Source organism: Mucilaginibacter sabulilitoris, assembly GCF_034262375.1.
GTDB lineage: Bacteria > Bacteroidota > Bacteroidia > Sphingobacteriales > Sphingobacteriaceae > Mucilaginibacter > Mucilaginibacter sabulilitoris.
The window spans coordinates 6,397,394-6,455,064 of sequence record NZ_CP139558.1; the positions used below are offsets into that span (position 1 = coordinate 6,397,394).

Here is a 57,671-nt window from a genome sequence, read left to right on the forward strand (position 1 = left end):
ATGGGTGTATTGGCCGTATTCACGGTAATCTGATCTTCGCCGCCAGATACATAAAGCCTTATTTCTTTTGTGATGCCGGGGTGATAGGTTACATCCATCAGAGCGCCTTTGTCTTTACCATTTTTGCTTAGCTTTTCAATGGTAACCCTCATGGCGCTATCAGGGGCATCGCTGATGGTTATTTGTTCGTCCTTATCTGTGGCACGTATATCTATTATGCGATAAACAAATTTGTAGTACTGGCTCATAGCAGCAGGTATGTTATCGCGGCGCTTTTTTAGTTTGGCAAACAACTCATCGTGCCTAAAACGGTAGTTTTCAATGGGCAGGCGTTTAAGACCTGCCTCTAGCACCTCGTCCGTTTCGGCCTTTACAAAATCGTTCACTACCTTCATGTATTCGGTATAGTTCATTTGCGCATCGGGATAAGCGCCGGCAAAACGGGTTTTGAACAGAGAGTATTTTACCCTTGGTATTTCGCCGTCAAAATCATCCAGTAAAGGGTCTATCCATGATAGCGCTGCAATGGATGGGAACACCCCTTCGGTAAGGTGAAATACCTGGTCGCGGTCGCGCGGAACGCTGGTGTATATTTTTCCCTTGTCTTCACCGTTTTTGGCAGTTGCCCAACGCCATTGGTCTTCATGGCGGTCCCAATCGCCAATAAGTAAATCAAGCAAGCGGGCACGTAAAAACGTTTCACCATCCATGCGGTTAGCATAACTTTTAACCAGCTCACGCTCCATCTTTAAAGTATTGTCCGACTCACCTATTGGTTCGCGCTCTTCCAGCAGGCAAACGGTGCCCACAAAAGTTTTGCTGTACTGACCCAATGCCGGGTCGGCGGCAACTACGCCAATAACAGGGTTGGCATGTGGCACCCGGGCGGCCCTGGCCAGCGGTGGCACAATCAGCGCTGAATAGGGATGCTGACCGCTAAATTCGTCGCCAACCCAATCCACGGCAAAAGTACCCCGTAAGTTTTCGGGTAGCAGCTTGTCAGGTATTTTCTCCACACTGCGCAATACCCATTCGCGGCCGGTTTTATCCTCCAGACGTAAGGATTTTGATTCCATACCGCCGCCTTCTTTGGTAGGGGTAAGACCGCCGTTTACCTGTGATAATTTGATCACCGGCAGTTTTACCGGCATGGCCCATTCTTTACGGTAATTCTTTCCAAACAACCAGCGGTGAATGCCGGTTACATCATCATACGACGCGTGGACTTTTACAACCGTACTGTCAGGGAACTTTTGCCAGGCAGACGGCTCAATTTCCTGGGCCCATACCTGTACAGCGGTGCCCAAGAATAAAGCGGTGATAAGTATTTTCTTTAGCATAGGATAAATAATTAAATTTAGATCAGTATAGATCATCAAAAAAGGCTCCGGTAAGATTCCTTACTCATTTAAATTAAAACCAGGCAAAAATTTGATTGCCAGAAGGTTAAAACGCCCATCTTACTCGTAGTCCAATTTATGTCGATTTCGAAGCTCAAAAAAAAGCATTTTTTACATATAAGATGTAAAATGTTATAGAGATACCAGCAATTTTCCTAATCCACGAAACAGTAGTACTATCCCAATATTTGAAAAGTATCGTATTGCTAATGATAATAAAGCCAGACAAAAACATGAATAGGTGTGTAAAAAAATAGACTACTTTCATGATAGTGAGATTTCCGTTTCTGGGTTTTGCAAATAACAGAGTTGTCTTAATCTACACTAACAATATGCCATTTTTAAATATACTGACAATCAATGATTTACGCAAATACAAAAGAAAAACAATTACGATATATCGTAATTAGATATTTTATGATGCGAAATACGGTAACATGGCAAATAACATCACTCATGCTACCGTACTTAATCAGTTATAAATCTGATAATTAAACCTAAACCCAATCCATTATTTTAATTCTTTTTATCATTGTTATAAGGATCTACGATCAGCTTAATTTTATCGCTGCCTAACAAATTGGCATCAAATTCAATTTTTACTGTTTTGGTTTCACCCTCGAGCAATGAAAAATAATTATCATTCATGATGGCTGGTAATATCTGCTCGTTATTTGACGCTCTTACTGCTTGTACCCTTACTCCAAAAGCAACAGCGTTTGATGATGCCGGATTGGTAATGTTAGCAGAGATAACATATTTATCACCTGTTTTAACGGTTTTGTAATCTACCTTTAAATTAACTTTTGCCAGTGTATTTAAAGCACTGTAATCTTTACGCTTGTTACCTCTCCAGTAAAAATTATCTGATACCAATTTACCTGTTTTATCTGTTAATTTTAGCTTGATAAAATGAACAGCTGATAAACCTGGGCTGGCCACATCGCCTTGATAAACCTCAAAGCTGTACAGTGAATAGCCCCAATAAGTAGCGCGCTCCACACCCTGCATCCGCACATACCTGGCTGTTACTTCCGGAAACGCGATCTTTTGTTCACCCGGGCGGCCTTCGTCTGTAGTATAAACATCACTCCACTGCTTACCATCGCCTGATGTCTGGATCTTGAATGCTTTGGCATAGGCGGCCTCCCAGTTTAAACCAACACCATTTACAACCTCATCCTTACCGAGATCAATCGTGATCCATTCCTGGTCGCTGCTTTTACTTGCCCAACGCGTGCCCGTGTTACCATCGTTAACTGCATTGGGTTCGCCATTAGTCGATGAGGACGCGAATACCTTTTTGTTTAGCGCCAAATCGGCCTTATAAGGATTAAATTTAAGTTTAAAAACCTCGCCCGCGCTATTTGCCGGCGCATCGGCGGTTTTTGACATACTGTATTGTTTAACCAGTGAACCATCCAGGTTATAAACATCAGCCGAGGCGGTTAACCCTTCAATATCGGAACGGGTAGTGTTAATGATCTTGATGGCATCTGTTAGTGGGTTCCATTGAATGTGTAGTGGCTCACAGGCTTTTTTGGCTCCCCAGAACGCGCCTGTAAGGTCATAGTAGTAATCATAGGTTTGCCACACCATAGACGGGTAAGCCGACTGGCTCATCCAGGCCATGAGGCCTGAGGCGTCTTCGCCCATAGCATCCTGCCAGCCCTCAAACATGGCCTTATTGGTTTCCACGTTTACAAACTGGGCCTTACGGCAATAATCTTCAATGCCTGTTGGCTTACCATAGCTGCTAACACTTTCATCATATTGGTCGGGACCTGCATTAAAAGCTAAAGGGCCAAAAAAGTGCAGGTTCCACATTTCGTTACGTGGCCACCATTTATCTTCGGGCATAAACTTTTTAAAGCTTTCAAAGTTGGTAAAAACGGCTGTACCCAATTCTGTACGCAGTCCCCAGCCCTTATTACCTCCAAGACCGGTAGGGTAAGCGGTAAAATAATACCTGGGATCTTTACTGGCCCAGGGGCCGCTGCCGGTCAGGTTTTCGGCATGGGAGTTAGGTTGGTAATATCTTTCACCCCCATCAAAAGTTGCCAGATCTTCTTTTAACCAGTTATTTAATGGTGCCATAGGCCAGCCCTCGTTTTCGGCGCACCAAACAGCTATAGAAGCATGGTTACGGAAACGCTTGATTTTTTCGATGGCATTAGCATTAAAAACGTTGATATCGGCAGGCAGGTTTTCGTTGGCATTCAGCCAAAAATCGTCCCATACCATGATACCATATTTATCGCAGGCATCGTAAAACTCTTCATCAGTAGTTGAGCCAATCCAATTACGGATCATGTTAAAGTTCATTTCCTTATGCAGGCGTACCTTGGTGTCGTACTCCTGCCCACGACAGCGCAGCAAATACTCCGACATACCCCAGTCGCCGCCTTTAATGAACACTTTTACCCCGTTAATAGCCACATGCAGCACATGATCAATAGTATCGTAGCTATACCGTTTAATTCCGAATTTTATATTTTGCACATCAGACACCTCATCATCCGCAACTAAGCTCAGCTTGCAGTTATAAAGGTTTGGTTCGCCATAGCCATTCGGCCACCATAGTTTAGGGCTATTAATCATTAATTGCGAGAACGTTTTCTTATCCAGCTTAATGGAAGTTTCTCCATTGGCATTAACGTTTATTTTTTGAGTAAACTCGATATTTCCTGGTGTGATGAGGCCTTTGATAACAGCTGTTCTTGCAACCGGGGCATTGTTCTTCACTTCCATTTCAATAGACACATCAGCCCGGGCATTGGTGGGCAGGCTACTGCGGATCCATGGGTCTTTTATGGTAACGTCACCGGTATTGCTCAGGTAAACATTATCGGTAATCCCAGAGTTAAGACCTGGCACATAAGGCATCCAGTCCCAGCTTGCGCTTGACACATAGTTGGGACTACCCACGTTGGCCAGCGGTTGTCTGGGAATATCAACCAATACGGCCAGTACATTTTCATCATGGCCTTTTACCTGGGTGGTAATATCAAATTGTCCCAGCTGCATAAACCCGTCAAGATTGCCTAAAAGAGTTCCGTTCAGGTAAATTGTGGCTTTACGGTTTACCCCTTTAAAGTTAAGCCAGATGTGCTTTTTTGAATAACCAGCCGGAACGTTGAATTCTGTACGGTACCAAAAACTGCGATCATATTTGGCCCTGTCGACCTTATAAATATTATCACCAAAATTGGGGTCTTTCTCTAAACCGGCTGCCACGTACGAAACAAAAGTAGTCCCGGGTACAATCGCGGGTACCCAACCTTTGGTTTCATAACCGGCTGTTTTAACTGCGTTGGCATCGGATATATCTGCCTGTGGCTTTACCATCCATTGCTGATGCTCTGAACTATTGAGATAGACAATGTTGGATTGGGCAAACGTATGGAATGGAAAAACTATAATCGCCGTGAATGCAATGATAGCTTTAAAAATGTATTTTTTTTGCATGGGAAGTAATGAGTGAGGGACTTAAAATGCTTAATTTCTTAACAAACGGGCGAAAAAATTCCCGCTGCCCGATTAACAGGGCCGCGGGAATCAGTTAGTTTTAAACTTACAGAACCGAAAGTTTGTCGAGTAGACCTGGGGAATTTCACCCCAAGTCCCTCATAGAACCGTGCTTGATAGTCTCCCATCACACGGCTCTTATTAACTAATACACCGGGGTCTGTCCTTGACTCCGCGTGTTTTGCTTTCATCCTTTGCTACCTCCTGATCGCTCAGTTTTGCGCCGGATATAGAAAGCCTGTTAATACATCCCCTTCGCTCCATTCCCATTACAGGAACTTCATTACTAATACGGGATGTTCCGCCCCCGTGCCATCCATCGGTACTTTCCCTCTTGCCGGTGCACCGACTTGAGGTTTTCCCTTAACATGATGGCGACAGGTTCTCGCGTTCCATACAAAAGCCTGTGTTAAGCTCGTGCCACTTATACACCGGATGCCGCAAAGCCAGTAAACAGGTTCCCGCCTTGCTTGTCCCTGGGTCGCTACTGTTACCCGGTTTTGACATCGTCTAATCCTTTCGATGCCTCATCAGTGGTTCACTTGCGTTCACCTTCTTAACACTTACCTGACACCTTTAATGATGCCTTTTCCGCTAACGCTCACTACCAAGGCACTTAACCAAAGCAGCTTAGCGGCGGTTTGGTACCCGCTCCTGTAAGCCGATACCGAGGGGCCGTCCCTCATCTTTTATACAGCTCGCAATCAGTGGTTCTGCGAACCTCTGATTTGCTCGCGACACTCAATAACCTGGATTTTGTGTAAGTATCCCTCCGCTTAACTGAATTTCGGTTAATGGAATAGGCACATGCTCGTTTACACCAACTTTAAAGCCGGGTAATACGCTGGCAGCTCTTCCCGTTCTAACCAATTCATAAAAACGGCGGTGCTCTCCCAACGCTGTTTCTACACGCATTTCGTGGTAAATATTAGCCAGGGTAACCGTGCCATATGCTGGTAAAATAGAATTATCGGTATTGCCGCCGCTTTTTTTGGCCCTTGCCCTGATCTGGTTTACCAGATCTGTAGCATGAGCTGCATTACCACTTTGAAAAGCCGCTTCGGCAGTCCAGAGCATCACCTGCGCCAGGCCATAAACACGGTCGTTGGTTGGGCCGTCGCCCGCACCTCCGCCATTATTGGTAGGTATTTCGTTTTGGGCTAACCAGTATTTCCTGTTCCAGTAGCCGGTTTCACTGGTTGATGCATTAATTATCGTTCCATCCGGCATCTTCTCTTTGTCAAATATAACGGTGGCATTTAACCTTGGGTCGCCTGTTTCAAACTCTTTAACAAGAGACTCAGACGGAACAGTGAACCCATAACCCCATGTATTTCTTGGGGCATCAAACAAGTTTAACAGGTTACCTACCCCCTTTCCTGGGATGTTCTCGTTGTTCACTTCAAAAATTGATTCCGGACCAAACTCACCGGCCAGCGTCCATATCTGGGTTACATCGGGCGCAAGTGTATATTGGCCTGAAGAAATGATCTGGTCGCCTAATTGCTGTGCAGCTGCCCACTTCTTTTCCCACATGTAGGTTTCTAAAAGCAACGCTTGCGCCGCCCCCTTTGTCGCCCTGCCGCGGTCGGTTGCAGCCTGGTCGCTCTTGTTTGGTAATGAGCCCATTGCTGCATTGGCATCAGCCTCAATCTGAGCAAAAATTTGCTCCGCTGCAGATTGCTTAACGTTAAACTCACCATTTTCCAGCGGGGTGGTTACCAATGGCACCCGGCCAAACAACCTTACCAGCTGCAGGTAAAAATATCCGCGCAAAAACTGGGCTTCGCCAAGTACCTGTGCCTTTAATTTGTCGTCCATGGCAATAGCCGGAACTTTTTGCAAAACCAGGTTGGCCAGGTATATCCCCTTAAAATTATCGCGCCAGGCGTTGTATACGTATCCGTTATCGGCCTTCGCGGTAAAAATTTTAAGCTGCTGTATCAAACCCTGATCTGATGCGCCGCCGCCACCCTTGTTGGCATCGTCAGACATGATATCACCAAAAGAGGATGGTGAATAACCTCCATAAGCCTGATCCTTCATCATGCGGTAGGCATCAGTTACTGCCCTAACAGCGTCATCGCTGGTTTTATAAAAACTTGATGTTGACTGGTGCGCGGTTGGTGTTTCGTCCAGGAATTTCTTGCATCCCCCGAGGCCAATTATAAGTAAGGCTCCCAGGATAATATATTGATATTTCATAATAATAACTTTTAAATTGTACATCGGTTAAAAGGATAGGTTAGCGCCCAACGACAGCGTTCTGCTTTGCGGATAGTTACCGTTATCAATACCCAGATCCAGGCTTCCACCTGCTCCGCTATATTGCTGCCCTATCTCAGGATCATATCCGGTGTACTTGGTAAAAGTGAGCAGGTTTTGCGCCGAGAAATAAAACCTTAGTGATTTGATCTTAGAGCGCTCCAGGAATTTTTGCGGAAGCGTGTACCCGAAAGTAAGGTTCTGCAAACGCAGATAAGACCCGCTTTGCAGATAAAAACTGGACACACGTGAGTTATTATTAGGATCACTCGCGGTTAAACGAGGCAGGGTATTACTGGTACCCGGACCGGTCCAGCGCCCCAATGCTTCCTTCTCCATGTTATAATTAGAAATAAAGAAACCATCAGTATAGTATTTATAAGCAGCAAGGAGTTTATTGCCGTACACGCCCGAGAAAGTCAAATTCAGATCGAAACCTTTGTAGCTGGCGCCCACATTAAAGCCATAGGTTAATTTAGGGATAGGCGAGCCCAGGAATGTTTGATCATTCTGATCAATTATACCATCTCCGTTAAGGTCTTTAAACCTGATGTCGCCAGGGGCTGTGCCCGATGCCTGTGTAGCATGATCGGTTACATCTGCCGGGGTTTGAAAGATTCCATCTGCAACATAGCCGTAAAAGGAAGCCAGGGGCTGACCAACTACTGTTAACTCAGTTTGACCCGGTTTAATGTTACCGCTATAAATTTTTTCGCCGGTTTGTTCAAGGCTTAGTACCCTGTTTTTAACGGTGGCAAAATGGAAGCCTGCATTAAAATTCAGATCTTTATTTATCTGCGTTGAGTAATCTGCCGAAAACTCGACACCTGAGTTTTTCATTGTTCCGGCATTTTCACGCGGACTTTGTGTAAAGCCCGATATAGATGGAATGTTAAGAACAAGCAGCATATCAGCAGCTGTTTTCTCGTAATAATCAAAAGAGCCGGTTACTTTACCGTTGAATAACTGATAGTCGAAACCTGCGTTCCATTGTTTGGTTTGCTCCCACCTGATATCAGGGTTAGGCAATCCGTTTGGACCAGCCGTAGGTACTGCGGCGGCAGGTAATCCTATAGCATAATAACCTGTATTGATATTTGCCGCATAATCATAATACCCTAACACGGCCTGGTTACCCAATTTACCCCAGCTGCCGCGAAGTTTTAAATAGCTAAGTGTATTGCTTTTTGGAAAAAACGATTCGTTAGTTAAATTCCAGCCTAATGCTACGGACGGGAAATTACCAAACTGGTTGTTCGCGCCAAATTTTGAGGAACCATCACGACGGAGTGTGGCGGTTAAATAGTATTTATTTTGATAGTTGTAATTGATACGGCCTATGTACGATAACAAATCCCATTGCTGCTGACTCCCACCGGTTACAGGGTTGCTTATACCGGCATCAAGGTATTGCAAAAACGGATCATTACCCGGCTGACCCTGATTTTGCCCGTAAACATTGTTATAAGTAAACCTTTCTTCTGATACACCAGCCAACACATCAAAGTGATGATCTTTTCCTAAGTCAAAATCATAGGTCGCTGTATTATCCCAGGTCCAGTGATTGGTTTGGTCTTTTTGCTGATAAAGTTGAGGATTAGGGTTTCTGAAATTTGGCGCAACATCATACGTAGGTGTAAACTGCTTATTGTCAGTAAACTTCAAATCGATACTATATGATGTTTTTAAAGTCAGTCCTTTTATAGGCTTGTATTGCAGATAAGTATTACCCAATAAGCCCCATTGATTGTACGGACGATTCGCATACAAATAATGGATTTTTGCTAATGGATTTACAATGTCCGAATACTTGGTAGCACTGTAATTACCGTCGGGATTTTTAACAGGTATAGTAGGGTCTTCGGCAAAGGCATCGTTAATCAGGTTCCCGTTATAATCAGTTTGTACGTTATGGGTTAATGATTTATTAAGCGCAAAACTTTCCCCAAATTCCAGGTTCGATTTTGGCGTGAAAACCAGGTTATTGGATATGTTTAACCTGTTATAATCAGACCCAACAATAGTTCCCTGTTGTTTTAGATAACCGCCGCTCACCCGGTAGGTAACGTTTTGACTCCCCCCGCTTATTGCCAGGTTATAATTCTGCATATAAGCCGTGCGGAATAACTCTTTCTGCCAATCGGTTGTAGGTGAAGAGGCTGTAAGATCCGTTGGCAATTGCAAGGCCTGACCTGCATTTTTATACGCTTCGTTGTTGAGCAGCGCATAATCTGAAGAGCTCAACATGTCTAATGTTTTGCGTACGGTTGACATACCCTGATAAGTATCAAAAGATATTACCGAATTGTCTTTTTTACCTTTTTTGGTTTTAACCAGTACTACACCGTTAGCACCACGCGAACCATAAATGGCTTGTGCCGATGCATCTTTTAAGATATCAATAGATTCGATATTATTGGGATCAATAATATTGATATCATTAGAAGCCAGCGGAATACCGTCAATAACATACAAAGGATCGGAATTACTTAATGAAGTTAGACCCCTGATGCGTACCTGTGCCGTAGCGCCCGGCGAACCGGAGTTTTGAATGATCTGAACGCCTGAAGTTTTACCTTCAAGTGCACCCTGTAAGTTGGTTACAGGCTGATCCTTCAATTTACTTGCACCAACCGAAGATATGGCACCATTAACATCGCTTCTTTTCTGCGTACCGTAACCAACAACAACTACCTCATTCAGGGCCGATTGCATTTCAACCAGGGTAACATTTAATTGCGTGTGTCCGGTTGCGGATATTTCCTGCGTAGCGTAACCTATAAAGCTAAACACAAGGGTTTCATTGCCGGTAGGCAGTTTAACGGAATATGCACCATTTAAATCGGTTATGCTGCCGGTATTGGTTCCTTTTATTTTTACGCTTACCCCAGGTACCGGAAGCCCTTTTTCGTCGACCACCTTACCGCTTACCGTAACGTCCTGCACTGCGTCTGCAGACTGCTTTGGTCTCGGCCTTATGATTACTGTATTTTGATTGATAATGTATGTTAATGGCTGATCGGCAAAACATGCTTTAAGCACGTCATCCAACGAGGCGTTGTTAAGCGAAAAGCTCACCGGCCTGGCGCTGTTCAGCATATCGCTGTCGTACAAAAAGTTGTAGCCGCTTTGCTTTCTCAGTTTTTTAAAAACCTGTTGTAACGAAGCTTCTTTTACATTAATACTAATCTGCTGCGCGTATGTTACAGCGCTCACCTGTAAAATAGAAGCAGTTAGTAATATGATGATGAGTTTCATGATCAACAGCGATTTAAAAAATACGCGGGAATTCCGCATGCATAGAAATGCATTAATAATTTTATACATTTGATTTGAGGTTAATAAATAATTGGTTGTTCGTAATGATTGATTATATTACCTTAAAAGCCGTATGGCATACTGACCGGGGGCGCTCGACTTCCCCTGGTTGGTTTTTTAAGATAACATGATGTACTTAATGAGTAATTATGGCATCACAGTTATCCTCCTTCCTTCAGTTTTGAAATGAACAGATCCTGTTAGCTCGAGAGAATGTAAAACCTCGGAAACGTCGCCAAATCTGGATACTGTTCCTCCAAAATTCTTTCTCCTGAATTTTTCGGGGAATACAACATCTACGTCATACCACCTCGAAATGCGTTTCATAATTGTTTGTATATCTTCGTTATTGAAAGCGAAAAGTCCATTTTTCCAGGCTACGGCGTCGTCCACATCAACATCCTTAACAATGAAAGCTGATTGGCCTTCATTTAAAGCCCCCTGCTGGCCCGGCCTCAGTAAAGCCTGGTGGCCATGATTGGTTAATTTAACCGATCCTTCCAGTAAAGTTGTTTTGATATCCTTTTCGTCGTTGTAGGCCATGACATTAAAATGGGTACCTAAAACCTGTACGCTCATGCCATTTACACTTACCGTAAATGGCTTAGATGGATTTTTAGCCACCTCAAAATAGGCCTCTCCCGAGAGTTCGACTTTTCGTTCTTTACCATAAAACACAGCCGGGTATTTTAAGGAAGAGGTAGAGTTTAACCAAACTTTGGTACCATCTGCCAATATTAGCTGATACTGGCCGCCGCGTGGCGTATTGATCATATTGTAGGCTAATTCCTTACCTCCGGCACCGGCTGCTGACTGCTGACTATAGGTCAGTAACCCGTCTTTTACTTTATTGATCTGAACGCCGGTTTGCGTGGCCAGCTGCCCATTCTTGAGGCCGTTAAGGGTAATAATTGTGCCGTTAGCCATTGTTAGATATGCCTTATTGCCGCCAGGGAGAATTTTCTTAACTACCGGAGCAACGGCATAAACAGGTTTTTTGCTCACCGGCTGCTGCGATCTCCAAAGCAGAACCCCAGCTGTAAATAATACCAAAATAGCCGCCGCGGCTTTCATCCAGGTGTACCTGTTTGGCGTGCGCGAAAAGGATTTATAAGGAATACTCTCTTGTAGATTTGCTTTTAGGGTACGATGAAGCCGCTTTTTGTTTCCCAAACCCGGCTCCCATTTACCATCTGGCATAGTCACCTCGTCCTGGTATGATTCCAATAACCGCTTTTCTTCAGGTGTGCATTCACCGGATAAATTTTTTTCGTAGAGAAAAAGAAACTCTTCTTTGGTAATCATTAAGTGTTAATCTATATGATTTATTAATAGGGCTATACTTATATAGTATGCATCCCAACCACCAACACCCATACATTGTAAAAAAATTATCGATTTTTTATTGTTGAGTTGACATGTAATTACTTTTTTCTACTTTTATCAAACCAATTTCATGTTCAAAACCTTTAAGAGCGATTCCGATTTATGGAATGATATTCGTAATGATGACGGGTTAGCTTTCGACGTGCTCTTTGATCGTTACTGGGCCAGGATGTATAAAGCGGCGTTTCGCCAGCTAAATGATGAAGAGGTCAGCCTGGAAATTGTACACGATGTATTTGTGAGTTTATGGAACAGGCGAAAGGATCTGGAAATAAATCAATTCCCTAATTTTTTATTAACGGCCATCAGGTATCAACTGCATAACCGGTCAAAAGCGTCTAAACTTTCGTTGGTGTATAAAGCCGATTTTAATGAGATTGATTACTTATCGGAATTTAACTCGGGAGATACGTACTTTCGCGATGCCGAACTTCAACAAGAGTTGGAAAGGTATCTTAATCAGTTGCCCAAACGTTGTCACGAGATATTTCTTTTAAGCCGCATGCAGCACCTGTCAAACCAGGATATTGCCGACCGCTTGGGCGTTTCCAAAAAAACTGTCGAAAATCAGCTTACATCGGCGCTGAAACATTTAAGAGTAGCGTTTAAAAATATAGCGTCTTTTATATTGCTGTAAACTGGCGTATACTGTATTCAAATTATATATAAGTAGGATAGTTATAATGATTTATTATTCCTTTGTGATTCATTCATCAATCTACTTGTATCGAATAACGCAACCTAACAATCCCATAGGCCAGTTTACGTCAGCGCCTTAAATTATTTTAATGATAACTTACGAATGGTGTTTGTGAATGTATCTGTGAAATAAATCGTGTTTTCACCCTCAAATTTCGCTAGTACTAAGCTCCTTGCGTGCACATCAGCGAGTAATCCAACTCCGTCCCTCCCATCGGGAGTTTTAGCGTTTGGCCCCGCCAGAATGGTCAGTTTGTTATTTACTATCTTTTTAATATATCCGTCGGCTGCGAAATAGATTGTGCGACTGTCTTTGTTTGCAATAATGCAGCTTATATTGCCCAGTGACAAATCCGCATAAATTCTGGCAAAAACTCCGGATGGTGTAAGCTTATACATATGATTGTTTACTCCCAGGTATTTTACATTATTGTATCCTACGAACATGGCACGGTAAACAGTACCCCGGTGGTAATCATTTTCAGGTAATATACTCGTATCATATTGTACAGGGTCTTTGCCTATATATTCGCTGGTCACAGCCTGGTCCTTCAATATCTCCATGTGAACGCTGGTCCAAAAAACGTCACTGTAAGGGTCTTTTGCTAAGCAAGCCCGCTCCACATATGTGTCCCATTGGCTGGCTACAAATTCTCCCGTCGGGCCAAATATCCATGACTGGCTGTAGGGGTCACCATCGGGAGTGACTGCACAGATAACATGAATGGTGCCTATTCGTTGTAAACCAACATAAATGGGTTCATGAATAGTTTCTCCATAATTGTTAGGAGCCAATGTTAATGTGGTCACTTGCCCATTAAGAATTTGACGGATGGCATTATTACGGGTGTCCGCAACATACAAGATGCCGCTTTCGGTTGTAAACAGGCCGGTAGGAAAGTTAAAACGCGCAGAAAGCGCCGGGCCATCAACTTTAGTTGCGCCTGACGTATACCGCTGGCCCGCGATAGTACTAATTGTATTTGGAGCAGTTGCTTTGGCAGCTGTGGTTGCATCTGTGGTTAAGGCCACACGCTGGTCTGTGTTAATTTCCGGAACAGGCTGTTCGTTTTTTGTACAACTGGTTATAGCAAATGCCACTACCAGCATACTAACATAGGTAAATTTAATTTTCATAATCAGGTGAGATTTGGTAAATAAATTTATAGAAATGAGTACATAATAATTTAACCAAATTCGCATTGTTACCAATTTGAGTAACTCTGATACGGTATTGTAAAACATATTAATAACATAGTATTTCGAAAAAACAACGATTTAACTTTGAAATAAGTTATTTAAAGGTATTTTCAATCAACAGCAAGGTTACCAGATATTTATCCCACCCAATTTAGAACTGTGTACCTAAACGTGAAAATATTGTAAAGAATATTATTAGCTTATTAAATTACATTTGATTAAACCTATAATCAAAAAATAAGCCTTATGAAAATCAAAACCTACCTGTCGATCTTCGCAATGATTGCGCTCATCTTCAATTCTTGTAAAAAAGACGAGGCATCTAACGCCTCTTCGTCTAATGACCCTTCTTTGGCCGGCGCTAAACAATCAATAAACAAGGCTGCGAACAGTTTATTGCCGCCACGTTCGGTAGTGACCATTGCAGGAACGCCCTATGATCCCAAATGGGGACAAAACGCCCGCTCAAATGATGGAATTGGAGCTGCAGCCGGTTTTTTTACACCTGAAGGAATATGTATCAGAGACGATGGCACCTTATACGTTGCAGACAGGGAAAATCATAAAATACGAAAGATAACCTCCGAAAGTATCGTTACCACTGTTCCAATTCCACTAAGTGATGGGGAGTCGATATACTACCCATTTAAATTAGGTTTTTCTGCTAACGGAACATTAAACATTTTAACTTTCGTTAGTAGCGCTGCAAAGCGTATATGGATCTTAAAGCCGGATGGCACAGTTTCAACACCACCGTTGAGAGGTTACCCTGATGAACTTTCGCAAAACATTTACGATTTGTGTAAAGATCCTTATAATGACTTTTTTTGGTTTCTGCGTATTGACAAAATGGAAAAGCTATTACCAGGCCCGGACGGCATAGTAGGTACAAACACCTATTCGCCACCATTGGATTCATTAAAGGACAGGAACAGACATATGGGCTCGTTGTTTTGTGCACGTAATGGTGTTAAATATTTTGGTTCAGGCGCCTTTTTTTATCAGCTGACGCCGGGCGGAACTTTTACGCGTATTTTCAGAACCATAAGGTTAAGAACAGATGCACTTATCTCTGATTTAATTGCAACAAATGATAGCCGCACAATCTATTTTGCAGAATCGGGATATATCAAGAGTATTTTTAACAACCACTTAGAGGTTCTGGCAGGCCCTAACGCTGCCCACCCTGATGGCAGAGACGGCGTGGGTTCTGCCGCTGATGTTTACGCCAGGAGCCTGGTCTTGTCAAAAGATGAAAATACCATATACTTTACAGACCAGCATAATACTATCAGAAAGCTGATCTTGAAATAATAATATTCAAATTTAATTCTAAAATAAAAAAGCACTTACAACTCTATGTAAGTGCTTTTTTTGACGTGACCCCTACTTTACAAATTTCGAACTATTTCCTATATGATTTGCGTTTATTGGCAGATTTAGAAATATGAACGATCAACAATTAGAAATATAAAACTTTAATACTTTCACGTTATTAGGGGTGCTACATTGCTTAGAAGGCTTTATATTATTAAAGAACCATCGTACTTGAATGTCTACGTGGTATATTCATGCAAGATCAGCTACCAATTCTCAATCTGCCTCTATTTGTCAGTTTTGTTAAATAAATAGGTATTCCCCTTTTGTATTAACGTTAAACGTCTTTTATCCGGTTCAAATTGAAAGGTGGCGTCGGCAGAAGCATAAACAAATTTATTGTCACCTTTGGCTTCCAAGGGAAATGCGCTTTGACCCGAGGCTTGCGCAAACAGCGTGATGTCTTTTTTGGTCATCGTAATTTTCAAGGGTATTTGTGTACTGGAATATTCCCCGACATATTTATCAAGCTCAGTTGATTTTAATGTAATTGTTTTAAATTCTGGAATAGTAAACGGCTTGTTAAAATATATACTCAAAGCTCCAGTGACGACGTCATTGTATGAGTATCGTGTTCCATTGGAAGTGTAAGCTATCGCTATCTTCTCTTTCGGTAAATAAAAAAGCAGACTTAAAAACCCATCGATGCCTCCGGAATGTCCATAGCCTTTTATATCATAAAACGGCATAGCAAACATTGCCATACCATAGTTTTCCCTCATTGTTTTCATCAACTCTAAGTTGGCGATACTAATAAGTTTGCCTTCAAAAAGTGCATTTATAAATTTAACCAGATCGGCGGGCGTAGAAACAATAGCCCCAGCGCCTCCCGGAATGCTCATATCTGTTTCAGGCATTTGTGTCCACTGCCCTTGGTAAATGTAGGAGTATGCTTCGTTTTTGTTTGAATTGGCTTTAGTGCCGTAATAAGTTTGTGTCAAGCCTATTTTTGAAGTGACGCGTTTCTTTAATTCTTCGCCATACGTTTTACCTGTCAATTTTTCAATAATATAACCCAGTAATACAAAGTTAGTATTGCTGTATTCGGCCTTTGAATCCGGTTCAAAATCGGATTTTTGTCTGCTAAAGATGGCAATCATTTCATCTTCAGACTTAGGGCTGCCCATATAAGTGGCATAAAGTGAGTCGCTCGTAAAATTATGAAGCCCGGTACGGTGGTCAAGCATTTCCCTAATATTGATCTTACTGGCATTGGGAAGTTGTGGAAAATAACGAGCCAAAGGTGTTTCAAAACTAAGCTTACCTTCATCTATCAGCTGAAATATCATAGTTGCTGTAAACATCTTACTGATTGAGCCTACTCTATATTTTGTTTCAATTGTGGCTGGTGTTTTTGCCTCTTTGTTTATTTGGCTAAAACCGATAGCGTTTTGATAAACCAATACTCCATTCGCGGATATGGCGATATTGCCCATGCTTTGGTCGTTTTTATTCAGCGCAACAAAAAAGCTATCTAACTTGGCTTTATTGAAAGTTTGTGCGTGAGTGCAACTTTGTAAAATAAAAAACAGCAAGAAATAGCAGTCTCTTTTTTGAATCATTGCGAAAGCGTTTAGATGATTAAAGATAGAATTTAATTAGATAAATAAAACCCCAAGGTTAGAATCGCATTTTTACTATAAATTACAAAAACTGTGATATTCGCCTTGAAGCTTTTACCTTAATCTGATAGACAATAAGGGGAGCCTTTAAAATCCTTAAATTATTGTTAGCAAGTGAACTGAATTTATTGAGTTCGAACCCATAAAAAAAGTTGCCAATAAAATTGACAACTTGCCTAAAAAAGTGATCCCATCAGGATTCGAACCTGAGACCTACTGATTAGAAATCAGTTGCTCTATCCAGCTGAGCTATGGGACCATCGCGATTTTTTCGCGGTGCAAAGATGCAAAATTATGCTGAATTATCAATTAATTTTGTTAATTCATTTATAGTTAACTAATTATATCAATAAGGGCTCTTTTTAGTTTCAACACCTGCGGGTAATGTAAACAAAGCTGCATCAAGTTTCATTGGTTTAATATCTGTTGCTATGGCTTCCATATAAAAATTAGCATTATCAATGGTCATTTTTAAAGGTATGGCGTTAGCCTTTGATAAAAAAGCATACCAGTTACCAAACCGATGATTTACATAAAGCTTGCTATCAGCAGGCAACTTAGATGTAAAATAATATTTCTGCAAACCGCTCTTGCAGGTAAGCACCAATTCATCACATTTGTGGCCCAAATTAACAATCACACCTTTATTCAAAGCGCTGCTGATCACCGAATCTGGATTTACAGCGCCATCGTTCCAAAGCAGTGCTCCAGAATTTGAAAACTTATTGTACAATTTATTATCTTTATTGATGTACAATTGTGATAATATAAACGAGCCATTTGTTTCTGATTTATAGTCGCCGCCTTTAATATAATAGTTCTGAGTATTGCCCATCATTGAACTAAATTGCGCATCTGTTACTGATGGCATTTTACTTTTATAAGTTAGTTGATAAATGATCTTTCCTTCAAAAGATTGAGCGAATGTAAACAGGGAAATTAATACAAATAATAAAGTAAAGAGAGATTTTTTCATACCGGGTTTAAGTTTGACAAATATATTAGTTATGGTAAAACGTTGCTCATAAAATGTGAATTGTATTTAAATACGTAAAAATACCTACACACTTTCCGTATAAACACTTACCTTACAACTACCGGTAAGCTATAATTTTACAACTTCAGGTTTTATTATAAAACAAAAATTCAATTCAGGCATTTGAAGTCTTGTAACAATATGACTATAAGCGATATACATACCAAGGTCTTTTGTATTGATGACGACAACATCAATCATTATATTTCTCAAAAATATATTAATAGCCTGCTGGATAGTCCCAGGATTAAAACTTTTATAAATTGCGAGGACGCCATACATGAGCTTATTAATATTGATGACGCTGATGATTTGCCCGATTATATTTTTTTAGACATTAATATGCCTGTTATGAATGGCTGGGATTTTTTGGATGTTTTTGACCGTTTACGGATTGACCCGCTGGGCAAGATTAAAATTTATATTTTAAGTTCATCAGTTTTTGCTCACGATATTGATAAATCGCGCATGTATCCAGCGGTTAAGGAATTTATATCAAAACCCCTGAGCCAGGATAAGCTTAAACAGGTGTTTAATATCAACTGAGCTTTCTGGTAACATCATCTCCGCTGGTTACAGGTTGTGCTAAATCCTTTTCTTCTATTTTTTTATATTTGGTAAACACCAACAAACCATCATGAGCACAACAAAAAACCTGTCCCCGTTCAACGAAGATCACAGCCGCAGAAAATTTATACATAACCTTACCAAAGTGGCTGGTACTGCCGCCTTTTTATCGTTACCGCTGGCTGGCAATGCCGGCGTTTTTTTTAACATGAAACAAAAAGATAACACCGTTGGCGAAATTATGGACCTGTTCATCAGTCAATTTCCGGGGGGCGCCTTGAGCAATACCGTTGATACGCTAAAAGCCGGCGATCGCGACATTAAAGTTACCGGCATTGTTACCACTATGTTTGCCACTGTTGAGGTGATCAGAAAAGCGATCAATCTTGGCGCAAACTTCATAATTGCTCATGAGCCTACTTTTTATAATCACCTCGACGAAACTGCTTGGCTGGCTGATGATGATGTTTACCGTTACAAAGCCGATCTGTTAAAACAACATAATATAGCCGTTTGGCGTAATCATGACTATATACACCGCCTTAATCCGGATGGTGTTAGGATGGGTGTGTTAAATCAGCTTAATTGGCAGAGCTATTACAATCCGGCAGCAAGCAGCGTGCTGATGCTGCCCGCAACTTCTTTAAAATCATTAATTGAATATCTAAAGCAAAAGCTGTTTATCAGTCAGGTACGGTACATTGGCAACCCTGAACAATCCTGTCAGAAAATATTGTTGATGCCAGGCGCGGCCGGTGGCACAAGACAGATACAGGCTATGGGTAAAGAAAAACCCGATGTTTTAATATGCGGCGAAATACAGGAATGGGAAACCGCCGAGTATGTGCGCGATGCACAAGCCGAAGGTCAGAAACTATCGTTGATAGTATTAGGGCATATTGCCAGCGAAGAACCAGGTTCGGAATTTATGGCCACATGGCTAAACAAAAATGTGCCCGGCATAAAAATAACGCATGTTTTGGCCAACAATTCCTTGTCATTTTTGTAGTTGTAAAACGCAATGAATTATGAACACAAGTAAACATAATTGTTGTTTAATAATATAACATTACGTACAATTGCAAATTAAGGTAATTTACTTACCGGCGTGCTAATTACATGTTAATCATACAGTTGTTATAAATTATATGAAGTTCGTCTTACTGCCGGTGTTTTTGTCTTTTAAGCGTTAATTTATTTAGAAAAAAGGTATAATTGACCTAAAAATCGCATTTTTTGCATTTAAAAATAGAAAGTGTTTTTTTTACAATAAGTTAATCATACTTTTAACCCAATTTTTTTAATAAAACTTAATTATGATCATAATTGCTGACGGTGGCTCAACTAAAACAAACTGGTGTCTGGTTACCGATGAAGGTAAAAAAGTGTATTTTAACACGGAGGGATACAACCCCTATTTTTCTGGTACGGAATATATCATACAGTCGTTAAATGAAAGTTTGCCTACCGACCTGGAAAAGGATGAAATAACTGAAGTAAATTATTACGGTGCAGGTTGCTCCACACCCGAAATGCGCAAGATTGTAGAAGTAGCTATGCAGGCTGTTTTTACCAAATCCAAGGTAAACATTGGGCACGACCTGCTTGCCGCAGCACGCGCTGTATTAGGTAATACTGAAGGTTTTGCAGCTATTTTAGGTACGGGTACCAATACCTGTATTTATGATGGTAAAGAAGTAGTTCAAAACATTGATTCAGGAGCTTATATTCTGGGCGACGAAGGCAGCGGCTGCTACATCGGTAAAAAACTCTTAACCGATTATTTACGTGGTTACATGCCCGAGCCTGTACGCAACCTGTTCTGGGAAACTTACAAGCTTACACCAGATGATATAAACGAACAGGTTTATACCCAACCCCGTGCCAATCGTTTTTGCGCAAGCTTCAGCAAGTTTGTATATGACAATAACGTTCATATTGAATATTCACGCAACCTGGTACGCACATCGTTCGAAGATTTTTTCCGTAACCTGGTAACACACTACCCTAACTATCAGAAATACAGCTTTAACTGCATAGGATCTGTTGGTTACAACTTCCGCAATGTTTTAGAAGAAGTAGTTACCGAAAACGGCATGAAGGTAGGCAACATTATCCGCTCACCTATAGATAACCTGGTAAAATATCACCTGGAACTGGCTCCAAGCTCTTTATAAGAGAGCCAGGACTAAAGTATTTTGGGATGATAGACTTTGAGACAAAAGACTATTAGCTAATAAAAAAGCAATGGCCGGAAATTATTTCCGGCCATTGCTTTTTTATATAAGTTTTTCTGTTTCCTCCATTTATTCTAATAGTCCTTTACCTCAAAGTCTATTATCTAATAGTCCTAAAAGTCCAATAATCTCCCCTCTATCCAATCGTCATTTCGCCCTGAAATATTTTGCCGTACTTACGTTTATCAAACTTGTACAGCTTGGCGGCGCGGTATGATACCCCTTTTTGTTTTTCGTCGAGCTCTTTCAAAAAACCGTAGCTAAGCATTTTCTTTCTGAAGTTACGTTTATCCAGTTTTTTATTTAAAACAGCTTCATACAGTGATTGCAGTTGGGTAAGTGTAAATTTCTCCGGAAGCAGTTCAAAAGCTATTGGCTGGTAATGCAGCCTGCGGCGAATTTTGTTAAATCCGGTATTAAATATCTCGCTATGGTCAAACGCGAGTTTGGGTAGCTCGCTAACCGGGTGCCAAAACGCTTTTTTGGCATATTGGGTAACCGGCCGCAGTTCTTTTTGGCCGTTAATGCGTATCAGGGCATAATAGGCTACTGTTATAACGCGGCCCTGTGGGTGGCGGTTTACTTCACCAAAGGTATGAAACTGCTGCATGTGCATATCGCGCAAACCTGTTAGCTCATACAATATCCGCTCGGCAGCATCATCAATGCTCTCGTCCTGCTCAACAATATAGCCGGGTAGAGCCAGCCAGTCCTTATACGGTTCCTCGTTGCGCTCAATAAGCAAAATTTTAAGCTCTCCGGCTTCAAAACCAAAAATTACGCAGTCAATAGAGAATACGGAATCAAACTTGGGTAGCATTACTTCCAAAACTGTACAGGGATTTAAGTTTAATTGTTAAATATATGACCTTAATTCCTAATCCAAAAAAAAACAAATAAAATTTAATGGTGTAATTTACACACACTATCTTCGTAGCACAAATTTAAGTGATGTAAAGATGCGTAAAATTTCAAAAATTGCAGTTTTAACTTCAGGAGGCGATGCCCCCGGAATGAATCCCTGCATTAGGGCGGTTGTTAGAACGGCTTTATATAACGGCCTTGAGGTTGTAGGTGTAAGGCAGGGCTACAAGGGGCTTATTGAGAATGACATGTACGATATGGACAGGCGTTCGGTAAGTAATATACTTAATTTGGGAGGCACCATTTTAAAAACGGCGCGTTGCTTACCTTTTAAAGAAGATGAAGGTATGGCCACTGCCTATGAGCATGTTAAAGAACGTGGCATTGATGCCCTTGTTGTTATTGGCGGAGACGGTACATTTACCGGTGCGCTGCGTTTTTCAAAAAAATACCCGGACATTGCCGTTATTGGTGTACCCGGTACTATAGACAATGACCTTTGCGGATCAACCTATACGCTGGGCTTTGATACGGCAACCAACACTGTTATCGAGGCTATCGATAAAATACGTGATACCGCCGATGCGCATGACCGTCTTTTTTTTATTGAAGTGATGGGCCGTGACTCTGGAGCTATTGCCCTTCGAGCCGGCATATCATGCGGCGCCGAAGCTATTTTGCTGCCCGAAAAACAAACCGCACTTGAAGATTTGATCAAAAACCTGAAAGATGGAAAATCAAATAAAAAATCATCGAGCATTGTTATTGTTGCCGAAGGCGATAAAAACGGCGGTGTTTATGACGTGGCCAATGCAGTACAAAAAGAAATTAAAGACTACGATATTAAAGTAACTATATTAGGTCACCTGCAAAGAGGCGGCAGCCCATCGAGCTTTGACCGTATTTTGGGCAGCAGACTTGGCTTTGCCGCTGTAAATGCGTTAATTGCGGGCGAAACACAAAAAATGGTAGGTTTGCAAGCCAATAATATTTTGCTTACCAGTTTGGAAGAGGCCCTTAACCAACATGAATTTAAGCTGGAAGCCGATCTTTTACAAATGGTTGACGTATTATCAATATAACAAATGATTGCAGTTGTTTATAGTGGATCGTATTTTGCACATTGGCGGCTGGCCGATAAGGGGCGTATTATCGCGTCTTTTAAAACCAACGGCATCAATCCCTATTTTAACGACGAGAAACATATCCTGCAACTGCTTAATAAAAACATCAACCTCATACACCACGCCGAGCAAATAAGGCGTATCTATTTTTTTGGCGCTGGTGCATCATCCCCTGAGCGTAAGCAAATTGTACATAATGCGCTGTCGGCATTTTTTAAATTCGGTAAGGTAACGGTTGAGCATGATATTACGGCGGCGGCAATTGCCTGCTGCAAAAATTCGCCGGGCATTATCAGCATTTGCGGTAGCGGTTCAAACGCGGCCTGGTACGATGGTCGGAAGGTACATCCTAACAACTATGGCCTGGGCTATATCCTGGCCGATGAAGGCTCGGGCAACTGGCTGGGCAGGCAGCTGCTTAAAGGATTTATGAACGAAACCCTGCCGGCAAACCTTAAAAAGAAGTTTTTGCACAAGTACGATGTGGAGCGAAAAACCTTGCTTGAAAAAGTTTACCGTCAAAAACAACCGGCCCTTTTCTTAAGTTCATTTACCGATTTCTATCTGGAAAACCGTGATGATCATCATCTGCAAAACGTCATAAAAAAAGGATTTAGCAAGCTAATTTCAACATATTTACTACCTTTATCTAAGCAACATCCGGGAGCCACAATTCATTTTGCAGGCACAGTAGCTGCAAACTTTCAGGAACATTTATATGAAGCTGCTGCCGAAGCTAACCTTCAAATAACAAACATTATCAAAGAACCCATAAATAATTTATTAACCTACTATTCAAATAAAAATTAAAAAATCATGAAAATAGGAATTAACGGTTTCGGCCGTATTGGACGCCTGGCATTCAGAGCTGCAATTGAAAGACCCGACATTGAAGTTGTTGGTATTAATGACCTTGTTGAGCCTGATTACATGGCTTACATGTTAAAATACGATTCAACTCACGGTCCATTCAAAGGCACTATTGCTGTTGAAGGCGGACATTTGGTTGTAAACGGTAAAACCATCCGTGTAACTGCTGAAAAGGATCCTGCTAACCTTAAATGGGGTGAAGTAGGCGCCGAGGTGATCATCGAATCAACCGGTTTGTTCCTTACTCAGGAAACTGCACAAAAACACATTGATGCCGGTGCTAAAAAAGTAGTAATGAGCGCGCCAGCCAAAGACGATACCCCTACTTTTGTAATGGGTGTAAACAACAAACAATTATCTGCAAGCCATACCATCGTATCAAACGCTTCATGTACTACCAACTGCCTTGCTCCTATCGCTAAGGTATTGAACGATAGCTTTGGCATTGAAGAAGGCTTAATGAGCACTGTACACGCTGTTACAGCTACTCAAAAAACTGTTGACAGCCCGTCTGCTAAAGACTGGAGAGGTGGCCGTGGCGCTTACCAGAACATCATCCCTTCATCAACAGGTGCTGCTAAAGCGGTTACTTTGGTTATCCCTGAATTGAAAGGTAAATTAACCGGTATGTCATTCCGTGTTCCGGTTGCCGACGTATCTGTTGTTGACTTAACTGTACGCCTTAAAAAAGGTGCTACATATGAGGATATCAAAAAAGCAATGAAAACAGCTTCAGAAGGCGACCTGAAAGGTATTTTAGGTTACACTGAAGATGACGTAGTTTCTGAAGACTTTAAAGGTGACGCACGTACATCAATTTTTGATGCTAAAGCCGGTATCGCTTTGAATGATAACTTTGTTAAAGTTGTATCATGGTACGATAACGAGTGGGGTTATTCAAACAAACTGATTGACCTTGTTCAGGAAATCGGTAAAGTTTAATTAATCGCAATCAATCTTTAATTTATATAACAAAGCCGCCTGGATTAACCGGCGGCTTTTGTTTTTATGCATTGTATACAGATATAAACCATGTCATTGCGAGGCACGAAGCAATCTCACAGTCTTACAAAGCGGACTTACTAATTTGCGATTGCTTCGTGCCTCGCAATGACATAATTCAGGCCTTTACCACGGCGTTTCGCCATTATCACTGATATATTTGCCGGTTGGGCCGTCCTTATCCAGCATAGCATACTCTACAATTGGAGCTGCACCATCTTCTACAGGTTTTGGGCCCCGATTGCCGTTAAATTCGGTATTCGTATAGCCGGGATTTACCGCGTTTACTTTAACCTGGTCTTTAAGTTCAAAAGCCAAAGCAACTGTGTAAGCGTTCAAAGCCGTTTTAGACGGACCATAAGCGGCAGATTTAATCTGGTAATGCTCCCAGTTAGGATCGTTATGCAGGGTAAGTGACCCCAGGTCTGAAGTAACATTTACTATTCTTGGATTTTCGGCCTTCTTCAGCAGGTCAATAAAGATGCGTACGGTACGTATAACGCCAAAGAAATTCACTTCAAAAACGTTATGCAGCGTCTCATTATCTGCATTTGATGCCAGTTGCGGAAATGCGCCGGGTATACCCGCGTTATTGATCAGCACGTCCAATTTATCAATGCGTTTAGCCAGATCATCATGGGCAGTCTGTACCGATTCCTCACTGATAACATCAATCAGCAATAGCTCCACATCGGCAAAACCCTCTGATTTTAATTGCTCAACGGCCTTTTGGCCTCTGTCCTGATCCCTGCTTCCTAAAAATATATAATAGCCTGCCTTAGCCAGCTGGCGTGCGGTTTCCAGGCCAATACCTTTATTGGCTCCGGTTATTAATACTGTTTGCTTATTCATGAAAGCAAAGCTATAACAGCCCACTCTAATAGCTGCTGCACATAGCCCGGCATTAACTGTACATTTCCCGGATTTGTTCACGATAGCTCGCCGGTGTTGTATCTGTTAAGCGTTTAAAAAATCTGTTAAAATAGGCAGCATCCTCAAAACCAAGTTCATCAGCAATTTGCTTTACTGAAAGTTCAGTATGCAGTAACCGGCGCTTGGCTTCTACAATAAGACGCTCATGAATATGGGTAATGGCCGTTTTTCCGCTTTGCTGTTTAATAACTTCAGTAAGGTGGCCCGGCGTTATACTGAGCTTTTCGGCGTATGCAGCAACATCATGCTGGGAAGCATAATGCTCGCCAATAAGCGTCTGGAAGCTTTTGAGCATGCAATAGTTTAGGGTAAAGCAGGCTTCACTAAATTGTTCGGTATATAATCTACTGAGGTATATTACCAGCACACGCAACCAGGAAGTGAGCATCTGGTTGCGCCAGGTACCATCTGCCTGAAACTCAGCCAGCATTTTGCGCATTACATCCTCTTCAAAAACAATGTCCTGCTCATTGAGCAAAAGCTCGTGCGCCCCGGCCGGATTTTGAATAATAGGAAGCTGCTTTAATACCCTGTTCTCTTCCAGCAGCAAAAACTCATCTGTAAAACAAGCCAGCAGCCCTACCATTGGCGCCGAATATTCTTTAAGGTGCACCTGCTGCGGAACCGTAAAGTAAAAGGTATCACGCTTAACGGTATAAGGCATAAAATCAATCCAATGCCGGTTGTGGCCTTCTTTTACCAGCACAAACAAATAATAATCCTTACGGTGCGGAATCAGAAAAGCAGGGTCAAGCCTGAAACTACCGCAATGGGTTCCTGCTTCACGAATTTCAATCATGCTGTTCCCCGTATCGCTGCTTTCCTGTAATGAATAGGTTGGTATTACTTGCTTTTCTGTTGTTGTTAAAACTGGCATATACCAAAATAACAAAATAAATTGGGTTGATTACATTGGTATGCCCCTAATGCCAATGTAAGTTACAAGTTGACGCAAATATTATAAACCAAAGAACGATCAAATCAGCGAGCCAGCTATTAACAGCACCTTTTCTATGGCATTCTCTTTAAGCTGAATATACTTTACCCTTTCTTCATCGTTCATAAATCCGAGGAAATCCTGCTGAGTTTCAAATGTTACGATATGTATTTCGTACGGGTATCCCATAGATGTTTCTATAACACAATCTTTGGTTGGGCGTACCCGGTAAACAAGCTCTCCGCCATGTTTATGTAATAAGGGTAAAACGTGCGACTCAAACACGTTAAATTCGTATTCCTTATTGTCCCTGATAAATACGATCTGGGTAAAGTAAAGCATGTATTAATAAGTTAGATAGATAAAAAGATGTTATTCCGTTTTCAGGCTCTTCACGGGGTTTGTTAAGGCCGCCTTTACACTCAGGTATGATACTGTGGCAAAAGCGATGATCATAACCGCGATAAAAGGAACAATGAATAAAAGAATATTTATTTCGGTTCTGAAGGCATAGGTTTGCAACCACTTGTTAATAGCGTACCAACCCAGTGGTGCCGATATAATAAATGATATGAGCACCAGAAGGGCAAAATCTTTGTACAGCAACCCTAAGATACTATTTACCGTAGCACCCAGAACCTTACGGATACCTATCTCTTTAGTGCGCTGAACAATAGTGTACGATACCAGGCCAAACAAGCCCAAACAGGCGACAAAAATGGCTATCACGGTAAATACGCCAAACACCTGCCCAAAACGCTGGTCGGTTTGATACTGATCATTAAAATGCTGGTCTAAAAAGAAATAATCAAACTGGTCGCCGGGGAAAAACGCCGCCCAGGTTTTCTTAAGGTCAGCAATGGTTTGGGTTATGTTGGTTGAGCTCACTTTAACTGATACGTAGCCCCTTATATCGGGGATACAACGGAAAATGATGGCATCATAGGAATCGCGCAGAGACTGCTGATGAAAATTATCAACCACGCCTACTATGGTGTAAACCTGTCCCCAAAAATCAATCTTTCTGCCCAGGGCTTGTTCGGGTTTAGTAAAACCTATCTGTTCTACTGCTTTGCGGTTAAAAACTACGCTGTGCGGTTCGTCGCCAAAATCTTTGGAGAACTTTCTGCCGGCTATCAATTTTATACCATAGGCTTCCAGGTAGTCATAATCGGTACCAACAATACGGTATTGCTTGCCGTGGCTCTGGTCTTCGGTAGTTAATTTTATGCCGCCTGCATTCCACGGCACGGGCTGGCCTGGAATTGCAGTTGATACTGTAACGCTTTTTACAGCCGGAAATCTCAAACTTTCCTGTTTAAAGGAGTTCATACTCCTATAAAATGAGTCTACTTTGGTTAGCGGCCGTTTAATGACCAGCGTTTGCTCAATTTTTACACCCAGTTTTTGGTTTTGCATAAATTGCAGCTGCCTGAAAACGGTAAGCGAACCGATCAATAAAAATATAGACGCAGCAAACTGGAACACTACCATCGCTTTACGTAAAACAACACCTTTGGGCGATGCCTGAATTTTGCCCTTCATTACCTCCACGGGTCTGAAAGCCGATAATACAATTGCCGGGTAAAAACCGCTAAAAAACGAACCCAGTATAAATATGGCGACAACGGCTATCCAAAAAGCCGGTTTGACAAGCAGCGTAAAACCCATCTGCAAGCCTGATATGTTGGCAAAAACCGGTATAAAAATTATAATGATCAATACCGCAGCTAATAGAGCCAATGCATTAAGCAGCATAGCCTCCAGCATAAACTGGGTGATGAGCTGTGCTTTTGCCGAACCAAGAGTTTTGCGTACGCCTACTTCCTTAGCCCTGCCAATGCCGCGGGCTGTAGCCAAATTAATATAGTTAATCCAGGCGATGATGATTACAAATATGGCTATGCCTAATAATAAATAAACCGACTTACCATCGCCATTGGGCTGAAATTCCAGCATGAGGTTTGAGTAAAGATGTATACTTTGTACCGGTTGCAGCGTATACACGGCCCCCTCTCCGGCGCTTTTATACTGGTCATAAACCTTTTTAACTATGGGGACAAACTTGGCCTCCAATACTTTAGGATCAACACCTGGTTTTAGCAGCAGGTAAGTAGTACAGCCATCAGATAGCCAGGCATTATCAAGATTATAATCACCATTTGGCGGGTTTTCTTTAAGCAGGGTGCTGTATGATTGCAAAAAATCAAACTTCATGTGGGTGTTATTGGGCATATTTTTCATAACACCGGTAATTTTTAAAGGCTTATCGGTATTAATATATAATGTTTGCCCAACCGGGTTTATATTATGAAAAAGTGTTTGTGCTATTTCTTCAGATATAACTGCCGTATTTGGTTCCTTTAGCGCGGTTTCAGGGTCGCCACTAATAAGCGGAAATGAAAAGATATTGAAAAATGAAGTACTAACATAATAATTGTTCTTGATAACCATTTTCTGGTCTTTGTAATTGGCCAGAGACTGTCCCGCCTCAACAATCTTCACAAAGGCTTCTATCTCGGGCAAGGCGGTTTTAAAGACGCTGCCTGCGGCAAACGTACCACCAGCCCATCGGGTGCTCAACTTACCATTGTTGTACCTATCCTGGTTTATGCGGTAGATACGGTCTTTTTTTGAATGGAAATTATCATAGCTTAGTTCAAAGCTTACATATTGTAAAATGAGCAGGCACGCGGCCATACCAATTGCCAGTCCAACAATGTTGATGAAAGAAAAGGCCTTGTTTTTAGATAGGTTTCTAAAAGCGACAAGCAGGTAATTTTTTAGCATAACAGTCAGGTTTATGCTTTTAATTAGCTAAGAATGTGCCCTTATTTTAAATAACTCACAATCAGACAGTTATACACAAATAAATTACAATAACTGTTCGGATTCGTTACAACTATTGTTCGCAAGTGAACGCGGTACATTACGCTTTATATCAGTAAGTTAAGTAATCACATCAGCTCGCTGTCCTTTTTCTCGTGATAGGTTTTATAAGCAAGGTAAAAGAACAGCAATGCGGGCAAGGCATTCAGCAAAACACCTTTAGGGCTCACATCCGGGTAGGTTATAAATACCTGCACAACAAGGGATATGAGCAAAATTGCCCCGATAGTTATATACAGGTAACGGAATTTAGGATTCATAAGTGGCAGATTAACAATGTAACCATTGGCTAAACGGGTATGCTTGACCAATGGTTTCATTGCAGGAGAAGTTTTTTAATCTCAGCGTTTCAGCTCGTACTTAGCGGGAGCATCTGCAGCCCCTTTTAATATTACTGCGCCCAGTGGTGGTAAAGTAATGCTTACCGAATTATTTTTACCGTGCCATGCAGTAGCTTCGGCGATTATCTGTTGGGGGTTAATTAAACCGCTGCCCCAGAATTTTTTCGCATCCGAGTTGAATATCTCTTTCCATTTACCGGCTGCGTAAACGCCTATGCGGTAGTTATGGCGGGGCACAGGTGTCATGTTCAGGATGATCACCAGATCGTCTTTCTCATTAAATCCTTTGCGGCCATAAACCAGTACCGAATCATTGGCGTTACCGCCATCTATCCATTCAAAGCCGCTGAAATCAAAAGCTTTCTCGTACAATGCCGGCTCGTCACGATACAGGTGATTAAGGGTCTTCACCGTTTCTGACATCCCCTGGTGGTTGGCATATTCCAGTACATGCCATTGCAGCGACTGCCCAAAGTTCCACTCATCCCCTTGTCCAAATTCAGCGCCCATAAACAGTAACTTGGTACCGGGATGGGTAAACATATAACTGTACATTAACCGCAGGTTAGCAAACTGCTGCCACTCATCGCCGGGCATTTTGCGCAGCATAGAGCCTTTACCATAAACCACCTCATCGTGCGAAAAAGGCAGCATAAAGTTTTCTGTAAAGGCGTAAATGGTACTAAACGTGATCTCGTTATGGTGATACCTGCGGTGAATAGGATCTTCTTTAAAATAGCCTATAGTATCGTGCATCCAGCCCATCATCCATTTCATGCCAAAACCCAAGCCTCCCATATAAACCGGACGGCTTACACCGGTAAATGAAGTAGATTCTTCCGCAATGGTTTGTACTGAAGGGAAGTGACTGTAAACAGCCTCGTTAAACTCCTTCAGGAATGAAATGGCTTCCAGGTTTTCATTACCGCCATACATATTGGCTTCCCACTCGCCGTGCTTGCGTGAATAATCAAGATAAAGCATAGAGGCTACCGCATCGACACGTAAACCATCGGCATGATAACGATCAAGCCAGAACAGGGCGTTGCTGATCAGGAACGCCCTTACTTCGTTGCGCCCGTAGTTAAATATATATGATTTCCAATCGGGATGAAAGCCTTTGCGGCTATCGGCATGCTCATACAAATGTGTACCGTCAAACTTATACAGGGCATGGATATCTCCCGGGAAATGCGAAGGCACCCAATCAAGGATAACCCCTATACCTGCCTCATGGAATTTTTCTATCAGGTACATCAGCTCTTGTGGCGAGCCATAGCGCGATGCCGCGGCAAAATATCCCGAGATCTGGTAACCCCAGCTCGGGTAAAAAGGTGACTCCATAATTGGCATCAGCTCCACGTGGGTAAAGCCCATCTCCTTTACGTAAGGCACCATTTTATCGGCCAGTTGAGTGTAAGTTAAAAACTCATCAGGGCTCTCCAAACTACGCGCCCACGAGCCGGGGTGCACCTCATACACGCTGTATGGCTTATCGAGCCCATTATGTTCATGGCGGTTAGCCATCCAATCGTTGTCCTTCCACTCGTAAAAAGTATCTGCTACTATAGATGCCGTATGCGGCGGCACTTCCCAACGCAGCGCAAAGGGGTCACTTTTTTCCAGGTTCTCACCACTGGATGCCTTGATAAAATATTTATAGGTTTCGCCAACACCCACATTAGGAATAAAACCTTCCCATATACCCGATGAATCCCAGCGGCTAAATAAACTATGCGAACCACGGTTCCAGCCGTTAAAATTGCCTATTACCGATACATACTGCGCATTAGGCGCCCAAACAGAAAAGTAGGTTCCCACCACGCCATTAAACTCCACCACGTGCGAACCAAATTTTTCATATAGCTTATAATGCTTGCCCGATTTAAATAAACTGACATCAAAATCAGTAAAGCGGCTATAAGGCTCTACAGCTTTAAGCATTACATGAGTTTTTTTTGCTGCTACTGCTTTTTTAGCAGCTTTAGGCTTTTCGGCGGCTATATTTTTGGTTTCGGCTGGTTTTGCTTTGGGCTTAGCCGGCTTTTTTGCCGTAGTTGTTTTTACTGCAGGTGCGGGCGCTTTATCGGTAGCTTTTGCTTTTACAGCTTTTTTTTCTTTTACAGGTTTTGCTTCCGGTAACGGGGTTTCGGTTTTCTTAGTTTGTTTGGCCATGATATTTAACCGGTTAAGGTATGTTGGAATAACCCAATATACTGGAATGAGTTTGGTTTATATATAATCAAATATAACAGGATTAAAATGATTTTGATTTGATTTAAAAGATATACTTTGATCAGCAATTTTAAAATCAACACATTTCCTCTCTCTTTACCTGAAAAACTTTTTAAAGCTTTAATTTAACACTTTTCGGGTTAAAACCGGTGCAAACACGGGGCAAAAACTGTTTAAAATTTATTCAAAACCATCATTTTAACACTTTTTTATTAAATCCCGACTCGGTTTTGAAATTTTAAGAAGCGTTAAATTGTTTGATAATCAGCATACTAAATGTCAAATAGCCCTGCTTTTTTCGCTTTATTCTGATAACAAAACAGCCCGGAATTTCCTTCTATAGAAAACCGGGCTGTGTTATATACAAATATAAGCAATATATGTCGTAGAAAAAAAAAAGTACTCAATAAGTAGGATCTTGATTCATTACTAAACATTTTCAATCTTGTATTAATTTATATTTGATGTTATTAAAGATTCAAAATCCATTAAATAAGCATGTCCGAAGAATCATTAGAAAACAGGAGTAATTATTCAGGAATAACAGGGAAACGTGTACTAATAACCGGCGCTACCAGCGGATTAGGGTTAGCAATGGCCCAGGCTTTGGTTAAAGAAGGCGCAAAAGTTTTGATCACCGGACGGGATCAGGATAAGATTGATCAGGCGGTTTCATCTGTTCAATCTCTTTCCGGGCAGTGTGCCGGGGTACTGATTGATGTGCGGGATGAGCAGTCGATTGAAGCGGGCGTTATCCAAATGGAAAAGCTTTTGGGTGGCATCGATGTACTGATCAATAACGCGGGAATTGGAATGCAAACCGTAAACCCGAATTTCCTGACGGATCCAAAACCTTTTTGGGAGATCTCCTCTTCCGGATTCCGCGATTTGATCGATACAAACCTTACCGGATATTTTTTAGTTGCTAAAGTTGTAGTTCCATATTTTATAAAGACCGGTGGCGGCCGTATCATTAACATTGGGGTGAGCGAGGGAACTAAAAAGCGGAAGGGTTTTATTCCGTATGGCCCATCCCGTGCGGGAACTGACTCACTTTCACATATCATGGCTCAGGACCTGATGGAATATGGGGTTACGGTGAACCAGCTTCAGCCGGGAGGCGCCACAGAAACAGGCATGGTGCCAGAAGACTCCAGGGCAAAGCTAACTATACCATTTTTACGCCCGGAGGTGATGGCAGAATCGGTGCTCTTCTTATGTGCCGACGAATCCAACGGTTTAAATGACGTGGAAATTATCGCCAAAGATTTTCAGGAGTGGAAAAAAAACTGGCTTAAACAAGCGCGGGGTTAAGTTTATAACAGAAAAGGCCCCGATTATGGGGCCTTTTCTGTTTATTTCAAAATTTCGATATGTTTAAAGTTTTTACTGAACTTGAATTCTACCGTACCGTCGGTATTGATGGTGAAATCGCTTACTGCTTTACCGTCGGCAACTATTTTGCCGGGTTTAAACGGTAAACCAATTATATTAAGATGATAACCCTCATAACGTGGGGTATATAAACCTTCCATGCTTTGGTTAATGGTTAATTGCCTTGAATTGCCGTTTACCACAAATTTTTTTTCGAGGTAAATATCCTGCTCATAGGCAAAGGTTTCGCCGTAATCTTCAAACAGGAAGGAGTTAACTTCGTAGTCGGTATAATAGATATTCAGTTTTACCTCTTCAATTTCTTGCTGACCTACGTACTGCATCACCGGGTATTCGGGTATTACCGCACCGGCTTTAACAAATACCGGCATGGTTTCAAGCGGGGTTGCAACAGGTACCTCTTTGCCTCCATCTACCAGCTCGTAAGTCCAGAAGTTGAACCATTTGCCTTTAGGTAAATATACATTGCGGGTGAGTTGACCGGGTTCCATTACCGGGCATACCAGTATTTTATCACCGTAAGTAAATTCATCCTGGCGGAAATGGTTAAGCGTTACATCCTGCTCGTGCATCACAATTGGCCTCAATATAGGGAAGCCATAGCGGTGATGCTCCCAAAAGGTTGAATACAAATATGGTATTAAACGATAGCGGAGCTCAATAAACTTACGGTTGATGGCCGTGAATGGCTCGCCGAAACTCCATGGCTCACGTTCCTTAGTATCGCCGGCAGAGTGCGCGCGCATAAACGGCGAAAAGGTGCCCATCTGTATCCAGCGGGTAAACAGTTCGCCATCGGGCTCGCCGCTAAAGCCGCCTATATCGGTACCGCAGAACGGTATACCAGAGATAGATAAGCGCTGGCATTGTATATTACCCAATTTTAGATGTTCCCAGGAGGCTACGTTATCACCTGTCCACACAGATGAAAAACGCTGAACGCCAGAGTAACCCGCCCTTGTAATGGTAAAAGGACGTTTATTTTTCATGATGTTACGTAGCCCCTCGTAGGTGGAGCGCACCATCTGCATGCCGTAAATGTTATGTGCCTTACGGTGCGAACCGCGGAAACCATCGTACTGGTGACGAACATCATCGGGGAAGGTGCCTGCGCCAAATACGGCGGGTTCGTTCATATCATTCCAAACACCGGCAACGCCCATCTGTACCAGCTCGTCAAACAAACCACCCCACCAGGTACGTACCTCGGGGTTGGTAAAATCAGGAAACTGGCAGCGGCCCGGCCACACATGGCCTTCCATAAAATAATCATCGCTGCGGCGGCAGAAATAGCGGTTCTCTTTACCCTGCTTAAACACTTCGTAATTATCATCAACCCGTATACCCGGGTCAATAATTACTACTGTTTTAAAGCCATCGGCCGCAAGCTCACTGATCATTTTTTTAGGATCGGGAAAATATTTGCGATTCCAGGTAAAGCAACGGTAGCCGTCCATGTAGTCAATATCCAGGTAAATGCCATCGCAGGGGATCTTGTTTTCGCGGAAACCATTGGCAATTTTTTTCACTTTCGATTCCGGATAATAACTCCAGCGGCATTGGTGATAACCAAGCGCCCAAAGCGGCGGCATGGGGTGCGTACCGGTTAAAATGTGGTAACTTTTTACCACATCCATCATATGCGGCCCGTGGATATAGTAGTATTGCAGTTCGCCGCCATCGGCCCAGAAACTTGTTTTGGTGGTATCTTCACCACCAAAATCAAACTGCGCCTTAAAAGTGTTATCAAAGAAAATACCGTGCGCTATACCCTCGTTTACACTGATGTAAAAAGGTATGCTGCGGTATAGCGGGTCCTGGTTACGGGCAAAGGAATACGCGTCGGTATTCCAGTTTTTTAAGCGTTTACCGCGCAGGTTAAATTCGGTGGGCTTATCGCCCAACCCAAAAAAGCTTTCATCGGGGCTGCAGGTTTTAGTGCAAAAAACATAATAGCCGCCAAACTGCACGTTCTCCTCCCAGTGCATGGGTACGGCATCGGTACTGGTAACGTGCTCATTCTTATCAGAAAAAGAAATAAAGAAATCCTCTTTGCGGATATGACAGTTTATCGATTTAGTGGCTACCCGAAATTCATCCTCGTTTTCAAACAAGCCAAATTCGGCAGCTTTATGTACCAGCTTGGGCACCGCGTATGAAAAATCTTCCAGAAAAACGCCGTGCGGAGCCAGCCTAACCCTTATAATTTCGTCGGTCACCACTACTACTTCAACTTTGGCATCGCCATCTGTAAAGCAGAATTTATTACCTAACTGGTCGGCATGGTTAGGAATGCCAAGATATTTTTTTATGATGGGTTTAATGCCATCAGCAGGATTATTTAAATGATGAAATTCCTCTTCTTCTTCCAACAAATTTCCATTTTCAATTAACTTACTCGTTATCAGCTCTTCATTTGGTATATTACTTTCCATTCAAAATTATTAGGGTTCTGCAAATATTATTATAAAGTGTCCTTATTACGCAATATACAACTATTGGTTTAACGAAAAAACCATTAACCGTGCCATTAACGCTTATATGGGCCGTTTAATTCTATTTTTTTATTAACAATTGTGCATCATTCCACATTCAGCAGCATGCCTGATGATGCTTGTAATTCAATTTCTATCCCCTGCCAAACATCCTTTGTACTAAATTTAGCACTGCTCAGCAGGTCATTTAATTGTTTACCACCACCCAGATTTAATCTCATAAGCAGATCATCCGGGAACTTTATCCATATTTTTCGGGCTTCGCGGTTAAAATTACATAGCACCAGTATTTGCTGTTCATCCGTATAACGCATATACATATATAGCAATTGGTTAAAACCGGATTGATGCTCATTGGCCATCATCAGCTCATAAAAATTGCCGTTTTTTAATGCATCGTTGTTGTGTACGGCATTGAGCAGGGTTTGGTAAAAGCCGCGCAAGCTTTTCTGACCGTCAGATAAATTATTGCCATCAAAAGCGCCGTTGTTAAGCCATTTCTGATGCTCGGGCACGCCGCAATAGTCAAATATGGAAGTACGCCCATCATTACCGCTAAAACCCTGGTAGCCAAGTGCTGGCTCCCCAACTTCCTGCCCAAAATAAACCATTACCGGCCCGGTGTTCAAGGTAGCTGTTACTATCATACCCGGAACGGCCAGCCATGGATTGCCGGCAAAATCACCGCAAGCTATGCGCTGCTCGTCATGGTTTTCCATAAAACGGAGCATGTGCTGGTCAATATCCCGGCTATGATTATTCCACACATTATTGATTTCCCAGGTGCTTGCGCCGTACTCATTGCGGGTTAGGCGTTTAATGGCATCGTAAAGGCCAACCTTATCGTACAGGTAATCAAACCCGCCTTTTAAAATATAATCGTAGTATTTGTTTTTATCATAGGCTTCGCCGATAAACACCGTGCCGGGATAGGCCGATTTTAGCTTTGGTATTACCCATGCCCAAAATTCAATTGGCACCATCTCTACCATATCACACCTGAAGCCATCTACCCCTTTTTTGCTCCAGTAGCATAAAATATCATAAATTTTATTCCACAACGGCGGGATCGGGTCAAAATATCCCCGGCGATAGTCGCGATAATCTACTCCGTAGTTCAGTTTCATGGTCTCGAACCAATCGTTGATAGACGGTGTGGCGCTGAACACATCATTGCCGGTTGCTTTGGCCGGATCTTCATCAAACCTCCCATCTTTTAACGGGGTGCTCAATTCATCACCACCCGGATTGTATCCCGCCGGGACTACAAAATGCCGCCCGGGGATATAGTAAAAATCGTTTTTTGCATCAAAAGCCTTGTTTTTGTCATCATCCTGACCAAAGTCACGCACCCCATCCGGCTTTACGTCCGAAGCATAGGTACGCGCCACGTGATTGGGCACCAGGTCCATCAGCACTTTTAGCCCGTTGTTGTGGGTGCGTTGTATCAGTGCCTCGTATTCGCCAACGCGGTTGTTCACATCAACAGCCAGATCGGGTGCTATGTCATAATAATCTTTTATGGCATATGGAGAACCGGCCCTGCCCTTTACGATATCCGGATCATCGTTGGCGATGCCGAAGGCCGTATAATCGGTCATGGTTGCATGCTCAATTACACCGGTGTACCAAACGTGGGTAAAACCCATGCCCCTGATTTCCTGCAGGGCTTTATCGGTAATATCATTAAGCTTGCCAACACCGTTTTCTTCAACAGAGCCATTGGGTTTGTTGAGTGTTTGCGCATTGCCAAACAAGCGCGGGAGCAGCTGGTATATGATGAGTTTATGATTGGTTGATGTTTCCATAGGATTATGTATTAGGTATGGACTACAATACGGGCTTCCGATTCTGATCGCTCCTTGATCACTTTCAGTATATTTTGCTGAATATCTTTCATGATCCATGAGGCCCAGATACCCGCGTAAAAGTTAAAAGTGGTATTCAATTTAAAAGTGCTGAATAAATGCAGCCTGCAATTAATTGCGTCTAAGCGCTCTAACTGGTAAGTTCCGTTGAGCACATCAAAAAACTCGCCCCCTACCACAATATGTTTATCCATTGTGGTCGATGGAATGTCATAAGGATTTGCATGGATGGTAAACGTCATGGATTTAAGCGGCTGGTAAGCGGTTACCTCCTCATCAAAAACCAGGCCTTTATCAAATATAGCCTTACGCCTGCCGCCAACAGCTTCTTTATCCAATTCGGCTTTAATTGGCCGCGGAAAGCCAAAAAACCTGGTGAATGCCGCGCTATCCTGCTGTTTATCAATGGCTCGTACACGTGTTACGTTCTTCCATATTTGCTCTTTGGAAGCACGGATATCAATTTCGGTGTAAGCTTTATAGGTGCCGGGTATAGCACCAATCATTTTTTCAATCGGACTTAAAAAAAATGGCAGCAGTAGTACAATGTAAACAAAGGTTTTATTCTTGTCGCGTTTTTTAAACTTAATGTACCGGGCAGTAATACCTCCCAATCCCGCCAGGATCAAAAATATGGGCATGATCATTATCCAGCAGGCCATGCCTTCCACTTTAATTAACAGTGTTGCAAAAAAGAAAATGAATATGGGAATAAAAGGTACAAAAAATGCGGCTGCAGAATATTCAACGGTTTCGTCCTTACATATATAAACTGTTAAATAACCTACTCCAAATGGCAAGCAGAGCAGAAAGGTTACAGTCATTACACTGTAAAGGGCACTCAAACTATCAATGGCAAACAAATAGCGTACAATAAAGGCAAAAGCAACTGCAGCAAAAATGGCTAATGTAACACGCAGCTGAAGTTTCATAATATTATGCTTTTATCAATAATTCAGTATTCGCATTCACTATCTGCTCTTTGCCGTACACCACCACACTTACCGTTTTATCAGACAAGTTTTTAAGCTGTACGCCATCCCTGCTCACTTTTACATTAAGCAGCGCGCCCCTGAAACCCATGTGGAACGAAAAGGAAGTCCATTTTTCGGGGATAAAGGGGTGGAACGACAGCTTGCCGTCGCGTACCCGCATACCGCCAAAACCTTCCACCACTGACATCCATGTTCCGGCCATGGAGGTGATGTGGCAGCCATCCTCGGTATCGTTATTATAATCGTCAAGATCAAGGCGGGCCGTACGCAGGTAAAACTCATAAGCCCGCTCCTCATCGCCCAACTTGGCAGCTAAAATGGCATGTACACAGGGCGATAATGACGACTCATGCACCGTACGCGGCTCATAAAAATCAAAGTTGCGGCGGATGGTTTCTGTGTCAAACCTGTCCTCAAAAAAGTAAATACCCTGCAGCACATCGGCCTGTTTTATATAGCAGGAGCGCAATATCCTGTCCCAGCTCCATTTCTGGTTCAGCGGGCGATCGGCCACGGGCAGGTCTTTTACCAGGATCTGCTCTTTATCCAGGTAGCCGTCCTGTTGCAAAAACACCTGTTGTGCATCATCATATGGATAGTACATTTTTTCGATAATGTCCCTGAACTTAGCTATCTCAGTAACTTCGTCAAAACTTATACGGGCCAATAGCGCTACGTATTGTTCTGGCGATGAATCCTTTACTTTCTCGGCAACCTCCAGGGCATAACCCATACACCAGGTTGCCAGCGTATTGGTGTACCAGTTGTTGTTGATATTATTTTCGTACTCGTTTGGTCCGGTTACCCCCAGCATTACATATTTACCCTTATCGGCCGACCAGTTAACCCTTTGCGACCAGAAACGGGCAATGGCAAGCAATACCTCCAAACCATAATCAGCCAGGTAAGCCTCATCGGCAGTATATCGCACATAGTTAAAAATAGCATAGGCAATAGCACCGTTCCGGTGGATCTCCTCAAAGGTGATCTCCCATTCGTTATGGCATTCCGTACCGTCCATGGTAACCATGGGGTATAGTGCAGCGCCGTTTTTAAAGCCCAGCAGGGCGGCATTTTCAATGGCCTTACCCAATTGTTTATACCGATACAGCAGCAGGTTGCGGGTAACATTCTGGTCGGCGGTGGCCAGGTAAAATGGTACGCAATAAGCTTCGGTATCCCAATATGTTGAGCCGCCATATTTTTCGCCGGTAAAGCCTTTAGGGCCAATGTTCAGGCGGTCGTCTTCCCCGGTATAGGTTTGGTTTAGCTGGAATATATTGAAGCGGATAGCCTGTTGCGCAGAAACATCGCCCTCAATAATAATATCGTTATGCTCCCATTTTTTGGCCCATGCTGCGGCTTGTTCGGCCAGCATGGTATCAAAACCTTTTTGGCTAACGCGGTTTAATGTGGCATTTAATTTATCAACCAATTCTTCGGGCTTATGATTTTGCGAAGACAAGTTGGCCACATATTTTATAATGCCAATGCTTTGTCCCTGCTGCGCCTGTAAGGTAACTTTTGAGGCTACATATTTTTCTTTATTGATAGCTTCCGCTTGAATTTGAACAGATTTGCCATTTTGCAGTACGGTAAATTGCATACCGGTAGCTACTTCAAACCCTGTTTTTTTGGTACGCATTACTATATAACCACCTTCAGGCTGATTAGCCTTGCTTACCTCGTCCCAAAATTTTTCATCGTAATTTGAGTCCTTATTTACCACGTCACCATCGATGGCCGGGGTGAGGGTAATATTGCCGCTAAAATTTAGCGGGGTGACGGTGTATTTAATGGCGGCGGTCTCGTCATCAGCCATACTGCAAAAACGAATGGCTTCCACTTCCACCTCTTTGCCGGTTGCTGTTTTGGCCCTGAAGTTTCGCTTCAGATAGCCTTGCTTCATATTTAGCTCGCGACGAAAACTGCTTACCTCGCATTTGGCCAAATCAAGTTGCTCACCATCAATATTAACATCGATGCTTGTCCAGTTGGCGGCGTTAAGTACTTTGGCAAAGTATTCGGGATAACCGTTTTTCCACCAGCCTACGCGGGTTTTATCCGGATAATACACCCCGGCCACATAATTACCTAATAAAGATTGCCCGCTGTAAGCTTCCTCAAAATTGGCACGCTGCCCCATACGGCCATTGCCCAAACTAAATATACTTTCGGATATTTGATGATGATGCGGATCAAAACCCTCTTCAATAATGCTCCACTCATCAGGTTTTATGTAGTTTTTCATTGGGTAATCGTATTTAAAATATTTTTATGTCATTGCGAGCGCAGCGTCGCAATCGCATGCTATACAAAGCGAACCTACAAATTCGCGATTGCTTCGTCGTTCCTCCTCGCAATGACATGATGTGTTTTTTTATGGTAGTATTTCTAACTGCTCCAACGTAACCTTATCCAGTCCGCTTACTACCATATCCGCCTCATGCAATATGTTCGCATCGCCGATGCCTACCGCTTTCATGCCGCCTGCTTTGGCTGCTTCAACTCCGGCTATAGCATCTTCAAATACCACACAAAACTGGGGTTCAATGCTCAGCTCTTCCGCACCCTTTAAAAACACTTCGGGGTCGGGCTTAGCTTTGCTCACCTTGTTGCCGTCAATAATGGCATCAAACAGGTTAACGATGTTGAGCTTGTTTAATATGGTCATGGAGTTTTTACTGGCCGAACCTAAAGCGGTTTTAATACCGGCGTCGCGGCAGCTTTGTACAAACTCCTGTGCGCCGGGTAAAATTTCGGCAGGCGTCATCTGGTTTATCATTTCTGTATACCAGGTATTTTTTTGGGCGGCCAGTTGTTCTTTTTCAGCGTCGGTTTTAGTTACCCCGCCGCATTCCAGCACTATTTCCAATGAGCGCATCCGGCTTACACCTTTCAGGCGCTCGTTGTCGTGTTCGGAAAAATCAAAACCGAGCCCGGCTGCCAGGCGTTTCCAGGCTTTATAATGGTATACAGCCGTATCAACAATTACACCGTCGAGGTCAAAAATACAGGCCTTTATATTGTTCATTTTTCTACTGTATATGTGGCCTCTAAAATATTAAAAACCTGTTATAATGTAATTTAAAACAATCAATTATGACATAACTTTAAAATGTCGATTTTGCTGATGTAATGTGGAATCCACACGCATAATATATACCCCCTGCGGGGTATGTTAATAAAAAAAGAATCGCTTTATTTGGATTAATTATAAATAATAATAATCTTTGTGGTGCTATATGATTACCACCGTTACAGAAACAGATCGCTGGACAGATGTTTTTAAAACATCATCAGGGGCTATTTACCAAAGCGACGCCGAGCGTTGCTGGTATGTTGATTTTGCCGGCAAGGTTGCCAAATTTGATTATCGTTGCCTGCTAAAGTTACGCAAAGCGGTTTATCATATAGATATTGAGCAAACCCTGCTTAATACCACTAAAGATCCGGATGTGGAGATCATATTCATTTGCGCCTGCGATCATTGTTACGTACTATCATTGTTGCAGATCATCGCGTTGAAAGAATTACTGGAAGGTACTTTTGTAATGCTTGAACTTAACCACATTCTGCACGATCGCCTTTGCAGTATCCCGGCATAAAACCTATTTAGATTAAATTCATATTGCGTTTAAATTGAACTAATGTAAACTTATAGCATTATTATTGTATATAATATTGATTATAAGTTTATTCAACTATTCAATTTAAAAGGACATGAAAGACCTACTCCGCATAAAAAGCCTTATTTCAAGTGACATTGAAACGCTTTTAAATCAGCAAGTAAAGAAAGAGGCATTCTCTTCATCTGTATATTTATCAATGGCTTCATGGTGCAACCGTAACGGCTATGATTATTCGTCTGAATACTTTTTTAAACAGGCCGAAGAAGAAAGACACCACCAGCTAAAATTTTACAAATACATCCTGGATATGGGCGGCAATGCCATATCTCCAGAGGTAACAGGTATCAAACAGGAATATAACTCATTCCGCGAAGTGTTTGAAGAAGCGCTGGACCAGGAGATCAGCGTTACCAATTCTATCAAAAACATTTATGCCCGCTGCATGAAAGAGCAGGATTTTGTGAGTATGGAATTTTTAAACTGGTTCCTGAAAGAGCAACGTGAAGAAGAATACAAAGCCCGCCGCGCCCTTGAACTGTTTGAAGTTATCGGCGAAGAAGGTACCGGCAGATGGCAGATCGACAAACATGTTGGCGATATCAAATACGATAGCGAAGCGTAAACTCACCCCGTCTGCGCTACGCTGGACGACCCTCTTTCCACCGAAGGTGAAAAGAGGGTTTTTATTTTATTTCAACTCATTCAATGCCCTCTTTCCGCCGAAGGCGAAGAGAGGGATGGCGAGCAAAGCGATGTCAGGGTGAGTCTAATAATGAGACAATTATATCAGGGATTTATATCAAATCCAGTAATTTCAAAACATCTTTAGCGTGATACTCCTTTAGCCAGGTGTTACCCGGTTGAATGCTGCACACTGGCGCGTATTTACATCGGTCGGTGCATTCTGTTTCAATAACTTCAATCTCCTCCGATCCGTGATGGTGCTTGGCGTATGACTTTGCAAGTTTATACATATCCTTACCTCCCCTTTTTCCGCATTTGCTCCCGGTACATACATAAAGTACTTTATCGGGTATGGTAAACTTACTCATGATAATCTTTGCTTAATATAAAACAGCAACAAAGTTAACACAATAAAGTTCCATTTGCGTCATTTCCAGATCATTCAAAATTTTTCACATAATCTGCCAAGGGCTCCAAATCCATTTGTTTGCGCAATTTATCAACCGATTGAGGGTATTTTAATGGAAAGGGTAAAAACTTACCGGTCTTGTCATTCCTTGATAGCTGGGTGCCATAAATTTGCTTCTGATTTTTGTTAATCAAAATTCTGTCAGCCAGGTACGCGTAATTCCTTTTACTGGCATTACTTTTATCTATTTCTTTCTTCATCAGAGACAGCACATGCTCCTGAAAAGGCACATCGTCGTCACAGTGTTGTATTATCGCCCAAAAATCATTGCTTGTTTCACCAATCAGGTTATATCCTGGGTATCCAAACTTCCTGATGATCTTTTTAGCTTTTATTTCATTGGCCCGGTCTGTTTCGCTCCATTTACGCTGGATGGTTTCGTCGCTGTATACCGATTTTTCTTTCCGTTGCACCTTAAGATACTCCTTACGCCAAAACTGATCATACTTAAACATGGTATCAATTTGGTTAATCAATGCGGTATTCTTTTTTCCAGTCTGGGCAAGCGGCGCAACAATAAAATAACCCGACATAAGTGCAATAAGAAAAGCGATTTTTATAAGTATTGATTTCATTGAATTATTTTTAAACTAAATATATAGTTAATAAAAACCCCTGCCAAATAATAAAAATTATATTTGCGTAACCCAAACGTTACATATATATTTGCGTAACCCGTTAGTTACACATAATGAAAAGAGATCTTGTTATTAAATGGTACTTCCCGCATTCGCCCGATAAGGTTTGGGAGTGCCTCACCTCGCCCGAGCTGGTAAACCAGTGGTTAATGAAAAATGATTTTAAGCCGGTAGTTGGCCACAAATTTCAGTTTCATAGCAAACCTCTGCCCAAAATGGGTTGGGATGGCATTGTTTATTGCGAAGTGCTTGAGGTGGTGCCTAATCAAAAACTGGTATATACCTGGAAAGGCGGTCCGCGCCCCGGTGTTATTGGTTTAGATACCCTGCTCACATGGACACTGGAACCTGACGGCGAAGGAACCCGGATGGTGCTGGAACATAGCGGCTTTAAAGGTTTCAAAAACATGATTGCCAGTATGTTTATGGAAAACGGATGGAAAAAAGGAATCGCCCGCCGGATGGGTAAAGTATTAAATGAAATGCCATGAGAACAAGCACAGACCCCTTTCAGGCTCTTGCCGACCCGGGCAGGCGCGCCATATTAATGCTGCTTTCCCAGGATAAACAGTCTATCAACAGCATTGCGGGTAATTTTGATATTAGTCGCCCGGCAGTTTCCAAACATGTAAAAGTGCTGTATGAGGCCGGCCTCATCCTGATCAAAGACAGCGGCCGTGAACGGTATTGCGAACTGAACGCTGCCGGTTTTGATGAGGTAAAACAATGGCTGGGCTACTTTGATAAGTTCTGGAACAACAAACTGCAAAACCTCGAAAACCTATTAAATCAAAAACATAATACTAAATAACATGAAAGCAATTGAAATTATTTCCATCCCGGTTACCGACCAGGCAAAAGCAAAGGCATTTTACCAGCAGCTGGGCTTTGAGGTTGTTACCGAAGCTCCCTTCGGCCCTGATCAGTACTGGATCCAGATGGCCTTCCCGGGTGCTGCCGTTTCTATTACGCTGGTAACCTGGTTCCCGGAAATGACAGCGGGAAGCCTGCGCGGCTTTGTGGTTAAAACCGATGACCTTGATGCCGACATTCGCGACCTTACCGCCAAAGGAATTAAACTGGGCGAAGTTGACCACACGCCATGGGGTAAATTTCTTTCAGTAAAAGATCCGGATGGCAATACTGTAAGCCTGCATGCTGATTAATGATATTGTCTGAACCACGATTAAACAGATTTATCAGATTTTTGGGATTTGATTTAAAATAGTGAAAATTACCTTAATCTGTTTAATCGTGGTTCTGACAAAAAAATTTAAAAAATCATCTGCACATTTGCACATCTAACATCTGCACATTTGAAAAAGTATTCTGTCTTATTCCTTATCGTTCTTTTTACTTTATGGGGCTGTAATCCCCGGCCCGATAATCTTTATAAAGTAGTAAAAATAAAAGACGGCGACACGTTAGGCTTGCTCACTAACGATAATCAACAGGTCACCGGGCGTCTTGCAGAGGTCGACTGTCCCGAAAAATCACAGGCTTTTGGGCAGGCGGCTAAAAAATTCACCTCCGACTTATGTTTTGGCAAGGATGTTAAACTGGTGGGCGATACCAAAGACCGCTATGGCCGCACCGTCGCTGTAGTACTTTTAACCGATGGCACCAATGTAAATTATCAGCTGGTAAAGAACGGTTATGCCTTGCAATATAAAGCTTATTCAAAAAGCGTTGAGTTAGCCGATTTAGAACAACAGGCCCGCGAAAACAAGCTGGGCCTCTGGCAGGATGCTAACCCCACCCGCCCTGGGAATTTCGCAGAGAAAAGAAACCTTCAAGTACGGAACATAAGCCTGCTAAAAAACATTACCGGAAGCGTAAACCAAAGCTTGAGTATACCTTTTAAAATACTAACTTTATAGCAATAACATACCTATGAAGTTTATCAAAGCCTTTTCAGCCATAGCCTTTACACTGATATTGATTTGGGCGTTGCAAAGAAAATTTGGCCCTGTACCACCGATTGGCAATTTTTTAAGTCCGGCGGATGGTTTTTGGCAAAATGCAGAAAGCAAGAACCTTTTACCAACAACGCATTTAATGCTCCCCGGTCTTACCGGCAAGGTCACGGTTAAATACGACGAAAATCGCATCCCCCATATTTTTGCCGAAAACGAGCACGACCTGTATTATGCACAGGGCTATATAACCGCTACAGACCGCCTCTGGCAAATGGATATTCAAACCCGGCAGGCAGCGGGCAGGCTGGCCGAAGTACTTGGCCCGCAACTGGTGGAGGTTGATCGCTACCACCGCCGTATGGGCATGGTTTTTGGCGCCGAAAAAACCTTAAAGGCCATGATGCAGGAACCTGCCGTACGCCAGATGATACTGGCCTATACCGATGGCATTAACGCGTATATTCATCGGTTGCACCCAAGGCAATACCCTATTGAGTTTAAAATGCTTGATTATGCTCCGGAAGACTGGCAGCCTATCAACTGCGCATTTTTGCTCAAGCTCATGAGCGAAACCCTGGCCGGCGGCTCCAACGAGTTTGCCATGAGTAATATTTTAAAACACTTTGGCCCTGCTACCACTAATGATCTGTTCCCGGATTACCCCATGCATGAAGACCCCATTATTCCTGTAGGTACCAAATGGGATTTTAAACCACTGGCTATTCCGCAACAATCAGCAAGCTTTTTGGCCCAGATGAATGACAGCGCTAAGCGTGTGGTAAAAGCCGAGGGTATTGGCAGCAATAACTGGGCGGTATCGGGCAGTAAAACAGCCAATGGTTATCCTATTTTAGCAAACGACCCGCATTTAAACCTCACCTTTCCATCTATATGGTACCAGGTGCAGCTTACTGCGCCATCGGTAAATGTTTATGGGGTATCGTTACCAGGTTCGCCCTGTGTAATATTGGGCTTCAATAACAACATTAGCTGGGGCATAACCAATGTTGATGCAGATGTACTTGACTGGTACCAGATAAAATTCAAAGACAGTAAAAAAGAAGAATACTGGTACAACAACCAGTGGAACAAAACCAACCGCAGGGTTGAGGTGATCAATATACGCGGGCAGGCACCTTTGTACGATACCGTCATTTATACCCACCATGGCCCGGTAGTTTATGAAAGCAAGGCAAAAAAAGGCGACGGGCCCGATTTTGTACCCGTAGGTGATGCCCTCAGATGGATAGCCCATGATGAGTCGGACGAGTTGATGACCATGTACATTTTAAACAAGGGCAAAAATTATGATGATTATCGTAAGGCGCTTACCTATTTTAATGCCCCGGCATCAAACTTTGTGTTTGCCAGCAAGAACAATGACATTGCCATCACCCCCAACGGAAAATATCCTTTAAAATATAAAGACCAGGGGAAATTTATACTGGATGGCACCGACCCTGCCGACGACTGGCATGGCTGGATCCCCTTTGATCAGAACCCTACGGTTAAAAATCCGCCCCGGGGCTTTGTAAGTTCGGCCAATCAATCATCAACTGATCCATCTTATCCGTATTACATCAACTGGTCATTTGCGCCTTATGAACGCGGCAAGCGCATTAACGACCGGCTTACAGTCATGCAACACGCCACTATAGATAGTATGCGTATTTTACAAACAGATACCTATAGCATCCGCGCGCAGGATATTTTACCAACCATGTTAAAATACGTTGATGTATCAAAGCTGGATAAAACACAGTTAACAGCTCTCAATATGTTAAAAACCTGGGACAAGGATTTTACCATACAATCAACCGGCTCAACCATATTAAATACCTGGTGGCAAAAAATGTACAGCATGATCTGGAGCGATGAATTCGCAGATAAAAGCCTGCAGGAAAACTACCCGTCTGTTGACCGTACCGAACAGCTATTGCTAAAAGAACCCGACTCCAAATGGTTTGACAATATAAAAACCCCTGCGAAGGAAACCTGCGCCGATATTATAAATCAATCATACAAAGCCGCCATTACCGAATTGGTTAAACAATTTGGCAAACCGGGCAAAAGCTGGGACTGGGGAAATGTTAAAAAAATGGAGATAATGCACCTTACCCGGCAGGAGGCATTCAGCTCGGGTAATTTCCCAACCGGTGGCACAGGCTCAACCGTTAATGCGCTGAATAACGGGCACGGTCCGTCATGGCGCATGGTGGTACAAATGGGCCCCAAAGTAAAAGGCTATGGCATTTTACCCGGTGGGGAGTCAGGTAACCCAGGCAGCTTTTTTTACAGCGATATGCTCAAAGCATGGCAAAAAGGCCAGCTGAAGGAACTGCTGTTCCTGCAATCGGACGATGAAATGTCCGACCGTATAAAAAGCACTTTAAACATAGGCAGTAAATAGCAGTATAAGTATAAAGTATCATGACTTTTAAAAAGTATCGAAAAACTACAGATATCTTGATATTTTATACTAACTACCTTATACTAAACTAACAAAAAATAAACATTATGTTATTCCTCATCATACTCATATTATCATTTGCAAGCGGTTTTTTCCTGCCCTGGTGGGTGGTGGCTATTGCCGCGTTTTCGGCGGCATTTTTTGCAGGTAAAACAGCTATGCAGGCATTTTGGTCGGGATTTTTGGCAGTATTTATTGTGTGGATAGTGCTGGCCCTGTTCAAAAGCATCCCCAATGACCATATTTTGGCAAAAAGGGTGGCAGCGTTATTTCATTTACCCGGCTGGGGCTACCTGTTGTTCATTACCGGGATAATAGGCGGCCTGGTGAGTGGCTTTGCCGCGCTTTCGGGTCTGTTATTAAAGCGGGCCTTCGAAAAATAAGTTAAAATAGAAAAGAAGCCGTCTCATAAGTCAAATATGGGGCGGTTTTTTGTGTATCTTAAAGACATGGGAGGCAAGGTAGTCTTTAAGGCATATGATCCGGACCAGTTAACGTTTTTACCGTATAAACTGGAAGAATTGGTACCGGCAGGTCATCCGGTACGGATAGTTAAACAGGTGGTTGACGCGGTCGATGTCAAGCCACTCAACCGGAAGTACCAAGGCGGCGGCGCGTCGAGTTTTCATCCCCGGCTGATGCTGAAACTGCTGGTTTATGGTTATCTGACCAATACGTATTCCTCACGTAAACTGGAAGACCAGGCGGCACAGAACGTTCACTTCATGTGGTTATTGGGCATGAAAAAGCCCGACCACAATACCATCAACCGTTTTCGCAGTGAAAAGCTATCAGGTGTACTAAAGCAGATATTCTCACAGATCGTTCTTTTATTACAACAGGAAGGAATTGTATCATTGAAAGAGGCCGTTTTCACTGATGGCACCAAGATCGAATCGGTGGCGAACAAGTACACTTTTGTATGGGGTAAAAGCATAAAGAACAGTAAAGAGAAGATGAAAGCCCAGCTTGATGAGTTATGGGGCTATGCGCAAAGTATTGCTGCTGAAGAACTCAAAGACACCGCACCGCTGGAATACAGCGAGATCAACCCTGAGAAAGTGAAAGAAACGATCTCAAAGATCAACGCGGCATTGGAGGATAAGGAAGACGTGGCGGGGAAAGTAAAACAAAAGCTGAACTATGCAAAAAAGCATTGGCGGGAGAACCTGGCCAAATATGATGAACAGGAAAAGTTATTGGCTGGGCGTAACAGTATGTCAAAGACCGACCCGGATGCTACATTCATGCGGATGAAAGAAGATCATATGCTGAACGGTCAACTTAAACCTGCTTATAACCTGCAGATCTCCACTCAAGAGCAGTTCATTCTCAATTACACGCTGCACCAGACCCCGACCGATTACCAAACGTTGCCATCACCTATCGAACAGTACGAATCCCTTTATAAAGAACTGCCCAAAGCGATAGTTGCCGATGCAGGTTACGGCTCGGACGAGAACTATGGTGTGCTGCAGCAAAAAGGTATTGAAGCTTATATCAAATACAATACGTTCGACAAGGAACAAAAAGAAGGTATCAAAGCATTCAGTAACGATAGTCTGCATTATAACGAAGCGGAGAATTATCTAACCTGCCCGATAGGCCAGCGTATGGCGTACATCGGAGACGGGCAGCGGATAACTTCATCAGGTTTTTTGCAGCTGATCAGCCGCTATCAGGCGCAGAACTGTGAAGGCTGTCCGATGCGGGGCGTATGCCACCAAAACCCCGGCAACCGGATCGTCGAGATCAACCACAGTCTGAGAAAACATAAACAGGCAGCGACGGAAAGATTGAATACAGAACAGGGCATCAAATACCGAAAACGAAGACCCGCTGATGTGGAACCGGTGTTTGCCCAACTGAAGCATAACCATGGCTTCAGGCGATTCCTGTTGAAAGGAATGTCCAAAACAGAGGTAGAAATAGGGTTATTATCCATCGCTCATAACCTCAGAAAATGGAAAGCCTGAGAAAAAGGCTTTTATCTCCCCAAAGACAGCTGAACCAATCCAAAAAACAGAACAAACCAACACAGTCCGCCTTCCCTAATAGCTTATCTAAATCGCTCTAAATAAAAAAACCGCCTCATAATTGACTTATGAGACGGCTTCTTTTCTATTTTTATTTTGTGGCTTTGTTAAAAAGCAGTCAAAGATTCTTTCAGCACCTTAACGCCGTCAGTATCATTTTTTGATGAGGCAAAAATATCCTGTGATGAGGACGAGTTACCGTAGAAATTCGCATTAGCTGTTTTGTCGATAGCTAAATTTGAACCATTAATGGTTATACCAGCAAACAAACCGCGGCTGCGTGAATAGGAATAAACCTCGGCCTGCAATTTATAGTCGGTGCTTGCCGTTGAGCTACGCCCAACCGGACCTGCCGCTGCTGATATATCGCCACCGATGGTAAAATCGCCGTTCTCCACCTTAGTTAACACACCTTTATGATGGAATACCAAAATCAGGTCGACTGATTGAACGCCTATCTGCAAACCAAAGCTACCGCCTGTTAAGGTTACAAAAACGGGGTCGCTCCATTTTCCGCCGGGCAGTTTAACCATGGCAACGCCTCTGCCGCGTTTGCCACCGATACCAAGACCAGCGTTGATCAGTTTTGGGATGATCACAATTCCTTCAGACTGCTCCATTAACTGATGCGGAATGGTCTCTTTCATTTTGGCGAACTCTTTTAATACGTTTGCGGCATTATGTACGCGCTCCGTTTCCTTATCACCTGCTTTGGCCGATATCAGCACAAAGAAAAGGCTTAAGATAAGCGGGAACTTCAAAAATTTTAATGTTTTCATGGGGATGATCGTTAAATTACAATTTGTTGTATCTCTTAATATATTCAACTCCAAAAATGTGCACTTGTTTTTATATATCATGTAATAAATACATCATATTATTTATTTGTGCAACTAAATGCGCAGGAACTGTGTCCCGGTTCCTCAAATTTGAAATCTGCACATCCTAATTCCTATCTTTGCACAACAATGAGCATACCGGGTAAACAACAGGTTTTTTCTATCAATAACACGAACGACTTTAACGCAACCGCCCTGCAAATATTCAGGCATCAGGCTCAAAACTGTGCTGTTTACAGGCAATTTATTTCGGGGTTAAAGGTTGATCCCGGTACGGTCAAAACCATCGAACAAATACCTTTTTTGCCCATTGAGTTTTTTAAAGCGCATAAGGTATTGAGCACCGCCGGGGCAGCAGTTGAGCTAACTTTTACCAGTTCGGGCACTACAGGTATAACAACCAGCAGCCATTATGTAACCGATAAAACCTGGTATGAAGATAGCTTTCGCCATGCTTTCAATTTATTTTACGGCGATATAAAGGATTATACCGTGCTGGCTCTCCTTCCCTCTTACCTGGAGCGTGAAGGCTCGTCATTGATATATATGGTTAATGACCTCATAAAACAATCAAAAAACCCAGATAGCGGTTTCTTTTTATATAATCATGATGACCTTTATCAACAGCTTAAAAAACAACAGCATGCCCAAAAACCTACGCTTTTAATTGGGGTTACCTTCGGCTTGCTCGATTTTATTGAAAACTACCGGATAAACTTCCCCGAACTGATTGTAATGGAAACCGGCGGTATGAAGGGCCGGCGTAAAGAAATGATCAGGGAGGAACTGCATCAAATTTTATGTGATGGCTTTGGTGTTAGCGCCATACACTCCGAGTATGGGATGACCGAACTGTTATCCCAGGCTTATTCATTGGGCGATGGTATTTTTGTTTGCCCTCCGTGGATGAAAATTATCATCCGCGATACTAACGACCCTATCAGTACGTTACCAAATGGCAAAACAGGCGGTATTAATGTGATCGATCTGGCCAACATTAACTCCTGCTCGTTTATTGCCACACAGGACATGGGGAAAACTTTTACTAATGGCTCCTTTGAGGTATTAGGCCGGTTTGACCAGTCGGACATCAGGGGGTGTAATTTGCTGATTGCTTAAAATTGCAGAGAACTAAGAATCAAGAGCCAAGAATTAAGAAAAAAACAAGACATATCTGTTTACTGTTAGGAATTTAATATTTTCTGATCTGTATTATCTAAACAATAATTAATTGTTTTCTTGATTCTTTGCTCTTCATTCTCGACTCTTTGACAGGTATTATTATTATTTTTGCACGCATCATAAATGCTGAAAACATGATTGAGAAATTTTTAAATGAGGATCAGGATCCTAAAGCAGTTGAAAAAGTTTATTCGCGTTTGGTAGACCTGCTTTCGTCTGGTGAAGAGATCATCTATATAGCAGTTCAGAAAAAGCCGTTGGTAAACTTATTTCCCGACTGTATAGCCATTACCAACAAACGTGTATTGTTTTTTACTCCTGCCAACCTGGGGCTGTCTATCAAGTTTGTTGACTTTGTTTGGAAAGATATTGTTGACGTACATACCAAAGAAGAAATTATTGGCGCCGTATTTAGCGTAAAAACTACCAACGGAGCCGAAATGGCGGTTGATTACCTGCCCAAAATCCAGGGCCGTAAACTATACCAATACGCCCAGGAACGTAAGGAAATTGAACGCGAAGCACGCCGCCAGCGCGAACTGGAACAAAAACGTGCTGAATCAGGCTCTATTCAGTTTGATAACCCGGGCGCAGCCCATGCCGCAACAGCGCAGCAAGCATTTGTGGCTCAAGCTCCGGTAGCTACACCACAACCTGCACCTGCACCCGTTGCTCCGCCAGCTCCGACCCCGGTAGTGCAGGAGGTACAAAAGCCCGATGAGCTTACCGAAAAATTAAAAAAATTGAAAACGCTGTTTGATAACGGTCTGATATCGCAGGAAGAATATAACCATAAAAAGCTCGACCTGCTGAGCGAGCTTTAAGCGGCTCATCAAGTCATTATAAAAAGGCGATGGATTTAAGATCCATCGCTTTTTTTCGTTATTGATTTATAGCAGCCTCTCATCAAAGCCAAAAGGTTCTTTGATAATAACACGTACATCTTTCGCATCAGGATGCAGGGGGTTAAGCAAATAATTGTACTCAGCCGGCACTACTGCCGAAGGTACTTTCATGAGCAAATACTTATTACTTTTTAAAACCTCATCGCCCATTTCTTTCAGAATAACAGGCGCGGATACATCCCGCCAATTACCGGGCAGCGAAGCTATATCTATCGGGATTATGCTATGATCGGGCGCCTCAATTTCAGCAACGCAAAAATTATCGGGAATAATTAAAGGACTCAAATGCACAAGAACCTCCAGTACAGCTAATGATCTGGATGATGCCAGGTAAAGCATTGATTTGCCTTCGCTGTTCCAGCGGCCACCATATAAGCGTGCACCTGTTCCGGTTAAGTCGTCGGCATAAGTGCATTTGGCAATACGATACAATACCATCAGGCAAAAATACCGTGTTCAATGCGGCCCAGTTCTTTAAATATCATATCGAAACCGGCAGAAGTATCAAGAATGGTTACCGGAGCCTCTCCTTTAAAAACATGACTGGGTGTTTTTATCCATATTTTAAACTTATCAACGGAGCCAAATACCTCCTGCCCACGAGTATAAAGCCGCGCAAGCTCAACAGCTTTTTCGGCGTATTCGGTTTTAATAATGGCATCATCATCGTAACGCTGCAGGGTACGCTCCGAAATATGCAATATATGGGCAAGCTCCTGAATGTTAAGTGATATTTTTTTGGCGAGAGAAAGCAAAACACTTTTAGGGAACCCCTTACGGGCCAGGTTGATAATGTCAAAATCGGTAGACAGCTTAGCCGATTTAGAACTGCCCAGCAAATTATAAAACGATGGCATAGAGCCTTGAACCACATAAGCCGCCATAGGCTCATTCAGTTCATTTTTAACATTTGACTTTGATTTATACGACATACATACAAATATAATTACCATTTGTCGTATTTAGAAATATATTTCAATAAAAAAGCGATAGTCTAAACCATCGCTTTTGCTAAAACTTAATATCTTGAGAGACTTACGAAGTTTTAAAAACTTCGTAAGTCTGATTAAATGTTATTCGGCAACGATCAAAAAATAATTCTTTTTCCCTTTTTGCACCACCAGGAATTTCCCGCCTATTAGCGAATCAGCGTTATATACGTCATCGGCAGTTGGTATTTTTACTTTATTGATAGCCGCGCCGCCGCCCTGTATCATTTTTTTGGCTTCGCCTTTTGAGGGGAATACCGCCGTTTTTGTCGCCAGCAGATCGGTAACATTAATACCCTCCTCCAGTTCGGTTAAGGATATGGTAAAATTAGGTACGCCATCAAATAGGCCCAGCACTTCGGCTTCGTTCAGTTCATTTAAAAACTCAATACCCACATTTCCGAATAAAAACTCTGATGATTTAATGGCTTTTTCATATTCGGCTTCGCCGTGTACGCGTATGGTAATATCTTTTGCCAATGCTTTTTGCAAAGCACGGGTATGCGGAGCCGCATCATGCTCGGCTTCAACAGCCTCAATAACCTCTCGGTCAAACAAAGTAAATATGCGGATGTATGAGCGTGCGTCAACATCGGTAGTATTTAGCCAAAACTGGTAGAATTGATATGGTGAGGTACGTTCAGCATCGAGCCAAACCGCACCGCTTTCGGTTTTACCAAATTTAGTACCGTCGGCCTTTTTAATAAGCTGGGTAGTAAGCGCGAAAGCTTCGCCTCCCTCTTTACGGCGGATAAGCTCAGACCCGGTAACTATGTTGCCCCACTGATCGCTGCCACCCATTTGCAGGGTGCAGTTATGATGTTTCCACAAATAATAGAAATCATAGCCCTGCACCAGTTGATAAGTAAACTCTGTGAATGACATACCGGTATCACCTTCGAGGCGTTTTTTCACCGAATCTTTAGCCATCATGTAGTTAACCGTAATATGCTTACCTACATCGCGGATAAAATCAAGAAAGGTAAAATTCTTAAACCAATCGTAATTATTCACCATTTCGGCGCTGTTGGTGCCGCTGTTAAAATCCAGGAATTTGGCCAGTTGTTTTTGAACCGCCTCCAGGTTATGCTGCAAAACATCCTCTGAAAGCAAATTACGTTCTTGCGATTTTCCGGAAGGGTCGCCTACCATACCGGTGGCCCCGCCAACTAAAGCATAAGGTTTATGACCGGCACGCTGAAAATGGATCAGCGTCATGATCTGGGTTAAGTGGCCTACGTGCAGTGAATCGGCAGTAGGATCAAAACCTATATATCCCGAAGCCATGCCCTTATTCAGCATTTCTTCAGTACCAGGCATTTCGGTATGCAGCATACCCCGCCAGCGTAATTCTTCAACAAAGTTCATATTATGTGCAATTTCAAAGGCTGCAAATATAAGAGAATAATTGGCTGAGATATTTTAAAATTGATTGATCCACTGTAAGGATTGAGAGTTATCTTTTCCCGACAAAAGTTTTATTGTAAGCGCTATCAGGAGGCACCTACGGAGCCCCAATTTTTATTTGACCCAATTGCTATAAACATGGTACCCCTACGGGGTTTAAAAATACAGACTCCGGAGGAGTAACATGTTTGTGGTCAAACGTAAATAAGCATATCGCTCAGTTAGGTGTCTCCTTTAATTATATGGTACTCCTAACAGTATTTTAAAATACAAGCTCCGGGGAAGTGGCATGTTTATAACCAAATGTAAATAAGCATGCCAGCTTCGCAGATGCCTCTTTTAACGATATGTGACCTCTATGGGGTTTAAAAATGTTAACTCCGGAGGAGTAACATTTTTATAGCCAAATGCAAATAAGCATACCGGCTCCGTAGGTGCCTCCTTTTAATCATTCTACACAGAATTTGCTGGGCGCATAAGCCCCCGTTCATCTGAAATGACAACCTATCCTTTGTTCGCAAATGACTGTCTGTTAAAGGTGATAACTGATTAACTAAAGGTAAAGTGAATTTCAAATAATTACTTATTTTTTGTACATTGATCAAAACAGGGTATTTTGCACAACAGCGCCTATGAATTTTTTATCGCATTATTATTTTGATCGACACAGCAACAACTGTTACCATATATTAGGTACAGTGTTGCCCGATCTTTTGAAAAATGCCGATAAGAACATCATCCTGCACCCCGAAAAACTGCAGCATAGCAATCAAAACATCAACTCTATTATTGCCGGCTGGAACAAACACCTCGCTGTCGACCGCTTTTTTCATTCGTCCGATTTTTTTGTGACCCATTCGCATGAGTTAAAAAAAAAGCTATTGCCCGCTATTGAAGGTTCGCCGGTAAAACCATTTTTCCTGGGCCATATTGCACTTGAACTTATTATTGATAACCTGCTGCTCACTACCGGCAAAATACAGGTTGATGATTTTTACGCACACCTTTCAGGTTGCGAATCAACAGTGATAGCAGAGTTTTTATCATTCTCGGGTTTGAAGGACAACACCCGCTTTTTTAAGTTTTACGAAGATTTTAAAAGCAGCAAATACCTGCACACCTATGCCGAAACCCACCAGATAGCCTATGCCCTGAAACGCATTTGCATGCGCATATGGCAAACCCCTTTCACTGCCCAGCATGAAGCGCAAATGAACGAGGTACTGGACAGTTTCCGCAACGACCTGTTTAATAATTTCATGTCGATTTTTAAGGAAATTGAATCCAAACTAATTGATATTTAGCACGATGCCGGGCCGCAACAGGCATTAAGAATGCATTCTGCAAGGTTAATTTTCCTTTAAGGAAATGTAAAAACGGGCAAATACTGGCCTATTTAACTCAAAAAGGCTTAAATATCAGCAATTAACATTAAATAATTCTTTTTTAAATAAAATTATGTCTGTACCTTTGCAGTCCCAATTAACAAATTGGGAAAAGGAGAAAAATTATTTAATGGCAAAAAAACAAGAAGCAGAAAAAGAATTAAAAGCGAAAGAAGCTGAACTGGGAACAGTTACCGCATCTGGCGAAAAAGAAACAATTGAATCAGAAGCTGATTCAATATCTATCGAAGAGATCAAATCAAAAATTGCATTAACACCAAGTACAGATTTTGACTGGGATGCTGATGACAAAAAATTTGGTAATTACAGCGATAGCGACCGTGAGAAATTCGAGAAAATGTATGATGGAACTTTCAGCTCTATCACCAAAGGCGAAATCATCACCGGTACAGTTGTTAATGTTAACAACAAAGATGTGGTACTGAACGTAGGATTTAAATCTGACGGTTTAGTTTCAGTATCAGAATTCCGTGATACACCTGATCTGAAGATCGGTGATAAAGTTGACGTAT

At 42.4% G+C, this 57,671-nt stretch carries 50 protein-coding genes and 1 tRNA gene (2 of these 51 running past the window's edge); 22 read left to right on the plus strand and 29 right to left on the minus strand.

Going from position 1 to position 57,671, the window contains the following annotated elements:
* The 7 genes from SNE25_RS27000 to SNE25_RS27030 all read right to left on the minus strand — a co-directional run.
* On the minus strand, nucleotides 1-1,340 hold the 5' portion of the coding sequence (locus SNE25_RS27000; RefSeq protein WP_321562134.1) for a BamA/TamA family outer membrane protein. Its footprint begins 1,243 nt before the window's first position; 1,340 of the gene's 2,583 nt are visible here — the first part of the coding sequence; its start codon is at nucleotides 1,338-1,340; the stop codon falls past the left edge of the window.
* A 576-nt stretch (nucleotides 1,341-1,916) separates the two neighbouring features.
* On the minus strand, nucleotides 1,917-4,868 hold the full coding sequence (locus SNE25_RS27005) for a discoidin domain-containing protein (RefSeq protein WP_321562135.1): 2,952 nt from the start codon (nucleotides 4,866-4,868) through the stop codon (nucleotides 1,917-1,919).
* 423 nt (nucleotides 4,869-5,291) lie between these two features.
* Nucleotides 5,292-5,435, minus strand: a complete 144-nt coding sequence (locus SNE25_RS27010) for a hypothetical protein (RefSeq protein ID WP_321562136.1) — start codon at nucleotides 5,433-5,435, stop codon at nucleotides 5,292-5,294.
* 56 nt (nucleotides 5,436-5,491) lie between these two features.
* On the minus strand, nucleotides 5,492-5,614 hold the full coding sequence (locus SNE25_RS27015; protein WP_321561241.1) for a hypothetical protein: 123 nt from the start codon (nucleotides 5,612-5,614) through the stop codon (nucleotides 5,492-5,494).
* A gap of 55 nt (nucleotides 5,615-5,669) precedes the next feature.
* Complete coding sequence (locus SNE25_RS27020; RefSeq protein ID WP_321562137.1) at nucleotides 5,670-7,133, minus strand: RagB/SusD family nutrient uptake outer membrane protein; 1,464 nt, start codon at nucleotides 7,131-7,133, stop codon at nucleotides 5,670-5,672.
* A gap of 27 nt (nucleotides 7,134-7,160) precedes the next feature.
* A complete protein-coding gene (locus SNE25_RS27025) occupies nucleotides 7,161-10,451 on the minus strand; it encodes a TonB-dependent receptor (protein ID WP_321562138.1) in 3,291 nt (1,096 codons plus the stop codon).
* Between the two features lie 207 nt (nucleotides 10,452-10,658).
* On the minus strand, nucleotides 10,659-11,816 hold the full coding sequence (locus tag SNE25_RS27030; RefSeq protein WP_321562139.1) for a FecR family protein: 1,158 nt from the start codon (nucleotides 11,814-11,816) through the stop codon (nucleotides 10,659-10,661).
* Nucleotides 11,817-11,967: 151 nt separating this feature from the next.
* On the opposite strand from SNE25_RS27030, the gene SNE25_RS27035 reads away from it, so the two are divergent.
* Nucleotides 11,968-12,534 (plus strand): RNA polymerase sigma-70 factor, encoded by a 567-nt coding sequence (locus SNE25_RS27035; RefSeq protein WP_321562140.1) that lies wholly within the window; start codon nucleotides 11,968-11,970, stop codon nucleotides 12,532-12,534.
* A gap of 143 nt (nucleotides 12,535-12,677) precedes the next feature.
* Here the strand turns inward: SNE25_RS27035 and SNE25_RS27040 are convergent, their stop codons facing one another.
* A complete protein-coding gene (locus SNE25_RS27040; RefSeq protein WP_321562141.1) occupies nucleotides 12,678-13,733 on the minus strand; it encodes a hypothetical protein in 1,056 nt (351 codons plus the stop codon).
* A gap of 309 nt (nucleotides 13,734-14,042) precedes the next feature.
* Between SNE25_RS27040 and SNE25_RS27045 the strand changes: the two genes are divergently transcribed.
* Entirely contained in the window at nucleotides 14,043-15,110 is a 1,068-nt protein-coding gene (locus SNE25_RS27045; protein WP_321562142.1) for an NHL repeat-containing protein, read from the plus strand.
* 290 nt (nucleotides 15,111-15,400) lie between these two features.
* On the opposite strand, the gene SNE25_RS27050 is transcribed toward SNE25_RS27045, so the two are convergent.
* From SNE25_RS27050 to SNE25_RS27060, 3 genes are all read right to left on the minus strand, one after another.
* Nucleotides 15,401-16,735 carry a serine hydrolase domain-containing protein gene (locus SNE25_RS27050; RefSeq protein ID WP_321562143.1) on the minus strand — a complete coding sequence of 445 codons (1,335 nt, stop codon included), beginning with the start codon at nucleotides 16,733-16,735 and terminating at the stop codon, nucleotides 15,401-15,403.
* A 245-nt stretch (nucleotides 16,736-16,980) separates the two neighbouring features.
* Nucleotides 16,981-17,054, minus strand: a tRNA-Arg gene (locus SNE25_RS27055).
* Nucleotides 17,055-17,141: 87 nt separating this feature from the next.
* Nucleotides 17,142-17,771, minus strand: coding sequence for a hypothetical protein (locus SNE25_RS27060; protein WP_321562144.1), 630 nt, complete (start codon nucleotides 17,769-17,771; stop codon nucleotides 17,142-17,144).
* A 201-nt stretch (nucleotides 17,772-17,972) separates the two neighbouring features.
* On the opposite strand from SNE25_RS27060, the gene SNE25_RS27065 reads away from it, so the two are divergent.
* The 3 genes from SNE25_RS27065 (at nucleotide 17,973) to SNE25_RS27075 (ending at nucleotide 20,575) form a co-directional block, all read left to right on the plus strand.
* Nucleotides 17,973-18,377 (plus strand): response regulator, encoded by a 405-nt coding sequence (locus SNE25_RS27065; RefSeq protein ID WP_321562145.1) that lies wholly within the window; start codon nucleotides 17,973-17,975, stop codon nucleotides 18,375-18,377.
* A 91-nt stretch (nucleotides 18,378-18,468) separates the two neighbouring features.
* Entirely contained in the window at nucleotides 18,469-19,407 is a 939-nt protein-coding gene (locus SNE25_RS27070) for a Nif3-like dinuclear metal center hexameric protein (protein ID WP_321562146.1), read from the plus strand.
* A 307-nt stretch (nucleotides 19,408-19,714) separates the two neighbouring features.
* Entirely contained in the window at nucleotides 19,715-20,575 is an 861-nt protein-coding gene (locus tag SNE25_RS27075) for an N-acetylglucosamine kinase (protein WP_321562147.1), read from the plus strand.
* A gap of 196 nt (nucleotides 20,576-20,771) precedes the next feature.
* Here SNE25_RS27075 and SNE25_RS27080 read toward each other — a convergent pair whose 3' ends face one another.
* A complete protein-coding gene (locus tag SNE25_RS27080) occupies nucleotides 20,772-21,464 on the minus strand; it encodes an NUDIX hydrolase (protein WP_407666958.1) in 693 nt (230 codons plus the stop codon).
* A gap of 130 nt (nucleotides 21,465-21,594) precedes the next feature.
* Between SNE25_RS27080 and pfkA the strand changes: the two genes are divergently transcribed.
* The 3 genes from pfkA to gap are packed head-to-tail and all read left to right on the plus strand — an operon-like array spanning nucleotide 21,595 to nucleotide 24,435.
* Complete coding sequence (gene pfkA / locus SNE25_RS27085; RefSeq protein WP_321562148.1) at nucleotides 21,595-22,581, plus strand: 6-phosphofructokinase; 987 nt, start codon at nucleotides 21,595-21,597, stop codon at nucleotides 22,579-22,581.
* 3 nt (nucleotides 22,582-22,584) lie between these two features.
* The gene (locus SNE25_RS27090; protein WP_321562149.1) at nucleotides 22,585-23,433 is read left to right on the plus strand and encodes a hypothetical protein; all 849 of its coding nucleotides are present in this window, start codon (nucleotides 22,585-22,587) and stop codon (nucleotides 23,431-23,433) included.
* Between the two features lie 6 nt (nucleotides 23,434-23,439).
* Nucleotides 23,440-24,435 (plus strand): type I glyceraldehyde-3-phosphate dehydrogenase, encoded by a 996-nt coding sequence (gene gap, locus SNE25_RS27095; RefSeq protein WP_321562150.1) that lies wholly within the window; start codon nucleotides 23,440-23,442, stop codon nucleotides 24,433-24,435.
* A gap of 186 nt (nucleotides 24,436-24,621) precedes the next feature.
* On the opposite strand, the gene SNE25_RS27100 is transcribed toward gap, so the two are convergent.
* From SNE25_RS27100 to glgB, 6 genes are all read right to left on the minus strand, one after another.
* Nucleotides 24,622-25,347 (minus strand): SDR family oxidoreductase, encoded by a 726-nt coding sequence (locus SNE25_RS27100; protein ID WP_321562151.1) that lies wholly within the window; start codon nucleotides 25,345-25,347, stop codon nucleotides 24,622-24,624.
* A gap of 52 nt (nucleotides 25,348-25,399) precedes the next feature.
* Nucleotides 25,400-26,305: a helix-turn-helix domain-containing protein gene (locus tag SNE25_RS27105; protein ID WP_321562152.1), complete on the minus strand. Its 906-nt coding sequence runs from the start codon at nucleotides 26,303-26,305 to the stop codon at nucleotides 25,400-25,402.
* A gap of 99 nt (nucleotides 26,306-26,404) precedes the next feature.
* Nucleotides 26,405-26,707, minus strand: a complete 303-nt coding sequence (locus SNE25_RS27110) for a hypothetical protein (RefSeq protein ID WP_321562153.1) — start codon at nucleotides 26,705-26,707, stop codon at nucleotides 26,405-26,407.
* 30 nt (nucleotides 26,708-26,737) lie between these two features.
* Nucleotides 26,738-29,155 (minus strand): ABC transporter permease, encoded by a 2,418-nt coding sequence (locus tag SNE25_RS27115; RefSeq protein ID WP_321562154.1) that lies wholly within the window; start codon nucleotides 29,153-29,155, stop codon nucleotides 26,738-26,740.
* A 167-nt stretch (nucleotides 29,156-29,322) separates the two neighbouring features.
* Complete coding sequence (locus tag SNE25_RS27120) at nucleotides 29,323-29,574, minus strand: hypothetical protein (protein ID WP_321562155.1); 252 nt, start codon at nucleotides 29,572-29,574, stop codon at nucleotides 29,323-29,325.
* A gap of 21 nt (nucleotides 29,575-29,595) precedes the next feature.
* Nucleotides 29,596-31,539: a 1,4-alpha-glucan branching protein GlgB gene (gene glgB, locus SNE25_RS27125; protein WP_321566254.1), complete on the minus strand. Its 1,944-nt coding sequence runs from the start codon at nucleotides 31,537-31,539 to the stop codon at nucleotides 29,596-29,598.
* 789 nt (nucleotides 31,540-32,328) lie between these two features.
* Here glgB and SNE25_RS27130 point away from each other — a divergent pair.
* Nucleotides 32,329-33,144, plus strand: a complete 816-nt coding sequence (locus tag SNE25_RS27130) for an SDR family NAD(P)-dependent oxidoreductase (protein ID WP_321562156.1) — start codon at nucleotides 32,329-32,331, stop codon at nucleotides 33,142-33,144.
* Nucleotides 33,145-33,185: 41 nt separating this feature from the next.
* On the opposite strand, the gene SNE25_RS27135 is transcribed toward SNE25_RS27130, so the two are convergent.
* The 5 genes from SNE25_RS27135 to pgmB all read right to left on the minus strand — a co-directional run bounded on the left by SNE25_RS27135 (nucleotide 33,186) and on the right by pgmB (nucleotide 41,617).
* On the minus strand, nucleotides 33,186-35,660 hold the full coding sequence (locus tag SNE25_RS27135) for a glycoside hydrolase family 31 protein (protein ID WP_321562157.1): 2,475 nt from the start codon (nucleotides 35,658-35,660) through the stop codon (nucleotides 33,186-33,188).
* A gap of 146 nt (nucleotides 35,661-35,806) precedes the next feature.
* Nucleotides 35,807-37,528 (minus strand): alpha-amylase family protein, encoded by a 1,722-nt coding sequence (locus SNE25_RS27140; RefSeq protein ID WP_321562158.1) that lies wholly within the window; start codon nucleotides 37,526-37,528, stop codon nucleotides 35,807-35,809.
* Between the two features lie 11 nt (nucleotides 37,529-37,539).
* Entirely contained in the window at nucleotides 37,540-38,520 is a 981-nt protein-coding gene (locus SNE25_RS27145; protein WP_321562159.1) for an SRPBCC family protein, read from the minus strand.
* Nucleotides 38,521-38,524: 4 nt separating this feature from the next.
* Nucleotides 38,525-40,834 carry a glycoside hydrolase family 65 protein gene (locus tag SNE25_RS27150; protein ID WP_321562160.1) on the minus strand — a complete coding sequence of 770 codons (2,310 nt, stop codon included), beginning with the start codon at nucleotides 40,832-40,834 and terminating at the stop codon, nucleotides 38,525-38,527.
* 129 nt (nucleotides 40,835-40,963) lie between these two features.
* On the minus strand, nucleotides 40,964-41,617 hold the full coding sequence (gene pgmB / locus SNE25_RS27155) for a beta-phosphoglucomutase (protein WP_321562161.1): 654 nt from the start codon (nucleotides 41,615-41,617) through the stop codon (nucleotides 40,964-40,966).
* A 211-nt stretch (nucleotides 41,618-41,828) separates the two neighbouring features.
* On the opposite strand from pgmB, the gene SNE25_RS27160 reads away from it, so the two are divergent.
* Nucleotides 41,829-42,191 (plus strand): hypothetical protein, encoded by a 363-nt coding sequence (locus SNE25_RS27160; protein WP_321562162.1) that lies wholly within the window; start codon nucleotides 41,829-41,831, stop codon nucleotides 42,189-42,191.
* Between the two features lie 115 nt (nucleotides 42,192-42,306).
* Nucleotides 42,307-42,837 (plus strand): ferritin, encoded by a 531-nt coding sequence (locus SNE25_RS27165; RefSeq protein ID WP_321562163.1) that lies wholly within the window; start codon nucleotides 42,307-42,309, stop codon nucleotides 42,835-42,837.
* 172 nt (nucleotides 42,838-43,009) lie between these two features.
* Here the strand turns inward: SNE25_RS27165 and SNE25_RS27170 are convergent, their stop codons facing one another.
* Nucleotides 43,010-43,267 (minus strand): (2Fe-2S) ferredoxin domain-containing protein, encoded by a 258-nt coding sequence (locus tag SNE25_RS27170; RefSeq protein ID WP_321562164.1) that lies wholly within the window; start codon nucleotides 43,265-43,267, stop codon nucleotides 43,010-43,012.
* 70 nt (nucleotides 43,268-43,337) lie between these two features.
* Nucleotides 43,338-43,943, minus strand: a complete 606-nt coding sequence (locus SNE25_RS27175; protein WP_321562165.1) for a DUF6624 domain-containing protein — start codon at nucleotides 43,941-43,943, stop codon at nucleotides 43,338-43,340.
* 116 nt (nucleotides 43,944-44,059) lie between these two features.
* Here SNE25_RS27175 and SNE25_RS27180 point away from each other — a divergent pair, with 116 nt between their 5' ends.
* From SNE25_RS27180 to SNE25_RS27210, 7 genes are all read left to right on the plus strand, one after another.
* Nucleotides 44,060-44,497 (plus strand): SRPBCC family protein, encoded by a 438-nt coding sequence (locus SNE25_RS27180; protein WP_321562166.1) that lies wholly within the window; start codon nucleotides 44,060-44,062, stop codon nucleotides 44,495-44,497.
* On the plus strand, nucleotides 44,494-44,817 hold the full coding sequence (locus tag SNE25_RS27185; RefSeq protein ID WP_321562167.1) for an ArsR/SmtB family transcription factor: 324 nt from the start codon (nucleotides 44,494-44,496) through the stop codon (nucleotides 44,815-44,817). The genes SNE25_RS27180 and SNE25_RS27185 overlap by 4 nt, the downstream gene beginning before the upstream one ends.
* 1 nt (nucleotide 44,818) lies before the next feature.
* On the plus strand, nucleotides 44,819-45,172 hold the full coding sequence (locus tag SNE25_RS27190) for a glyoxalase superfamily protein (RefSeq protein ID WP_321562168.1): 354 nt from the start codon (nucleotides 44,819-44,821) through the stop codon (nucleotides 45,170-45,172).
* A gap of 150 nt (nucleotides 45,173-45,322) precedes the next feature.
* On the plus strand, nucleotides 45,323-45,886 hold the full coding sequence (locus SNE25_RS27195) for a thermonuclease family protein (protein WP_321562169.1): 564 nt from the start codon (nucleotides 45,323-45,325) through the stop codon (nucleotides 45,884-45,886).
* A gap of 13 nt (nucleotides 45,887-45,899) precedes the next feature.
* Entirely contained in the window at nucleotides 45,900-48,335 is a 2,436-nt protein-coding gene (locus SNE25_RS27200; protein ID WP_321562170.1) for a penicillin acylase family protein, read from the plus strand.
* A gap of 107 nt (nucleotides 48,336-48,442) precedes the next feature.
* Nucleotides 48,443-48,778, plus strand: coding sequence for a hypothetical protein (locus tag SNE25_RS27205; RefSeq protein WP_321562171.1), 336 nt, complete (start codon nucleotides 48,443-48,445; stop codon nucleotides 48,776-48,778).
* Nucleotides 48,779-48,844: 66 nt separating this feature from the next.
* Nucleotides 48,845-50,371 carry an IS1182 family transposase gene (locus SNE25_RS27210; RefSeq protein WP_321566255.1) on the plus strand — a complete coding sequence of 509 codons (1,527 nt, stop codon included), beginning with the start codon at nucleotides 48,845-48,847 and terminating at the stop codon, nucleotides 50,369-50,371.
* Between the two features lie 167 nt (nucleotides 50,372-50,538).
* On the opposite strand, the gene SNE25_RS27215 is transcribed toward SNE25_RS27210, so the two are convergent.
* Nucleotides 50,539-51,210 carry a lipid-binding SYLF domain-containing protein gene (locus SNE25_RS27215; RefSeq protein WP_321562172.1) on the minus strand — a complete coding sequence of 224 codons (672 nt, stop codon included), beginning with the start codon at nucleotides 51,208-51,210 and terminating at the stop codon, nucleotides 50,539-50,541.
* Between the two features lie 189 nt (nucleotides 51,211-51,399).
* On the opposite strand from SNE25_RS27215, the gene SNE25_RS27220 reads away from it, so the two are divergent.
* Both SNE25_RS27220 and SNE25_RS27225 read left to right on the plus strand, forming a co-directional pair.
* Entirely contained in the window at nucleotides 51,400-52,389 is a 990-nt protein-coding gene (locus tag SNE25_RS27220) for a LuxE/PaaK family acyltransferase (RefSeq protein WP_321562173.1), read from the plus strand.
* 197 nt (nucleotides 52,390-52,586) lie between these two features.
* Nucleotides 52,587-53,276: a PH domain-containing protein gene (locus tag SNE25_RS27225; RefSeq protein WP_321562174.1), complete on the plus strand. Its 690-nt coding sequence runs from the start codon at nucleotides 52,587-52,589 to the stop codon at nucleotides 53,274-53,276.
* A gap of 66 nt (nucleotides 53,277-53,342) precedes the next feature.
* Here SNE25_RS27225 and SNE25_RS27230 read toward each other — a convergent pair whose 3' ends face one another.
* From SNE25_RS27230 to tyrS, 3 genes are all read right to left on the minus strand, one after another.
* A complete protein-coding gene (locus SNE25_RS27230; protein ID WP_321562175.1) occupies nucleotides 53,343-53,795 on the minus strand; it encodes an RES family NAD+ phosphorylase in 453 nt (150 codons plus the stop codon).
* Nucleotides 53,795-54,289, minus strand: a complete 495-nt coding sequence (gene parS / locus SNE25_RS27235) for a type II RES/Xre toxin-antitoxin system antitoxin (protein WP_321562176.1) — start codon at nucleotides 54,287-54,289, stop codon at nucleotides 53,795-53,797. The genes SNE25_RS27230 and parS overlap by 1 nt, the downstream gene beginning before the upstream one ends.
* Nucleotides 54,290-54,430: 141 nt before the next feature.
* Complete coding sequence (gene tyrS, locus SNE25_RS27240; RefSeq protein ID WP_321562177.1) at nucleotides 54,431-55,714, minus strand: tyrosine--tRNA ligase; 1,284 nt, start codon at nucleotides 55,712-55,714, stop codon at nucleotides 54,431-54,433.
* Nucleotides 55,715-56,385: 671 nt separating this feature from the next.
* Here tyrS and SNE25_RS27245 point away from each other — a divergent pair.
* Both SNE25_RS27245 and rpsA read left to right on the plus strand, forming a co-directional pair.
* Nucleotides 56,386-57,057, plus strand: coding sequence for a hypothetical protein (locus SNE25_RS27245; RefSeq protein WP_321562178.1), 672 nt, complete (start codon nucleotides 56,386-56,388; stop codon nucleotides 57,055-57,057).
* Between the two features lie 211 nt (nucleotides 57,058-57,268).
* Nucleotides 57,269-57,671, plus strand: the 5' portion of a protein-coding gene (gene rpsA, locus SNE25_RS27250) for a 30S ribosomal protein S1 (RefSeq protein WP_321566256.1). The gene runs 1,574 nt beyond the window's last position; 403 of the gene's 1,977 nt are visible here — the first part of the coding sequence; the start codon lies at nucleotides 57,269-57,271; the stop codon falls past the right edge of the window.

Coding starts and splice junctions, on each gene's coding strand:
- SNE25_RS27005 (WP_321562135.1), bottom strand. CDS start 4,868: ATGCAAAAAAAATACATTTTTAAAGCTATCATTGCATTCACGGCGATT.
- SNE25_RS27010 (WP_321562136.1), bottom strand. CDS start 5,435: ATGTCAAAACCGGGTAACAGTAGCGACCCAGGGACAAGCAAGGCGGGA.
- SNE25_RS27015 (WP_321561241.1), bottom strand. CDS start 5,614: ATGAGGGACGGCCCCTCGGTATCGGCTTACAGGAGCGGGTACCAAACC.
- SNE25_RS27020 (WP_321562137.1), bottom strand. CDS start 7,133: ATGAAATATCAATATATTATCCTGGGAGCCTTACTTATAATTGGCCTC.
- SNE25_RS27025 (WP_321562138.1), bottom strand. CDS start 10,451: ATGAAACTCATCATCATATTACTAACTGCTTCTATTTTACAGGTGAGC.
- SNE25_RS27030 (WP_321562139.1), bottom strand. CDS start 11,816: ATGATTACCAAAGAAGAGTTTCTTTTTCTCTACGAAAAAAATTTATCC.
- SNE25_RS27035 (WP_321562140.1), top strand. CDS start 11,968: ATGTTCAAAACCTTTAAGAGCGATTCCGATTTATGGAATGATATTCGT.
- SNE25_RS27040 (WP_321562141.1), bottom strand. CDS start 13,733: ATGAAAATTAAATTTACCTATGTTAGTATGCTGGTAGTGGCATTTGCT.
- SNE25_RS27045 (WP_321562142.1), top strand. CDS start 14,043: ATGAAAATCAAAACCTACCTGTCGATCTTCGCAATGATTGCGCTCATC.
- SNE25_RS27050 (WP_321562143.1), bottom strand. CDS start 16,735: ATGATTCAAAAAAGAGACTGCTATTTCTTGCTGTTTTTTATTTTACAA.
- SNE25_RS27060 (WP_321562144.1), bottom strand. CDS start 17,771: ATGAAAAAATCTCTCTTTACTTTATTATTTGTATTAATTTCCCTGTTT.
- SNE25_RS27065 (WP_321562145.1), top strand. CDS start 17,973: ATGACTATAAGCGATATACATACCAAGGTCTTTTGTATTGATGACGAC.
- SNE25_RS27070 (WP_321562146.1), top strand. CDS start 18,469: ATGAGCACAACAAAAAACCTGTCCCCGTTCAACGAAGATCACAGCCGC.
- SNE25_RS27075 (WP_321562147.1), top strand. CDS start 19,715: ATGATCATAATTGCTGACGGTGGCTCAACTAAAACAAACTGGTGTCTG.
- pfkA (WP_321562148.1), top strand. CDS start 21,595: ATGCGTAAAATTTCAAAAATTGCAGTTTTAACTTCAGGAGGCGATGCC.
- SNE25_RS27090 (WP_321562149.1), top strand. CDS start 22,585: ATGATTGCAGTTGTTTATAGTGGATCGTATTTTGCACATTGGCGGCTG.
- gap (WP_321562150.1), top strand. CDS start 23,440: ATGAAAATAGGAATTAACGGTTTCGGCCGTATTGGACGCCTGGCATTC.
- SNE25_RS27100 (WP_321562151.1), bottom strand. CDS start 25,347: ATGAATAAGCAAACAGTATTAATAACCGGAGCCAATAAAGGTATTGGC.
- SNE25_RS27105 (WP_321562152.1), bottom strand. CDS start 26,305: ATGCCAGTTTTAACAACAACAGAAAAGCAAGTAATACCAACCTATTCA.
- SNE25_RS27110 (WP_321562153.1), bottom strand. CDS start 26,707: ATGCTTTACTTTACCCAGATCGTATTTATCAGGGACAATAAGGAATAC.
- SNE25_RS27115 (WP_321562154.1), bottom strand. CDS start 29,155: ATGCTAAAAAATTACCTGCTTGTCGCTTTTAGAAACCTATCTAAAAAC.
- SNE25_RS27120 (WP_321562155.1), bottom strand. CDS start 29,574: ATGAAACCATTGGTCAAGCATACCCGTTTAGCCAATGGTTACATTGTT.
- glgB (WP_321566254.1), bottom strand. CDS start 31,539: ATGCTTAAAGCTGTAGAGCCTTATAGCCGCTTTACTGATTTTGATGTC.
- SNE25_RS27130 (WP_321562156.1), top strand. CDS start 32,329: ATGTCCGAAGAATCATTAGAAAACAGGAGTAATTATTCAGGAATAACA.
- SNE25_RS27135 (WP_321562157.1), bottom strand. CDS start 35,660: ATGGAAAGTAATATACCAAATGAAGAGCTGATAACGAGTAAGTTAATT.
- SNE25_RS27140 (WP_321562158.1), bottom strand. CDS start 37,528: ATGGAAACATCAACCAATCATAAACTCATCATATACCAGCTGCTCCCG.
- SNE25_RS27145 (WP_321562159.1), bottom strand. CDS start 38,520: ATGAAACTTCAGCTGCGTGTTACATTAGCCATTTTTGCTGCAGTTGCT.
- SNE25_RS27150 (WP_321562160.1), bottom strand. CDS start 40,834: ATGAAAAACTACATAAAACCTGATGAGTGGAGCATTATTGAAGAGGGT.
- pgmB (WP_321562161.1), bottom strand. CDS start 41,617: ATGAACAATATAAAGGCCTGTATTTTTGACCTCGACGGTGTAATTGTT.
- SNE25_RS27160 (WP_321562162.1), top strand. CDS start 41,829: ATGATTACCACCGTTACAGAAACAGATCGCTGGACAGATGTTTTTAAA.
- SNE25_RS27165 (WP_321562163.1), top strand. CDS start 42,307: ATGAAAGACCTACTCCGCATAAAAAGCCTTATTTCAAGTGACATTGAA.
- SNE25_RS27170 (WP_321562164.1), bottom strand. CDS start 43,267: ATGAGTAAGTTTACCATACCCGATAAAGTACTTTATGTATGTACCGGG.
- SNE25_RS27175 (WP_321562165.1), bottom strand. CDS start 43,943: ATGAAATCAATACTTATAAAAATCGCTTTTCTTATTGCACTTATGTCG.
- SNE25_RS27180 (WP_321562166.1), top strand. CDS start 44,060: ATGAAAAGAGATCTTGTTATTAAATGGTACTTCCCGCATTCGCCCGAT.
- SNE25_RS27185 (WP_321562167.1), top strand. CDS start 44,494: ATGAGAACAAGCACAGACCCCTTTCAGGCTCTTGCCGACCCGGGCAGG.
- SNE25_RS27190 (WP_321562168.1), top strand. CDS start 44,819: ATGAAAGCAATTGAAATTATTTCCATCCCGGTTACCGACCAGGCAAAA.
- SNE25_RS27200 (WP_321562170.1), top strand. CDS start 45,900: ATGAAGTTTATCAAAGCCTTTTCAGCCATAGCCTTTACACTGATATTG.
- SNE25_RS27205 (WP_321562171.1), top strand. CDS start 48,443: ATGTTATTCCTCATCATACTCATATTATCATTTGCAAGCGGTTTTTTC.
- SNE25_RS27210 (WP_321566255.1), top strand. CDS start 48,845: ATGGGAGGCAAGGTAGTCTTTAAGGCATATGATCCGGACCAGTTAACG.
- SNE25_RS27215 (WP_321562172.1), bottom strand. CDS start 51,210: ATGAAAACATTAAAATTTTTGAAGTTCCCGCTTATCTTAAGCCTTTTC.
- SNE25_RS27220 (WP_321562173.1), top strand. CDS start 51,400: ATGAGCATACCGGGTAAACAACAGGTTTTTTCTATCAATAACACGAAC.
- SNE25_RS27225 (WP_321562174.1), top strand. CDS start 52,587: ATGATTGAGAAATTTTTAAATGAGGATCAGGATCCTAAAGCAGTTGAA.
- SNE25_RS27230 (WP_321562175.1), bottom strand. CDS start 53,795: ATGGTATTGTATCGTATTGCCAAATGCACTTATGCCGACGACTTAACC.
- parS (WP_321562176.1), bottom strand. CDS start 54,289: ATGTCGTATAAATCAAAGTCAAATGTTAAAAATGAACTGAATGAGCCT.
- tyrS (WP_321562177.1), bottom strand. CDS start 55,714: ATGAACTTTGTTGAAGAATTACGCTGGCGGGGTATGCTGCATACCGAA.
- SNE25_RS27245 (WP_321562178.1), top strand. CDS start 56,386: ATGAATTTTTTATCGCATTATTATTTTGATCGACACAGCAACAACTGT.